Origin of the sequence: Synechocystis sp. FACHB-383, from assembly GCF_014698605.1 — a bacterium.
GTDB classification, from domain to species: Bacteria; Cyanobacteriota; Cyanobacteriia; order Cyanobacteriales; family Microcystaceae; genus Synechocystis; species Synechocystis salina.
Genome location: NZ_JACJTJ010000029.1, coordinates 230,687 through 288,357, shown reverse-complemented (window position 1 = coordinate 288,357; position 57,671 = coordinate 230,687). Strand labels below are relative to the sequence as shown.

The 57,671-nt window shown below is 49.3% G+C and carries 53 protein-coding genes and 2 pseudogenes (2 of these 55 running past the window's edge); 29 read left to right on the top strand and 26 right to left on the bottom strand.

Features of this window, described 5'->3' with window-relative positions; all coding sequences use genetic code 11:
• Positions 1–748, top strand: the 3' end of a protein-coding gene (htpG, locus tag H6G45_RS07965; protein ID WP_190597910.1) for a molecular chaperone HtpG. The gene continues 1,223 nt to the left of window position 1, outside the view; 748 of the gene's 1,971 nt are visible here — the last part of the coding sequence; its start codon lies beyond the left edge, outside the window; the stop codon is at positions 746–748.
• Positions 749–893: 145 nt separating this feature from the next.
• Here the strand turns inward: htpG and H6G45_RS07960 are convergent, their stop codons facing one another.
• Together H6G45_RS07960 and H6G45_RS07955 are read right to left on the bottom strand one after the other, a co-directional pair.
• On the bottom strand, positions 894–1,553 hold the full coding sequence (locus tag H6G45_RS07960; RefSeq protein WP_190597909.1) for an SDR family oxidoreductase: 660 nt from the start codon (positions 1,551–1,553) through the stop codon (positions 894–896).
• A 49-nt stretch (positions 1,554–1,602) separates the two neighbouring features.
• Positions 1,603–2,280: a uracil-DNA glycosylase family protein gene (locus tag H6G45_RS07955; RefSeq protein ID WP_190597908.1), complete on the bottom strand. Its 678-nt coding sequence runs from the start codon at positions 2,278–2,280 to the stop codon at positions 1,603–1,605.
• 234 nt (positions 2,281–2,514) lie between these two features.
• Between H6G45_RS07955 and H6G45_RS07950 the strand changes: the two genes are divergently transcribed.
• The 3 genes from H6G45_RS07950 (at position 2,515) to H6G45_RS07940 (ending at position 5,237) form a co-directional block, all read left to right on the top strand.
• Positions 2,515–2,709 (top strand): hypothetical protein, encoded by a 195-nt coding sequence (locus H6G45_RS07950; protein WP_190597907.1) that lies wholly within the window; start codon positions 2,515–2,517, stop codon positions 2,707–2,709.
• A gap of 237 nt (positions 2,710–2,946) precedes the next feature.
• Positions 2,947–3,891: a D-alanyl-D-alanine carboxypeptidase/D-alanyl-D-alanine-endopeptidase gene (dacB, locus tag H6G45_RS07945; protein ID WP_190597906.1), complete on the top strand. Its 945-nt coding sequence runs from the start codon at positions 2,947–2,949 to the stop codon at positions 3,889–3,891.
• 26 nt (positions 3,892–3,917) lie between these two features.
• A complete protein-coding gene (locus H6G45_RS07940) occupies positions 3,918–5,237 on the top strand; it encodes an FAD-binding oxidoreductase (RefSeq protein ID WP_190597905.1) in 1,320 nt (439 codons plus the stop codon).
• A 117-nt stretch (positions 5,238–5,354) separates the two neighbouring features.
• Here H6G45_RS07940 and psaJ read toward each other — a convergent pair whose 3' ends face one another.
• Together psaJ and H6G45_RS07930 are read right to left on the bottom strand one after the other, a co-directional pair.
• Positions 5,355–5,477 carry a photosystem I reaction center subunit IX gene (gene psaJ, locus H6G45_RS07935; protein ID WP_010872732.1) on the bottom strand — a complete coding sequence of 41 codons (123 nt, stop codon included), beginning with the start codon at positions 5,475–5,477 and terminating at the stop codon, positions 5,355–5,357.
• A gap of 100 nt (positions 5,478–5,577) precedes the next feature.
• Entirely contained in the window at positions 5,578–6,075 is a 498-nt protein-coding gene (locus H6G45_RS07930; RefSeq protein ID WP_190597904.1) for a Photosystem I reaction center subunit III, read from the bottom strand.
• Between the two features lie 310 nt (positions 6,076–6,385).
• Here H6G45_RS07930 and tsaD point away from each other — a divergent pair, with 310 nt between their 5' ends.
• The 4 genes from tsaD to H6G45_RS07910 all read left to right on the top strand — a co-directional run bounded on the left by tsaD (position 6,386) and on the right by H6G45_RS07910 (position 10,126).
• Positions 6,386–7,432 (top strand): tRNA (adenosine(37)-N6)-threonylcarbamoyltransferase complex transferase subunit TsaD, encoded by a 1,047-nt coding sequence (tsaD, locus tag H6G45_RS07925; protein ID WP_190597903.1) that lies wholly within the window; start codon positions 6,386–6,388, stop codon positions 7,430–7,432.
• A gap of 186 nt (positions 7,433–7,618) precedes the next feature.
• The gene (rimM, locus tag H6G45_RS07920; protein ID WP_190597902.1) at positions 7,619–8,164 is read left to right on the top strand and encodes a ribosome maturation factor RimM; all 546 of its coding nucleotides are present in this window, start codon (positions 7,619–7,621) and stop codon (positions 8,162–8,164) included.
• A gap of 103 nt (positions 8,165–8,267) precedes the next feature.
• Positions 8,268–9,197, top strand: coding sequence for a UDP-glucuronic acid decarboxylase family protein (locus H6G45_RS07915; RefSeq protein WP_190597951.1), 930 nt, complete (start codon positions 8,268–8,270; stop codon positions 9,195–9,197).
• A complete protein-coding gene (locus H6G45_RS07910; protein WP_190597901.1) occupies positions 9,194–10,126 on the top strand; it encodes a DUF4351 domain-containing protein in 933 nt (310 codons plus the stop codon). The genes H6G45_RS07915 and H6G45_RS07910 overlap by 4 nt, the downstream gene beginning before the upstream one ends.
• Positions 10,127–10,176: 50 nt before the next feature.
• Here H6G45_RS07910 and rsmI read toward each other — a convergent pair whose 3' ends face one another.
• The 6 genes from rsmI to H6G45_RS07880 all read right to left on the bottom strand — a co-directional run bounded on the left by rsmI (position 10,177) and on the right by H6G45_RS07880 (position 15,555).
• Positions 10,177–11,016 (bottom strand): 16S rRNA (cytidine(1402)-2'-O)-methyltransferase, encoded by an 840-nt coding sequence (rsmI, locus tag H6G45_RS07905; protein ID WP_190597900.1) that lies wholly within the window; start codon positions 11,014–11,016, stop codon positions 10,177–10,179.
• Complete coding sequence (locus tag H6G45_RS07900) at positions 11,016–11,237, bottom strand: hypothetical protein (RefSeq protein WP_228023938.1); 222 nt, start codon at positions 11,235–11,237, stop codon at positions 11,016–11,018. The genes rsmI and H6G45_RS07900 overlap by 1 nt, the downstream gene beginning before the upstream one ends.
• A gap of 73 nt (positions 11,238–11,310) precedes the next feature.
• Entirely contained in the window at positions 11,311–12,222 is a 912-nt protein-coding gene (gene miaA, locus H6G45_RS07895) for a tRNA (adenosine(37)-N6)-dimethylallyltransferase MiaA (RefSeq protein ID WP_190597898.1), read from the bottom strand.
• A 6-nt stretch (positions 12,223–12,228) separates the two neighbouring features.
• The gene (locus H6G45_RS07890; RefSeq protein ID WP_190597897.1) at positions 12,229–13,344 is read right to left on the bottom strand and encodes a Gfo/Idh/MocA family oxidoreductase; all 1,116 of its coding nucleotides are present in this window, start codon (positions 13,342–13,344) and stop codon (positions 12,229–12,231) included.
• A gap of 288 nt (positions 13,345–13,632) precedes the next feature.
• Positions 13,633–14,544 (bottom strand): gamma-carotene 1'-hydroxylase CruF, encoded by a 912-nt coding sequence (gene cruF, locus H6G45_RS07885; protein WP_190597896.1) that lies wholly within the window; start codon positions 14,542–14,544, stop codon positions 13,633–13,635.
• Positions 14,545–14,652: 108 nt separating this feature from the next.
• A complete protein-coding gene (locus H6G45_RS07880) occupies positions 14,653–15,555 on the bottom strand; it encodes a cytochrome c oxidase subunit II (RefSeq protein WP_190597895.1) in 903 nt (300 codons plus the stop codon).
• A gap of 79 nt (positions 15,556–15,634) precedes the next feature.
• Here H6G45_RS07880 and H6G45_RS07875 point away from each other — a divergent pair, with 79 nt between their 5' ends.
• Complete coding sequence (locus H6G45_RS07875) at positions 15,635–16,408, top strand: pantothenate kinase (RefSeq protein ID WP_190597894.1); 774 nt, start codon at positions 15,635–15,637, stop codon at positions 16,406–16,408.
• A 43-nt stretch (positions 16,409–16,451) separates the two neighbouring features.
• Positions 16,452–17,627 (top strand): bacteriohopanetetrol glucosamine biosynthesis glycosyltransferase HpnI, encoded by a 1,176-nt coding sequence (gene hpnI / locus H6G45_RS07870; RefSeq protein WP_347338253.1) that lies wholly within the window; start codon positions 16,452–16,454, stop codon positions 17,625–17,627.
• On the opposite strand, the gene H6G45_RS07865 is transcribed toward hpnI, so the two are convergent.
• Complete coding sequence (locus tag H6G45_RS07865) at positions 17,617–18,078, bottom strand: hypothetical protein (protein WP_190597893.1); 462 nt, start codon at positions 18,076–18,078, stop codon at positions 17,617–17,619. The genes hpnI and H6G45_RS07865 overlap by 11 nt on opposite strands.
• Before the next feature lie 529 nt (positions 18,079–18,607).
• Here H6G45_RS07865 and murA point away from each other — a divergent pair.
• The 5 genes from murA (at position 18,608) to H6G45_RS07840 (ending at position 24,643) form a co-directional block, all read left to right on the top strand.
• Positions 18,608–19,924 (top strand): UDP-N-acetylglucosamine 1-carboxyvinyltransferase, encoded by a 1,317-nt coding sequence (murA, locus tag H6G45_RS07860; protein WP_190597892.1) that lies wholly within the window; start codon positions 18,608–18,610, stop codon positions 19,922–19,924.
• A gap of 107 nt (positions 19,925–20,031) precedes the next feature.
• Entirely contained in the window at positions 20,032–21,432 is a 1,401-nt protein-coding gene (gene fumC / locus H6G45_RS07855) for a class II fumarate hydratase (RefSeq protein ID WP_190597891.1), read from the top strand.
• Between the two features lie 304 nt (positions 21,433–21,736).
• Positions 21,737–22,264 (top strand): hypothetical protein, encoded by a 528-nt coding sequence (locus H6G45_RS07850; protein WP_190597890.1) that lies wholly within the window; start codon positions 21,737–21,739, stop codon positions 22,262–22,264.
• Positions 22,265–22,349: 85 nt separating this feature from the next.
• Positions 22,350–22,817, top strand: a complete 468-nt coding sequence (locus tag H6G45_RS19815; RefSeq protein ID WP_190597889.1) for an OsmC family protein — start codon at positions 22,350–22,352, stop codon at positions 22,815–22,817.
• A 173-nt stretch (positions 22,818–22,990) separates the two neighbouring features.
• On the top strand, positions 22,991–24,643 hold the full coding sequence (locus H6G45_RS07840) for an acetolactate synthase large subunit (protein WP_190597888.1): 1,653 nt from the start codon (positions 22,991–22,993) through the stop codon (positions 24,641–24,643).
• Between the two features lie 8 nt (positions 24,644–24,651).
• Here H6G45_RS07840 and H6G45_RS07835 read toward each other — a convergent pair whose 3' ends face one another.
• Both H6G45_RS07835 and H6G45_RS07830 read right to left on the bottom strand, forming a co-directional pair.
• The gene (locus H6G45_RS07835) at positions 24,652–25,227 is read right to left on the bottom strand and encodes a Uma2 family endonuclease (RefSeq protein ID WP_190597887.1); all 576 of its coding nucleotides are present in this window, start codon (positions 25,225–25,227) and stop codon (positions 24,652–24,654) included.
• 159 nt (positions 25,228–25,386) lie between these two features.
• Positions 25,387–25,589 (bottom strand): annotated as a pseudogene (locus H6G45_RS07830) (ABC transporter ATP-binding protein); the annotation flags it as partial.
• Between the two features lie 260 nt (positions 25,590–25,849).
• On the opposite strand from H6G45_RS07830, the gene H6G45_RS07825 reads away from it, so the two are divergent.
• Positions 25,850–27,718 (top strand): APC family permease, encoded by a 1,869-nt coding sequence (locus H6G45_RS07825; protein ID WP_190597886.1) that lies wholly within the window; start codon positions 25,850–25,852, stop codon positions 27,716–27,718.
• Between the two features lie 105 nt (positions 27,719–27,823).
• On the opposite strand, the pseudogene H6G45_RS07820 reads toward H6G45_RS07825, so the two are convergent.
• Together H6G45_RS07820 and ylqF are read right to left on the bottom strand one after the other, a co-directional pair.
• Positions 27,824–28,003: pseudogene (locus H6G45_RS07820) on the bottom strand (ABC transporter ATP-binding protein); the annotation flags it as partial.
• Between the two features lie 75 nt (positions 28,004–28,078).
• On the bottom strand, positions 28,079–28,918 hold the full coding sequence (ylqF, locus tag H6G45_RS07815) for a ribosome biogenesis GTPase YlqF (RefSeq protein WP_190597885.1): 840 nt from the start codon (positions 28,916–28,918) through the stop codon (positions 28,079–28,081).
• 508 nt (positions 28,919–29,426) lie between these two features.
• Here ylqF and H6G45_RS07810 point away from each other — a divergent pair.
• From H6G45_RS07810 to coaBC, 6 genes are all read left to right on the top strand, one after another.
• Positions 29,427–30,455, top strand: a complete 1,029-nt coding sequence (locus tag H6G45_RS07810) for a chlorophyll a/b binding light-harvesting protein (RefSeq protein ID WP_190597884.1) — start codon at positions 29,427–29,429, stop codon at positions 30,453–30,455.
• Between the two features lie 164 nt (positions 30,456–30,619).
• Positions 30,620–30,799: a hypothetical protein gene (locus H6G45_RS07805; protein ID WP_190597883.1), complete on the top strand. Its 180-nt coding sequence runs from the start codon at positions 30,620–30,622 to the stop codon at positions 30,797–30,799.
• A 56-nt stretch (positions 30,800–30,855) separates the two neighbouring features.
• Positions 30,856–31,368 (top strand): flavodoxin FldA, encoded by a 513-nt coding sequence (gene fldA / locus H6G45_RS07800; RefSeq protein ID WP_190597882.1) that lies wholly within the window; start codon positions 30,856–30,858, stop codon positions 31,366–31,368.
• A 234-nt stretch (positions 31,369–31,602) separates the two neighbouring features.
• Positions 31,603–32,358, top strand: a complete 756-nt coding sequence (locus tag H6G45_RS07795) for an alpha/beta hydrolase (RefSeq protein WP_190597881.1) — start codon at positions 31,603–31,605, stop codon at positions 32,356–32,358.
• Positions 32,359–32,426: 68 nt separating this feature from the next.
• Positions 32,427–32,678 (top strand): DUF2555 domain-containing protein, encoded by a 252-nt coding sequence (locus tag H6G45_RS07790; protein ID WP_190597880.1) that lies wholly within the window; start codon positions 32,427–32,429, stop codon positions 32,676–32,678.
• Positions 32,679–32,690: 12 nt separating this feature from the next.
• Positions 32,691–33,905 (top strand): bifunctional phosphopantothenoylcysteine decarboxylase/phosphopantothenate--cysteine ligase CoaBC, encoded by a 1,215-nt coding sequence (gene coaBC, locus H6G45_RS07785; RefSeq protein ID WP_190597879.1) that lies wholly within the window; start codon positions 32,691–32,693, stop codon positions 33,903–33,905.
• An 84-nt stretch (positions 33,906–33,989) separates the two neighbouring features.
• Here the strand turns inward: coaBC and H6G45_RS07780 are convergent, their stop codons facing one another.
• From H6G45_RS07780 to H6G45_RS07765, 4 genes are read right to left on the bottom strand one after another with little or no spacing between them, the layout of a single operon-like run.
• Entirely contained in the window at positions 33,990–35,105 is a 1,116-nt protein-coding gene (locus H6G45_RS07780; RefSeq protein WP_190597878.1) for an alpha/beta fold hydrolase, read from the bottom strand.
• Between the two features lie 33 nt (positions 35,106–35,138).
• A complete protein-coding gene (locus H6G45_RS07775) occupies positions 35,139–35,444 on the bottom strand; it encodes a hypothetical protein (protein WP_190597877.1) in 306 nt (101 codons plus the stop codon).
• A 50-nt stretch (positions 35,445–35,494) separates the two neighbouring features.
• Positions 35,495–35,875, bottom strand: coding sequence for a hypothetical protein (locus H6G45_RS07770; protein ID WP_190597876.1), 381 nt, complete (start codon positions 35,873–35,875; stop codon positions 35,495–35,497).
• 42 nt (positions 35,876–35,917) lie between these two features.
• Entirely contained in the window at positions 35,918–37,102 is a 1,185-nt protein-coding gene (locus H6G45_RS07765; protein WP_010872566.1) for an NAD(P)H-quinone oxidoreductase subunit H, read from the bottom strand.
• Positions 37,103–37,296: 194 nt separating this feature from the next.
• Here H6G45_RS07765 and H6G45_RS07760 point away from each other — a divergent pair, with 194 nt between their 5' ends.
• Together H6G45_RS07760 and H6G45_RS07755 are read left to right on the top strand one after the other, a co-directional pair.
• Positions 37,297–38,568 (top strand): SpoIID/LytB domain-containing protein, encoded by a 1,272-nt coding sequence (locus H6G45_RS07760; protein WP_242018095.1) that lies wholly within the window; start codon positions 37,297–37,299, stop codon positions 38,566–38,568.
• Positions 38,569–38,671: 103 nt separating this feature from the next.
• On the top strand, positions 38,672–38,887 hold the full coding sequence (locus H6G45_RS07755) for a hypothetical protein (RefSeq protein WP_190597874.1): 216 nt from the start codon (positions 38,672–38,674) through the stop codon (positions 38,885–38,887).
• 83 nt (positions 38,888–38,970) lie between these two features.
• On the opposite strand, the gene cobO is transcribed toward H6G45_RS07755, so the two are convergent.
• Positions 38,971–39,582 (bottom strand): cob(I)yrinic acid a,c-diamide adenosyltransferase, encoded by a 612-nt coding sequence (gene cobO / locus H6G45_RS07750; RefSeq protein ID WP_190597873.1) that lies wholly within the window; start codon positions 39,580–39,582, stop codon positions 38,971–38,973.
• Between the two features lie 161 nt (positions 39,583–39,743).
• Here cobO and H6G45_RS07745 point away from each other — a divergent pair, with 161 nt between their 5' ends.
• From H6G45_RS07745 to H6G45_RS07735, 3 genes are all read left to right on the top strand, one after another.
• Entirely contained in the window at positions 39,744–40,187 is a 444-nt protein-coding gene (locus H6G45_RS07745) for a DUF6335 family protein (protein WP_242018094.1), read from the top strand.
• 105 nt (positions 40,188–40,292) lie between these two features.
• On the top strand, positions 40,293–42,245 hold the full coding sequence (locus H6G45_RS07740) for an FAD-dependent oxidoreductase (RefSeq protein WP_190597872.1): 1,953 nt from the start codon (positions 40,293–40,295) through the stop codon (positions 42,243–42,245).
• Positions 42,246–42,472: 227 nt separating this feature from the next.
• A complete protein-coding gene (locus H6G45_RS07735; RefSeq protein WP_190597871.1) occupies positions 42,473–47,728 on the top strand; it encodes a translocation/assembly module TamB domain-containing protein in 5,256 nt (1,751 codons plus the stop codon).
• 64 nt (positions 47,729–47,792) lie between these two features.
• Here H6G45_RS07735 and H6G45_RS07730 read toward each other — a convergent pair whose 3' ends face one another.
• The 5 genes from H6G45_RS07730 to kdpA form a co-directional block, all read right to left on the bottom strand.
• Positions 47,793–48,905, bottom strand: a complete 1,113-nt coding sequence (locus H6G45_RS07730) for a sensor histidine kinase KdpD (RefSeq protein WP_190597870.1) — start codon at positions 48,903–48,905, stop codon at positions 47,793–47,795.
• A 214-nt stretch (positions 48,906–49,119) separates the two neighbouring features.
• Positions 49,120–49,692: a K(+)-transporting ATPase subunit C gene (gene kdpC, locus H6G45_RS07725; RefSeq protein ID WP_190597869.1), complete on the bottom strand. Its 573-nt coding sequence runs from the start codon at positions 49,690–49,692 to the stop codon at positions 49,120–49,122.
• A 73-nt stretch (positions 49,693–49,765) separates the two neighbouring features.
• Complete coding sequence (locus H6G45_RS07720) at positions 49,766–49,966, bottom strand: potassium-transporting ATPase subunit F (RefSeq protein WP_242018093.1); 201 nt, start codon at positions 49,964–49,966, stop codon at positions 49,766–49,768.
• An 80-nt stretch (positions 49,967–50,046) separates the two neighbouring features.
• Entirely contained in the window at positions 50,047–52,119 is a 2,073-nt protein-coding gene (gene kdpB / locus H6G45_RS07715) for a potassium-transporting ATPase subunit KdpB (RefSeq protein WP_190597867.1), read from the bottom strand.
• 72 nt (positions 52,120–52,191) lie between these two features.
• On the bottom strand, positions 52,192–53,868 hold the full coding sequence (gene kdpA, locus H6G45_RS07710) for a potassium-transporting ATPase subunit KdpA (RefSeq protein WP_190597866.1): 1,677 nt from the start codon (positions 53,866–53,868) through the stop codon (positions 52,192–52,194).
• Positions 53,869–54,204: 336 nt separating this feature from the next.
• Here kdpA and H6G45_RS07705 point away from each other — a divergent pair, with 336 nt between their 5' ends.
• Complete coding sequence (locus tag H6G45_RS07705; protein ID WP_190597865.1) at positions 54,205–55,257, top strand: HAMP domain-containing sensor histidine kinase; 1,053 nt, start codon at positions 54,205–54,207, stop codon at positions 55,255–55,257.
• A gap of 166 nt (positions 55,258–55,423) precedes the next feature.
• The gene (locus H6G45_RS07700; RefSeq protein WP_190597864.1) at positions 55,424–56,098 is read left to right on the top strand and encodes a response regulator transcription factor; all 675 of its coding nucleotides are present in this window, start codon (positions 55,424–55,426) and stop codon (positions 56,096–56,098) included.
• Positions 56,099–56,522: 424 nt separating this feature from the next.
• Here the strand turns inward: H6G45_RS07700 and H6G45_RS07695 are convergent, their stop codons facing one another.
• A protein-coding gene (locus H6G45_RS07695; RefSeq protein ID WP_190597863.1) for an EAL domain-containing protein crosses the window boundary here: on the bottom strand, positions 56,523–57,671 show its 3' portion. It continues 1,023 nt past the right edge of the window; only the last 1,149 of its 2,172 coding nucleotides appear in the window; the start codon falls outside the window, past its right edge; its stop codon occupies positions 56,523–56,525.

Sequence of the window (57,671 nt, the reverse complement as noted above, 5' to 3'; positions counted from 1 at the left end):
CCAACAGGATGATGGCGTTAATCCCTACGAAAAAGAGGGCTACACCAGCTTAAAGCGTTACTTGGCCAGGAATAAGGAACGCCACGAAAATCGGGTTTTCTACTGCACCGATCAGAGTACCCAAGCGACCTATGTGGAACTGTATAAAAATCAGGGCATTGAAGTCCTATTTATGGATTCCTTCATTGACACCAATTACTTCATTCCCTTCCTGGAAAAAGAGTACAGTGACGTCAAATTTTCCCGGGTCGATTCAGAACTGGATCAAAGCTTGATTGAGGAAGACAAAGCCAGCGACATTGTCGATCCGGCCACCAACAAATCCCGCAGTGAGCAAATTAAGGAAATTTTTGAAAAGGCCCTCAACAATCCCAACATCAACATCAAAACCCAATCCCTAAAATCTGACGATCCCCAATCTACGCCCCCGGCCATAGTGTTATTGCCGGAAGCAATGCGCCGCCTCCAGGAAATGACCGCCATGATGCAACAGCAAGCCATGGCCTTCCCGGAGCAACATGTGCTGGCGATCAACACCAATCATCCTCTGATTCAAAACATTCTTTCCCTCAGCCAAGGTAGTATTGTCACCGGCAGTGGAGAATCTCCTTCAGCGGAGTTGGCCAAGTCCCTTTGTCAACACGTTTATGACCTGGCATTAATGGCCCAAAAAGGTTTTGATGCGGAGGGCATGAAGGGTTTCATTGAACGCTCTAATGCGGTGTTAACCCGTCTGACTAAACAGTAAATTGTCCATCAATTGCAAGACATCCAAGCAATAGTTGTCTTGTAGTGATAGTTCTTTGATCTACAAATATTCGTCCCCTAAAGATACTGTGGCTCTTGGGGGACTTTTTATTTGTAGTAGCTGAAGAAATTCAATAATTTTTTAATCAGCTAACCATCGCAAATAATTCCTCAAAGGACTGTACGGGAATATCCGGTTTACTAATAATTTCAACAATTTTATTTTTAGCGCTGGGGCTAAAGAGAGATTCCACACAAACCTCTGCTACTTTTTGTCGGGGAATACTACCATCAAATAATGTATCCGCCCCGGCCATAACAATGGCATTGTCGTTGTCCTCATTTTTGAGTCCTCCTGGCCGCACAATGGTGTAGGGCACGCCGCTCTGACGGAGATAATTTTCGCCCCACTGTTTCCACACCAAAATTAGACCGAACAAGTTGAGGGGATGGAAGAGATTGGATACACAGAGGGAAGAGACCAGCACCAATTGTTCAATCTCACTGGCCTTGGCCACATCCACTAGGTTGCGGGTACCCAAATAATCCACTTTAAATGGCCCGGTCAAATCCACACTCGGCCTGGCTCCGGCCGCACTAATCACCGCAGTGCAATCGGCGATCGCCGCTTTGATAGTTTCCGGTTCCAACAAATCCCCCACCATAATTTCCGTCCCTGGGGGCAATACCGCCTTAGCACTGTCATAGTTTCGCACCAAAGCCCGCACTGCAATTTGGCGATCGACTAGGGTGTGGACAACCCGTTTGCCCGTTTCTCCGGTGGCACCGACAACTAAAACTTTCATAGGTAAATTTGATGGATTCTGGAGTAATGTAATCGCCCTCAACCTAGGGCTAGAAAGCAATTTCCGCCAAGCGGCGTTGCAACATTTGGGGAAATTGGCCGTAGTACCGCTTATTTAACGGTGAAGGATGGGGTAAAGGCATTAATCTAACAATTTTTTGACTACTTTTGCCCGCTCCTGTGTTGGCTTTGATCAACACATCTAAGGAAGATTCATAGCGATCGCCACCCCGGAAAAATTCATCCAACTGTCCCTTAGCACCATAGGGGGCGAACCATTTAAAAGCTTCCGTTCCCAGGGTAATAATTTGTTTGCCCTGCCAATGGAACACCAATAACTGCTCCACAAAAGGACGAAACCGCTCCTTCACCTTAACGGAATAGGCCTTATTCTCCGGGGGCTTATAAGGCACTGTATTGGTGAGCAAAATCCTTTGGCAAACAGTTTGCAGATCGTCTTGACCTTTGGGCGTCCGACCCTGCCAAGCTTCAAAAAAGCCCTTCCTCACTAAGCGGCCCGCCGCTCCGATCAAGGGTTGCCCTTGGCGTACCTCATCCGCTCCCAGATCTCGACCAAAAAAACAAAGCTGACTGCCCAGATTCCCTCCGAACAAAATCGGCTCCAGGGCATCCTTGCCGGCCTGCTGGTAAATGGGAGAATCCAAGGGAAAAGGCTCCCGTTCTGCTTCTTGACGAATACTACGGATCAGGGTTTGAAGCTCTGACATGGAAAAACTGAATAACTGATTGGCAAGAGAATTGGCAAAGGAAACTAGGGACCCAGGGCCCAATTTAGGGAGAAATGTCCCAGGGCCACAGACAGCTAAATGTTAAAGACTGTTGCAGAAGCGTGCGTCTCCGCTAATGCCATGGTAGTTTTTATAGGGATCCCAAGTCCCTCGGTTGGATACTTTTCAGTTATTTTTTTAGTTAACAGCATTGCTCAAGGAGGAAAAAGGACAGTGTCAGCGACCCCGGTAGATCTTCCCCAGCCCCAAGAAGCCATCAGTGATTACGTGGCGGAATTGCAACTGCACATGACTCTCCAGGCCCGTAACCTGGTGCCTACCCTAACCCAAGCCCCCGGGCCATGCCATAGCCTTGTGCATGAAAGCCAAGCCATGGTGGAAAAAATTATCTCCCGCCAGCGTCGTTAGGAAGTTTTCTTAGTACTTCCTGATATTCTCTGCAGCAGAGTCAAGCCAAGAAGTTTTCATTTCGTCCTGAATAATGGTTTCCCCGATCGCCTACCAATGGTTGTCGACGATGGTGGTATAATCCTGACTTTGCTGCATCAAAAATGGTGCGTCACAAAAAAGCCCAAACCTAGAGATGGAAGGTAGCAGTGCCTGTGTGGTTGGACCAAGGTCAGACCTGAAGCAATCTGCTCCCCCATGGTTCGCGGTTCTGAACTTTATTGGAAGCCCATGATCAAAAATCGTTTTCCCTGGCTAAAAGTTGGCGCCCTTGCCACCAGCGCTGCCCTGTTAAGCACCACCCCGGCCTTAGCCGACCAGCCAGAAACCTTTGCCAGCGTTGACTATTTTCAGGGTAGGCAGTCAGTTCCTATCGAAGTGGAAATGCCAACGGGGGGATTTGGCAACATTGGTTCCCCTATTTACCAAGGGGCTTGCCCTGCCACCTTTGAACCCATTGTGCAGCGCATTGTGGGGGCCAAGGCCATGCCCAACTGGGGGGTGTTGGTGGAACGATTGGACGATCGCCGGGTGCTATATAGCCATAACGAAAATAAGTTCTTTATTCCCGCTTCCAACGCGAAGATTTTCACCACAGCGGCGGCTCTACAACGGTTGGGTCCCAATGCCACAGTGCGTTCCCAGCCTCTACGGAACTGGGTAATGACCACCAATAAACGCTCCAACAACAGCTATGCAGAACTGTTGCTCAACACCGTGGGGGGGCCAGGTGCCGTTAAAGCAGCGGTGGCAGAATTGGGGGTTAATCCCCAGGGTTTTCGAGTGGCAGACGGTTCTGGTTTGTCTCGCAATAATGCGGCTACGCCCCGTTCCTTAGTGGATACCCTCCAGGCCATGTACCGCAGCAATAACAGCAGTTTGTTTGTTTCTTCCATGCCGATCGCCGGTCAGGATGGTACTTTAGCCCGGCGTATGAAAGCCACCACGGCCCAAAATAACGTCTTTGCTAAAACAGGAACCCTGCGGGGGGTACGGGCCTTGTCCGGCTATGCCAACACCCCTGCCCACGGCACTGTGGTTTTCAGCATTTTGGCCAACGATTGGAGCCGCTCCGGAGATAACCTCGTGCGGGCCATTGACCAGTTAGTGGTGCAAATTAATAATATGGGGGACTGCGACTAATCCAGAGTTAGTAAGGGATCACAGCAATGGACTGGTCAGCAATTGCGGCATTATTGGCGGCCGAGGGTTTGGAGGTGATTCAAGACCCCCAGCAGAGGCAGAAACTATCCACCGATTACGCCCATTTCAGCCCCATTTTGACTGAGCAGTTACGGGGTAAACAGGCGGATCTGGTGGTGTTGGCCCGCTCAGAAGCGGAGGCGATCGCCGTGATCCGTTGCTGTGTAGCCAATCAAATTCCCCTCACAGTGCGGGGGGCCGGCACGGGCAATTACGGCCAATGTGTTCCCCTCCAGGGGGGGATTGTGTTGGATTTGTCCCCTATGCAAAGGATCATTAGCCTGGAAGCGGGGCGAGCAGTGGTGGAACCGGGGGTAAAGTTAGGCAAGCTAGAACAGCAGGCTAAACAAATAGGCTGGGAATTGCGGCTCTTACCTTCCACCTACCAAACGGCGACGGCGGGGGGCTTTGTCAGCGGCGGCAGTACCGGCATGGGGGCAGTGAACTATGGCACCCTATTTGACCCCGGCAATGTCCAGAGCCTCACAGTGTTGACCATGGAGGCAGAACCCCAGCGTCTGGTTCTAGCTGGTGAGGCCGCCCAACCGGTCATCCACGGCTATGGCACCAATGGCATTATCACTGAAATTACTTTGCCCCTGGCCCCGGCCTTACCCTGGCGGGAAGCCATTGTTAGTTTTGCAGATCTATCAGCGGCGATCGCCTTTGCCCAGAATTTAGCTAACCAGGACGGCATTGTTAGCAAAGAAATTTCCATTCAAGGTCATCCCATTCCGCAATATTTCAGCGGTTTAAAAAATTATTATCAGCCCGGTGACCACTGGGTAATGGTGATTGTTTCCGCCCTAGATTGGCTAGCTTTTACGGAATTAGCCAAGTCAAATAAAGGGCAAATTATTTTTGAACAAAATCCCCAAGCCCCTGGCAAAAAAGTTAATTTAATTGAATTTAATTGGAACCACACTACCCTGTTAGCTAGGGCCATGGATTCCAGCCTCACCTATCTCCAGGTATTTTTCTATCAAGATTTAGAACAAATTCTTACCCTAGAAAAACTCTTTCAAGATGAGATTATGTTCCACATCGAAATGATGCGCATCCAAGGGGCAATGTGTTTAGCTGGTTTTCCTTTGGTTAAATTTACCGACGGCGATCGCCTAGAAGAGATTATGGCAGCCCACCAAAATTTAGGGGCCAGAATCGCCAATCCCCACACTTACAGTTTAGCTGGCGGGTCAGTACAACCCCTGCCAGAATCCCAATTAATGTTTAAACGACAAGTAGATCCTTTTAATTTACTCAACCCAGGTAAATTGACCGATTGATCTGGTAATTCAGCTATTTTTAGCAAAAAAAATTGGCTAGGAAATCAGTCGTAAATCCTAACCAAAGTCTTGTCTCACCACACACAATAGTGAGAGAAATTCAGTTGACAAATAAAACTAGGGGTGGAAAAGAAGATCGGGGTAAAAACGATTAAACTCGATCAAAATGCCAGCGGTGAAAGTCAACAAAGCCATAATCATGACCGGAGCTGTTGACAAAAAGGATTTCAAACCGTCCATAAATTGAGTCTCCAGAATTGACAAAGATAAACAAAAAATAAGTTCAGAATTAAAGGGGGCTAGATATGGGGCAATAACACCAATCTTTCCCCGTCCCTAACTAGCGGGGGGAGGTGGGGATTTCTGAATCCTTCATCACCAGTTTGCCAGAAGTATATTCTCCAGCAGCGGCCAGGGGCCAGAGGAATCCACCCAACATTTTTTTGATGGCGAGGGGGACATTGATGACCACTTCCTGCATTTCAGGATTTTTGCTTTCCCGAATTTCAATTAGGTAGGAACGACCAACCCAACCGATCCAGCCAGCAATGTAAAGGAACAAAATGCTAGGAATCAGAAAATCACCGGCATGGGTGAAACGGCCGTCCACGATCAGGTGGGGATAGCCTTCGGGACCACAGAGGGCGGAAGCATAACGTTCGGCCCGGATTTTGCCGGAGTTGGGATCGTCGGTGGTGTTGAGATAGTTCTGGGACTTAGCTTGGAAAGCGGGATTTTCGCTACAGGGGGTCAAATTGGCAAAATCGTCCGCCGAAGCGGTCGGGGCGAAATTAAACCAGAGTGTAAAGGCTAGGAGCAACGCCAACAAATGTTTCATAAAAATCGTTTCCTTGGTTAAACAAAAGACTAAAAAGGCGGCTATTGACAACTCCCTCACCCAGAGGCGTGGGATTCTTGCTTCCTTGGGTTTGTCTAGTTCCAGCTCATTTTTGTTCTGAAACCTTGGCCAGATTCCCCTCCGCAAGCATTTACTTTAACGTCCACGATGTGCCCCACCGCAGACAAAACGGATCATAAACAAGCCAGTTGAGCAACCTGTTACCGTGATCCGGAGATCGTTAGCCGATAATAGGAAAGACAGGGCTAATAAACCGTCGTCTTTTGGATCAAACTCAAACTAGCAGAGAATGGCAATCATTTTAGCAATTGAAACAAGTTGTGATGAAACCGCGGTGGCAATTGTAAATAATCGTAACGTTTGCAGTAATGTGGTTTCTTCCCAGATACAAACCCATCAAGTTTTTGGGGGGGTAGTACCGGAGGTGGCCTCCCGTCAGCATTTGCTTTTAATTAATGCCTGTCTCGACCAAGCTTTGCAAGGGGCTGGTTTGGGGTGGCCAGACATTGAGGCGATCGCCGTGACGGTGGCTCCGGGGTTGGCCGGGGCGTTGATGGTGGGAGTAACGACGGCCAAAACATTGGCCATGGTGCACCAAAAGCCCTTTCTGGGGGTACATCATTTGGAAGGCCATATCTATGCCAGCTATCTGAGTCAGCCGGAGTTGCAGCCACCCTTTTTATGCCTATTGGTATCCGGTGGCCATACCAGTTTGATCCACGTTAAGGGCTGTGGCGATTACCGACAATTGGGCACCACCAGGGATGATGCAGCGGGGGAAGCGTTTGACAAGGTAGCTCGTCTGCTGGATTTAGGTTACCCAGGGGGGCCGGCCATTGACCGAGCGGCTAAAAATGGCGATGCGGCCGCTTTTAAGTTACCCGAGGGAAAAATTTCCCTACCCCAGGGGGGATACCATCCCTACGACTCCAGTTTTAGTGGCTTGAAAACCGCCATGTTGCGCCTTACCCAGAAACTAAAGCAAAGCCCAGAACCTTTCCCTGTAGATGATTTAGCAGCCAGTTTCCAAGATACGGTGGCCCGTTCCCTGACCAAGAAAACTATTCGTTGTGCATTGGACCATGGCTTAACCACCATTACTGTGGGAGGAGGGGTGGCCGCCAATAGCCGCCTACGCTATCATCTCCAAGCCGCCGCCGAGGAAAATCAATTGCAGGTTTTTTTCCCACCCTTAAAATTTTGTACTGATAATGCCGCCATGATTGCCTGTGCCGCCGCTGACCATTTCCACAACGGCGATCGCTCCCCTTTGACCTTGGGTATTCAGTCCCGCCTTGCGGTGGAGCAGGTAGGTCAGCTTTACGTCACCAATTAGCTATTTCCCAGTGGACAATAGGTTTCTGTTTAAAAAGCCTTTGGTCCCCCTAAGTTTCGGGGAAAACTAGAGAAAAGCCTCCCAGTATTGGGGGGTTTAGAAGCCAAACTAAAACCTTGTCAACAGTCCCCCAAAAGACGAACGATGGTGGAGTCAGAGAAATTTTAACGAAAACATCAAAAAAATATGATCCAAACCATGGAAATGGAAAATTGGCTAGAAATTGGTACCATTGTTGCACCCCAGGGCATTCAGGGGGAAGTGCGAGTTCTTTCAGCCTCAGATTTCCCCGAAAGATTTTTAACCAAGGGTCAGCGGTGGATTAGAAAAACAGCTCAGGACACCCCCCAACCCCTCACGCTCAAAAAGGGCAAACAAATTCCTGGCAAAAACCTTTATATTCTTCGTTTCGCTGAAATTACCGACCGCAATCAGGCGGAAGCCTTGGTCAATTACCAACTATTGGTGCCCGCCACCGATCGCCTACCGTTGGAGCAGGGGGAATTCCATGTCACTGATTTATTGGGGTTGATTGTTTACGACCACAACAATGGCGATCGCCTAGGGATAGTGACAGATTTCTATAGCGCCGGCAACGATTTGTTAGGGATAACTTTGGATAAAAGCCCGGACAAAGAAGTGCTCATCCCCTTCGTTGAAGCCATTGTACCTACCGTGGAACTAACGGAAAAAAGGCTGGAAATTAAAACCATTCCAGGACTATTGGATTGATCGCAAACCTTTCCTCTGTGGGGGGTAGACATATTGAATTTCATTGCTGTCTAGGCATTTGGCAAATGCTAAAATGACGCCATTTGTACAAGTTGGGGTAAAGATGCGGATTTTGGTCACAGGGGGAGCAGGCTTCATTGGTTCCCATCTTATCGATCGCCTGATGGCCCAGGGCCACGAAGTTTTATGCCTGGATAACTTTTACACCGGCACGAAGCGGAACATTATCCAATGGTTAGATAATCCCAATTTTGAACTCATTCGCCACGACGTTACCGAACCCATTCGCTTGGAAGTCGACCAGGTTTACCATCTAGCCTGCCCAGCCTCCCCCGTCCATTACCAATTCAATCCCGTTAAAACCATCAAAACAAATGTGATGGGGACTTTGTATATGTTGGGTTTAGCTAAACGGGTTGGCGCAAGGTTTTTATTGGCATCCACCTCGGAAGTGTATGGCGATCCAGACGTTCATCCCCAACCGGAAAGCTATCGGGGCAATGTTAATACAATTGGTCCAAGAGCCTGTTACGACGAAGGGAAGCGGGTGGCAGAAACCCTAGCTTTTGAATATTATCGAGAGCACAAAGTTGACATTAGAGTGGCAAGAATATTCAACACCTACGGACCACGCATGTTGGAAAACGATGGCCGGGTGGTGAGTAACTTTATTGTGCAGGCGCTACAGGGTAAACCCCTCACAGTTTTTGGCGATGGTTCCCAAACCCGCAGCTTCTGCTACGTATCCGACTTGGTGGAAGGTCTAATGCGCCTAATGAATGGGGATTACATTGGCCCGGTTAATTTGGGTAATCCGGGGGAATATACCATTTTGCAACTGGCAGAAAAAATCCAGACCGCCATTAATCCTGATGCGGAGTTAATTTACCAACCCCTACCGGAGGATGACCCCAAACAGCGGCAACCGGATATTACCTTGGCAAAAAACTATTTAGATTGGCAACCAACCATTCCCCTAGATCAGGGTTTGGCCATGACTATTGAAGATTTCAAATCTCGCCATCAAGAATGATTGACCACGATCGCCTCTTCAAGGAACTTTTGACAACTTTCTTTCTAGAGTTTCTTGATTTGTTTTTTCCCCAGGTCTTGGATTACTTAGACCAAGATTACTTAATTTTTCTCGACAAGGAAATTTTCACGGACGTAACCTTTGGCGAAAGACATGAGAGCGATCTGATCGTCCAAGCCAAATTTAAGGGACAAGATGCCTATTTCCTCATCCATGTGGAAGCCCAGGCTACCAACCAGTCCCAGTTTAATCAGCGGATGTTTCATTACTTTGCCCGTCTCCATGCTAAATTTTCTTTGCCAGTTTATCCCATCGTAATTTTTTCCTACGATCGTCCTTTAAAGCCAGCTGCCCAGGAATACTGTGTTAATTTTCCCGACTTACTAGTACTAGATTTTAAATATAGAGTTCTTCAACTTAACCAACTCCACTGGCGGGATTTTTTGTATCAACCTAATCCCATTGCTTCGGCGTTAATGGCCAAAATGCAGATTGCTCCCCCCGACCGTGCCAAAGTTAAGGCTGAATGTTTGCGACTATTGGTAACCCTCAAGCTTGATCCGGCTAGAATGCAATTAATCTCTGGCTTTGTGGACACCTATCTCACTCTCAATCAAGCGGAAGAGACAATTTTCAAAGAAACCATCGCCGAATTTTCCCCCCCAGAACAGGAGGACGTTATGCAGTTAACAACCAGTTGGATGCTTCAAGGTATTGAACAGGGCATCGAACGTGGACAAAAATCTCTGCTACTCAAACAAATTAAGCATCGTTTTGGCGAGTTGGATGAAGTTAATCTGACGAGAATTGACACTCTAACTGTGCCCCAATTGGAGCAGTTGGGGGAAGTGCTGTTGGACTGCTCTGATTTCACAGAATTAAAACAATGGCTAGCGGCCCAAGCTGGAACTCCTGAGCGAAAAATTTAGTGAATTTCCAGAGGTGGGTTTTGCCATGGAGGCTGGCCAAGAATCGGGTTTCAGCTATCAGCTTCTATTTCCAAACTGAGTTGATAAAGTTGCCGACGGGGCAGTTTCGCTGCTTCGGCCAATTGTCGACTGGCCTGGGAGCGAGTTAATCCTTTAGCCATAAGGCTTCTCAGTTCGTGCCGTAGATTTTCTTCGGAGAAGTTAGCCCTCTCCTGCGGTGGTGCCCCGGCAATTACCAGGCAAAATTCCCCTTTCGGTGTGTTTTCCGTGAAATAGGCGATCGCCGTTTGCAGATTTCCCCGCCAAAATTGTTCATGGTATTTGGTCAATTCCCGGGCCACAGTTAAGTTCCGTTCGGGGCCGAAAACAGTCTGCAGATCAGTCAAGGTGGTCAATAAACGGTGAGGCGCTTCGTAGAGGATAATCGTTCGCGGCTCCTGCACCAGACTCTGTAACAACTGTTCTCGGGGCTGATTTTTCGTGGGTAAAAAACCTTCAAAAACAAAACGTTCCGTGGCTAAACCGGAGCTAATCAAGGCCGCAATTAAAGCCGTGGCCCCGGGGATGGGCACCACCTCGATCGCCAACTCACCACAGGCGGCCACCAACTCCTGCCCTGGATCGGAAATGCCTGGGGTCCCCGCATCACTCACCAAAGCAATGTTTTGTCCCCCTTGTAATTTGGCCAATAGCTCCTGGGTGCGGCCATGGCGATTATGGTCATGGTAACTAATCTGGGGCGTGGTGATTTGGAAATGTTGTAATAATTTGCCCGTGTGCCTGGTATCCTCCGCTGCAATTAAATCAACTTCCTGCAGGGTTTCCACCGCCCGGGGAGTCATATCGCCCAAATTGCCAATGGGGGTCGCCACCAGATAAAGAATGCCCATTAAAGCCCCAAGTTTTCCTGTTTTCTGGCCTTAAAAGAAGCCCGTAACCAAATGGTGCCGGAAACTAGGGAAGGGGCTAAGACGAAAATAGTGCCAGTGATAATGGGGTGTTGTCGGGCCGTTTCTGAGGAAAGCATCACTGCCAAAATAAATGCACAGTAGAGCACCCCCAAAAGGGGGACTCCCATTACCAATAGGGCAAATTTCGTATCCTTATCCATGGCCATAAGCGTGAAAATCCTGAGGGAAAACTAGCAATAATGCCATTTTAAGAACTATTTCAGCCGGCAATACTTAAAACATTCCTCTGTTTTTCTGGACTTGCAACAATTTTATCGCTGACTCTAGTAAGTTTTCCTGGTTAGGATCAAGCCACTGGATGGACGGGTCTTTGCGGAACCATGTGCGCTGGCGTTTGGCAAATTGTCTGGTGTGGACAATGATTTGCTCCGTAGCTTGGGCCAGCGATATTTTGCCCTGGAGGTATTGTTTAATTTCAGCATAGCCAAGGGTATGGAGCAGGGGTAAGTTTTCACCGTACTGATGGATTAAACTTTCCACTTCCCCCACTAAGCCGGCCTCAATCATGGCGTGGGTGCGGCGGACAATTCTCGGTTGGAGTTGATCCGGTTCCAATCCTAGGCCAATTTGCACAATGGGATAGTCCGGGGGATTTTCCCCTTGGAGAGCAGAAATGGCTTTGCCAGTGGTGTAGAAAACTTCCAAGGCCCTGAGGGTGCGCACCACGTCAGCGGGTTCAATTTTGCTTTGGGCCATGGGGTCAACGTGACCCAACAGTTGATAACAAAAAATTTGTCCTAAATTAGCCAACTGTTTCCGTAGCTCTGCCTGGGGGGGAACGGCGGGAATTTTTAACCCCCGCACGATCGCCTGGATGTATAGACCAGTACCTCCCACTAACAAAATCGGTTGGTTTAAATCCTCAATCAATGCTTGGGCTTGCCGTTGATACTCCGCTAGGGTGAAGTTTTCCGTCGGTTCGCAAATGTCAATCAGGTAATGGGGCACCCGTTGGCGATCGCCAAGACTGGGTTTAGCGGTGCCAATGTCCAATTGTCGGTAAATTTGTCGGGAATCGGCCCCCAAAATAACTGCGTTTAACCTCTGGGCCAGGGCCAGGGCCAGTTGGGACTTACCGCTGGCAGTGGCTCCACAAACAACAATCAGGGGCGGAACTTTGGCCATGGAAAATTATCGGGCCAACAGGCGATCGAGATCCGGCACAGGCACCCATTGCTGTTTTTGATGGGCTTGGTGAGTCAAATCCATTAATAGTTGGGAGTAAACCCCATGGCGCAAAGATGGTGTAGGAGTTCTCTTTTGGAAAATACTCTGTGCCCATTCATCCACCACCCGTACCACCGGAGCAAGGCGACCATCGGCAAATACCTTGGGAAAATCCAAACGGGTTGGTACTTTTAGTTTCTGCATTGGTTCCCCGGCAGGATGGTGGAAAATTTTGAAACCATGGACATAATCCTTGAGGTTTTCACTGCCCAACACCAAACTACCTTTTTCGCCGTAAATCTCTAACCAATGGCCCCGACCACCATGGGCGACGGAGGTGATATTTACTTGGCAGGGAATATCATTGTCCAAGGTTAAACTGATTAGCGCTGTATCCTCTGCTGTCACTGGCTTCAAACGATTATTGTCGAGGGGATCGGGGCGTTCGGCGATCGCCACACTCAAATTAGCGGACAAACTGTGGGCCGGGCCAAATAACCAATGTAAATAATCGAACGTGTGGGAGGCTAGGGCCCCTAAGGCTCCCCCGCCTTTTTCTCGTTGGGCATACCAATTCCAAGCTCGTTCAGCATTGGCCCGACTGCCCACCAGCCAATCCACTTTAATTAACCTTAGTTTGCCCAAAATTTCCCTTTGCAAAAGTTCCGCCACGTATTGCCAAGCGGGCACAAAACGAAATTCAAAATCCGGCATCACCGTTACCCCCCGTTGCTGAGCCAAGTGATAAAGTTCAATTGTTTCCTCTACCCGCAACGTCATGGGTTTTTCCAGTAACACATGTTTGCCTGCTAAAATCGCGTCCCTAGCCATCTCAAAATGGAGGAAGGGGGGACTAGCAACGGTCACCGCTTTGATATTTGGATTAGCCAGTAATTCAGGCAAATTGTCATAACTGTGGGGTAAACCCTGGGATTGGGCTACTTCTTTGGCCTTGGTCAAATCTCGATGGTAAATGGCGATCGCCTGGGTTTGATCGTGGTATTGCAGAGCCGGCAAATGGACAGCCTGGCCAAAACCGGTACCAATGACGGCCACGGTTAGGGTTGAGGAATTAGTCATGGAAAATTGTTGGGAGCAACAGACTTATACTCTCCCACACAGGGTTAGCCGGAAACAAGAAGAGGCAAGACTTGGGGCCTGTTGGCAAAATTCTAGTTTGTCTTTCCAATCAACCGAATAAAGCTACCACAATGATGCAGCTACTTTTTCTCTACTCGCCGCTCAAAGTCGGAGGGACATAGAGGCTTTTCAAACAACCTTTTACCAAACATTAGCTAAGCCCCAACCAGGGTTTTGGTCAGGGCAAGCAACCTTAGGCAAAGTTTGGCTAGATGGGATAGTTAAAAATTATTTAATCGCCGCCAAATCAGCTTTATCCTGCTCAATTACCGATTTCAAGCGGGAAACTGCGGTGGAACGGGAATCTTCCCCAGCCCGACGGTAGAAGTATAAAGCCGGTGCAACGCCCAACAAAAAGCCGAGGAAAATGGGGGGATAAATATGGGCGCCAATGCTCATCACCATGGCGAAGCCAAAATTGCCAAGGTACATGGCCAAGGGAAGGGAGTAGTCAACTTCGGGAATTTCAACTTTACTAACTCGCCAAATAATGGTCGCCACGATCATAAATATGGCCCCAGTGCAGAACCAGCCAGCGAAATTTTGATAGGGCATACCGAAAAATCCCCCCGGCACATCCCAGACCCAAAAGGGCATAGTCGTTTGGCTCATGGCGGGGTCTAAAACAAAGTCCCAGGACATTAACAAAGTTGCCCCCACGGCGATCGCCGTCAATTCTTGGCCAAAGCGGGGCAAATTACTGTGACGCAGCCCTGCCCGTACTAGGAGGTAGGAGCAGAATCCGAGGTAAAACCAGGAAAGGGGAATGGTGAAGGGCACTAGACCGGCAATTTTATAACCCAAGCCCGATAGATAGCGGTAGTAGCCAAAGGGAAAACCAGTGCTGGTTCCCAACAGTTCGGCGGAAACGGAAATGCTGAGGGCGGGAATCAAAAATCCGAGGGTAGGCAACAGCCCCAAGGTGCGGAAGGCATAAACAGCCACAGCGGCAAAGCCCAGGATCATGTAAGCCACGCCACCACCGGCCATGGACCACTGGAAGGCTGTCTGGCCAATGGGAGGTAACTGGGCCACGAATTCTGGGTGGGGTAACACCAGCAATAGTCCGGCTAGGCCAAAACCCATGGAGGCAATGTGCCCAATTAGTAACAACCGCTCAATCCGCATTAGTTTTTCCATTCAGTCCCTACCGCTAAAACTACATTCAAATTCTAAGTCATTATAGTTTACAAATCTTTACTACCAGCGGTTGATTGCTGGCCCAGGATGACAACCTATTTCCAGTCCTTATTTACGAATTGCAGGGGAAACGGTGGGCCAACCACTTTTGAGAGGGGTACCAGGGGCTTGGTTGAATTCATCCAGAGCTGGATTGGGTAATTGCCCTGGGGCAAGGGATTTTTGACTTTCTAGCCAGGCTTGGTAATCGGACACAGATTGCACCACCACCGGGGCCGTCATGACGGCAAAGTAGGTGCCACTAAATTGGGAGTCGTGGAGTTTGTATTCCCCCAGGCGATTGGGGGTAAAGCTAAATTCAATTTCTCGGTTGGGCACAATGTCCTGCTTAATGCGGAAATTAGGCACGTAAAACCCATGGAGCACGTCTGCCGAAGTCATATTCAACGTTACGCGGCGATCGAGGGGCAGATGCAATTCATGGCTAGTAACCCCGGCATTGGTATAGGTAAAAGTCCACAGCCATTGTTTCACTTCCACGCCAATTTTTTCGGGGTTGATATTGCTCCCCTGGGCCATGGCCAATGTTGCAGGAGGGTCGGCGGCGATCGCCTTTTCCCCCAGTAATTGAGGCACTTCCACCACGGGTAGGGGGCCGAGCACATTCATGCGTTGATAGGTAACGTAGTTATACCAAGCAATCCAAGTAACAAGGATGAGGGGCACCACCGTCCAAAAAGTTTCCAAACGAGCGTTACCCCGGATGGGGGCACCCTGGGGGTTTTTCAGGGTAAAGCGATAAAAAATAATTGAGTAAACCAGAACGCCGGTCACCCCCAAGAAAACCACACTGCCAAGGCTGACCAAAAAGCTAAATAAATCTCCCACTGGTTGAGCTTCCTGGGCGGCGGCGGCGGGTAGCCATTGGTAGGACTGTTGCCCTAACCACAGACTAATTCCCAGGGTAAAAGCAACGTAAACCACCAATAGGATGAGATTTTTGCGACTCATAGTTAATCACTCTGGTTAGTCGTGGTCTAATGGGAAAGCTGGATTAGCTCAGCCTGCCGAGGGCAGGTATTTGGTTACCGTGGAAACATTGAAGCCGGGTTTTGGTTTGGCTCCGGATCATGACAAGCAAAAACCTTGGTTAGCCCTTATGATAGGCAACTCCCGTTTGCACTGGGCATATTGTAGCGGCAATACTCCCCTCGCAACCTGGGTCACAGATTACAGCCCCGCTTTGGACCAGTTGCCGGTTTCGTTGGGAGAAGTGCCCTTCCTATTGGCGTCGGTGGTGCCGGAACAAACCGAAGTTTGGCAAGCATATCAACCCAGAATATTGACCCTAGAAGATATTCCCCTAGGTAATACTTACCCCAGCTTTGGCATTGACCGGGCTTTGGCTGGCTTGGGGGCGGGGTTGATCTATGGCTTTCCCTGTTTAATCATCGATGGGGGCACTGCCTTGACCATTACTGGTTTTGACCAAGATAAAAAACTGGTGGGGGGAGCGATCCTGCCCGGTTTGGGATTGCAGTTACAAGTCCTTGGCGATCGCCTGGCGGCCCTACCCAAGTTGGAGTTAGATTCGTTGACCCAGTTACCTGACCGTTGGGCTCTGGATACCCCCAGCGCCATTCTGAGCGGTGTTACCTATGGCATGTTGGGGGCATTGCAAGATTATCTCCAGGCTTGGCAAGCACAATTTCCCGGTGCCGCCATGGTTATGACCGGAGGAGATGGCAAGATACTGCATGTTCTATTGGGACAGCATTCCCCTAATCTGGCGGTGGCCCTGAATGACAATTTAATTTTTTTAGGTATGGCCGCCATACAACACGGCGATCGCCCCATCTGCTAGGGTTAGGGGTCGGCATTGTTCTAGCGACGGAGATTGGATCGGGGTGAATGTGGGCCAAGGCCAATGGTGGGAAATTTTTTCCTGGTTATGTTTATTGCCCATAGCCGGGGGCATTGTGTATAACCTGCTGACGGTGGCTACCACCAAGATTTTTCTGGGAAGATCCCTGCCTAAACAGGATTTCCAACCAGGGGTATCGGTGTTGAAGCCAGTACGGGGTCTGGAAAAAAACTTAGAAGCTAATTTACGCACCATTGCCCAGCAGAATTATCCGGCCTATGAAGTAATTTACTGTGTGCAAGATCCCCAGGATCCGGCCCTGGCCCTGGTCAAAAAGCTGCAAGCAGAATTCGGTCCAGAAAAAATCATTGTCGCCGTGGATGAGGTTGAACAGGGGGCCAACGGTAAAGTTAATAATCTCCTAGGGGGATTAAAACAGGCTAAATATGACATTTTGGTGATTAGCGACAGTGACACCCATCTGTGCCCCGATTACCTGGCAACCATAGTCAGTCCCCTGGTCGACCCCCTAGTGGGTTGCGTCACTACTCCCTTCAAATTGACCCAAGCCCAAACCTGGTACGAAGCTTTAGAACTACTGACTATCAATGCTGACTTTATACCCAGTGTGCTGTTTGCGGAAGTAACCGGAGCCTCCAAAGCTTGTTTAGGCCCTTCCATTGCCATTCGGCGATCGACTCTGACCCAATTGGGGGGATTAACCGCCTTGGCGGACTATTTGGTGGAAGACTTTGAACTGGGCAGGAGGGTTTGGACCAGCGGCTTAAAAATGGTGTTGTTGCCCTATGTGATTGACGCGGTGGTGGATTTAGAACAATGGCAAAGTTGGTGGAGCCATCAAATTTATTGGGATCAAAATACCTATCTAGCCCGTCCCGCCCCGTTTTTAGCCACCGTTATCATCCGTGCCGTGCCCTTTGCCCTTTTATTCAGCCTTTGTCACTGGTCTGAGTCTTGGGCTTGGCTAATTCTGTTTATAACCCTAGCTATTCGTTATGGAACGGCAGCCACAGTTGCACGGCAACTAGAAGATGGGGAAAGCCTCCGCTATTTGGCGTTATTGCCGCTGAGGGACTGCTGTGGCCTAATTTTTTGGGCCCTATCCTTTTCCCAACGGCAAGTGCTATGGCGGGGTATCCCCTATCGTCTTACCAAGGGAGGCAAAATGGTACTGGCTTCCCCTACCCCTAAAAATTAAAGCGGGATGATTTGAGTCGGTGCTGATTGGCATTAGTCTTAGTGTATTGACTGACGGAAGGATTTCCCTTGGGATCAATTACTCCGGTGGCAGTTTGCCAAAGACTACGGGGCGCCGGGGTAACAACGTAAATATTGGCTTCCTTGCTTACATAGTACCATTGCTTGCTTTGACATTCCGGGCACCAAAATTCTTCTAGCCATTCTCCGGTGAGACTGACAGTAGGGCGATCGCCAAGCACGAGACTAGCTTTTTTATGGGTGTAGCCCCGGCTCCGTAGTTGGACAATTTGATCAGCATAGAGTCCATGTTTTTGGCTGACGCTATCTAGGTAACAACCGTGGATCGGGCAATGGATGGGGCGACGTTTAGACCTTTTACGATGGCGGGGACGCTTAGCTTGTCTAGTAGGGAGAAAAGTGACATTGGTGGCAAAATCTGGGCAACCCATGGCTTTAATGAATAAAAATAACGGCTAAAGTAAAGTTCTGATTATCTTCATTGAGTGGGAGCCTACCACAATTTAAGTGAGACCCTTCAACAATTACTCTCCAGACTGGGAAGTATTTTTTGAGAGGGCAAAACTCAAAAACTGAATTGTCGGAGAACTTGGAGTAAAGCGTTGTTCTGGCATGGCTAAGGAGAGGGGAACTTTTGGCACGTCCAGCCCTATCTATAGGCCCAGCTTACTCACCCTACTCCGGGCGATTTGTAAACTGAATGTTACAAATTGACTTATCCGGTATAGGATGTTAAGCATATTTGCCTAGACAATTGGTTTTGCACAGTTCTTGCTGAACAATCCCATTGAATGCTAAAAACACATTGGTTGATAAACATAATTTGTTGATCTTGTCTGGGTTGTCCTGGGATAGACGTTGGTGGGGTGTGGGCAACAATGGGTTGACAATTCCCCTGACGACGAAACCAAAGGACTGGTGTTAACTTTTTTCCCCTTTTGTTGGAGGTTGTGAAAACCCGTGCTCCAAGTTGCTACCCCTACTGCTACCGAAGAAACCCAGACGGTTATTGAAATTGAAGGCCGGGCCTCCCTACGGGGGGAAGTCCGCATTAGTGGGGCTAAAAATTCCGCTTTGGCGATCATGGCCGGTACCATCCTTTGTTCCGATGATTGTCGCCTCAGTAATCTGCCTGCCCTGGCCGATATTGACAAAATGTGCCAAATTTTGGCTGCCATTGGGGTCAAGCTCAAACGGGATGGCGATCGCCTGGTGGTGGATGCCAGTCACGTGGGCCATGGCCCTGCTCCCTATGATTTGGTCTCCCAACTGCGGGCCAGCTTTTTCGTCATTGGCCCCCTACTATCCCGTTTGGGTATGACCAAGGTGCCTTTACCAGGGGGGTGTGCCATTGGCACCAGGCCGGTGGACCTCCATGTGCGGGGTTTACAGGCCATGGGTGCTGACGTCCACATTGAGCACGGGGTAGTCAATGCCAGCATTAAGGGTAATGGTCGTCGTTTGACCGGGGCGAAAATTTACTTGGATTATCCCAGTGTGGGGGCAACGGAAACTATATTGATGGCCGCCACCCTAGCAGAAGGGGAAACAGTCATTGATAACGCCGCCCGGGAACCGGAAATTGTTGATTTAGCTAACTTCTGCCGTTCCATGGGGGCCCAGATCCGGGGGGATGGCTCCAGTCGTATTATTATCAACGGGGTAGAAAAACTCCACAGCACCGACTTTCCCATTATTCCCGATCGCATTGAGGCGGCCACATTTCTCTGTGCCGGGGCCATCACCCATTCCGAAATTAGTCTTTTCCCTGTGGTGCCGGATCACCTGGCCTCCGCCATTGCTAAATTGCGGGAGATTGGCCCAGAAGTGGCGATCGATGCCCCGGATCGGGTGCGTTTGATTCCCCGGGATCTGCGGGGCACAGATATCGAAACCCTACCCTACCCAGGTTTTCCCACCGATATGCAGGCCCAATTCATGGCCTTGCTGGCGGTAAGTGAAGGTAACAGTGTGGTCACGGAAACTGTGTTTGAAAACCGCCTCCAACATGTGGCGGAGTTACAACGTATGGGGGCTAATATCAAGCTCAAAGGTAATGCGGCCTTTATTCAAGGGGTGCCCTTCCTCTCCGGTGCGCCGGTGATGTCCACCGATTTGCGAGCTTCCGCCGCGTTGGTAATTGCCGGGTTGGCCGCCGAAGGTAAAACCATTGTCCAAGGTCTGCGCCATTTAGACCGGGGTTACGAAGACATTGAAGGTAAATTGCGTAAGCTGGGGGCTAAGTTAACCAGGATTGAACAGCCCGTCAGTCTTTAAAGGTTCCGTTGATTTGATGGGGGGACTAATGGGCGATCGCCTGTTAGTCCTTTTTGCTGATTGTTGGTCACCGCGTTGCCACTAGAAAAACATTTGCAAATTTCGCCATGGTAAATTCCCACCGCCTTGAAACCGACAGCATGGGTCCCTTGGAAGTACCAGCCGATCGCCTGTGGGGAGCCCAAACCCAGCGTTCCCTAATGTTTTTTGACATTGGTAGTGACGTGATGCCCCCGGATTTAATTCGGGCTTTCGGTATTCTTAAAAAAGCGGCCGCAATTACCAACCGGGATTTGGGTAAATTGCCAGGGGACAAGGCAGAGTTAATTATTCAGGCAGCGGACGAAATTATCGCCGGGCAGTGGTTAGACCATTTTCCTTTACGCATTTGGCAGACCGGCAGTGGCACCCAAACCAATATGAACGTTAACGAAGTGATTGCCAATCGGGCGATCGCCATGGCGGGGGGAGAATTGGGTAGTAAAAATCCGATCCATCCCAATGACCATGTCAATATGTCCCAGTCCTCCAACGACACGTTCCCTACGGCGATGCACATTGCGGCGGTGGAAGGTCTGCAAACTAAATTAATTCCCAGTTTGCAAGCTCTGCGGGATAGTCTCGAGGAAAAAGCAGACAGCTTTGCTACCATCACCAAAATTGGCCGTACCCATCTGATGGATGCGGTGCCCCTAACTTTAGGGCAGGAATTTTCTGGTTATGTCGCTCAGTTAGAACAGGGGTTAACCCAGCTCAATCATTGCCTACCAGGATTGTTAGAACTGGCCCTGGGGGGAACCGCGGTGGGCACCGGCTTAAATAGCCATCCCCAATTTGCAGAAAAAGTAGCCCAGGAAATTGCCCAGTTAACCGGCTATCCTTTTGTTTCCGCCCCCAACAAATTCGCTGCCCTGGCCGGCCACGAGGCGATCGCCTTTGTCAGTGGAGTGCTGAAAAGCATTGCTACTTCCCTAATGAAAATTGCCAATGATCTGCGCTGGATGGGTTCTGGGCCCCGCTGTGGCCTGGGGGAATTGATGCTACCGGCCAATGAACCGGGGTCTTCCATCATGCCGGGGAAAGTTAACCCCACCCAATGTGAAGCTCTGACCATGGTCTGTGTGCAGGTAATGGGGAACGATGCCACCATCGGTTTTGCCGCCAGCCAAGGCAACTTTGAACTGAACGTGTTTAAACCGGTCATCATCCACAACTTGCTCCAATCCATTCATTTGCTCAGTGATAGCTGTGCCAGTTTCCAGCAAAATTTGGTCACAGGATTAGAAGTAAACAAAAGCAAAGTCAAAGAATTTTTAGACAATTCCTTAATGCTCGTCACCGCCCTCAATCCCCACATTGGTTACGACAATGCCGCCCAAGTAGCCAAAACCGCCTTTAGCCAAGGCATTACCCTTAAACAAGCCGCTGTGAATTTGGGTTTGTTGACCCCAGAACAGTTCGACGCTTGGGTAATTCCGGAGCAAATGATTGCCCCGATCGCCGATTAGGCATTTTGCAAAAAAACGTAGAATGTTGGCATTTATCGTCTATAGACACTGAAAGACAACTGTTATTATTGCTTTTTGCCGCACTCTAATCTAACCAACACATTTTTGGGAATGATGGTCCGAAATTTTCTTGCGATCGCTCCAAAATGGTGTGATGCACCAAATTTTTCCGCATATTGTGACTGTGGAGGGTTTTATACGGAAATTTTCTGCATAATCAATAGTTATGCAGAAATAAAGCCGCTCTACCGGATAGCCTACAATGTTGAAGGGAAATAAGCCTTAGCTTAAAGAGAAGACGGGTATGACAAGTGAATCTTTTGAAAAAATGCTTACAGGAGGGCATCCCAACTCTCTTGGTAGAACAATTGAGGTGGTTGATATAGTATTAGCCAATTCCGCAAGACTTTCGGATTTATACAATTGTTATTTCAGTGCCGATGAAATTGTTCGACTTCGCACATCTAATGCCATCAAGAGAATATCCTTAGAAAATCCTGAATGGCTTGTTCCGTATATTGATAAATTTATTTCTGAAATATCAAAGATTAATCAGCCCTCGGCACAATGGACTTTAGCAAATTTATTTCAGACTCTTTCGATCTTTATGTCGGAGGCGCAGAAAACCAGTGCAAAGAAGATTCTTCAAGATAATCTTGAAAACTACACAGATTGGATCGTCTTAAACAATACAATGGATACCCTAAGTAAATGGGCAATAAAGGACTCGATATTAAAAGAGTGGTTGCTACCGCATTTGGAGATATTAGCTCGCGATCCCAGGAAATCGGTTGCAGGAAGAGCTAAGAAAATCAAGACAGATCTGATGTGAGCTAAATCATGTACTTATGATGAAAGCTTTTTGCAATCTATATAATGGGAACGTTAAGCATCAACTAGCCCGAAGGAGACAAAGAGTGTCTGAATATTACGCTTCAGTGAAATGGACTCGCAGAAGAGATGAACCATATATCGATAATAAATATAGTCGTGGACATGTTTGGGAGTTTGATGGAGGAGTTAGCGTATCGGCTTCGTCATCACCTCATGTTGTACCTCTACCGTATTCAGTCGAAGCGAATGTTGATCCTGAAGAGGCATTTGTCGCTTCGTTATCAAGTTGTCATATGCTCTTTTTCTTATCAATCGCTGCCAAAAAAAGATTTGTAGTTGAAAGCTATATTGATGATGCTATAGGCATCGTGGAGAATGACCAATCAGGTAGAATATCCATGACTAAAGTTACTCTTCGTCCAAAAACTGTGTTTACCGGTGACAGAACTCCTTCAAGAGAAGATCTTGAAAAAATGCATCATCTGTCCCATGAACAATGTTTTATTGCCAACTCGGTAAAAACAGTGGTAACCACTGAAATAAATGCTTAATAAGGCGCTGCTACGGAAAATTTGCTCGCCGATTAACCCATTACCGAGGCAACCCTGGGTGCAAAGCTAGAAATTACCTGCCAAAACCCCTCCGGATTCGTTAGGCTAGGGGGAGGTATTGAAAGTACTTTTATTTCAAATAGCTCACACAGCTAGGGGAACTAGGCACCACCATGGGGGAAATGAACACTGCAGACCTATTGGTTCAATGTCTGGAAAATGAAGATGTTGAATACATTTTTGGCGTACCCGGAGAGGAAAATCTCCACATCCTCGAAGCGCTGAAAAACTCACCCATCCGCTTTATTACCACCCGCCACGAGCAGGGAGCGGCCTTTATGGCCGACGTTTACGGCCGTTTAACCGGCAAAGCAGGGGTTTGTCTTTCCACCCTTGGGCCTGGAGCTACCAACCTTATGACTGGGGTAGCGGATGCCAATTTGGACGGTGCTCCCCTGGTCGCCATCACAGGCCAGGTGGGCACTGACCGGATGCACATTGAGTCCCACCAATATTTGGATTTAGTGGCCATGTTTGCCCCGGTGACCAAATGGACTAGGCAAATTGTCCGACCCAGTATTACCCCCGAAGTGGTACGCAAAGCTTTTAAACTGGCCCAGAGCGAAAAACCGGGGGCCACCCACATTGATTTGCCGGAAAATATTGCTGCCATGCCGGTGGATGGTAAACCCCTGCGACGGGACAGCCGGGAAAAGGTTTATGCAGCTTTTCGGACCTTGGGCACAGCGGCCACGGCCATTTCCAAGGCCAAAAACCCCATTATTTTGGCCGGCAATGGCACGATCCGGGCTGAAGCCAGTGAAGCTCTGACGGAATTTGCCACTAGTTTGAATATTCCGGTGGCCAACACCTTCATGGGCAAAGGCACCATCCCTTACACCCATCCCCTTTCCCTCTGGACGGTGGGTTTACAACAGCGGGATCACATCACCTGTGCCTTTGAAAAAAGTGATTTGGTCATTGCGGTGGGCTACGACCTGATCGAATATTCCCCCAAAAAATGGAACCCCACTGGAGATTTGCCCATTGTGCACATTGGCTCCACCCCAGCGGAAATCGACAGCAGTTACATTCCCCAAGTGGAAGTGGTGGGGGACATTACCGACTCCCTGATGGATTTACTCAAACGATGTGATCGCCAAGGGAAACCCACTCCCTACGGCGCTTCCCTGCGGGGGGATATCCGGGCCGAGTATGAATGCTATGCCAATGATGATGGTTTTCCTGTCAAACCCCAAAAAATTATTTATGACCTGCGCCAAGTGATGGGCCCCGATGACGTGGTTATTTCCGATGTGGGGGCCCACAAGATGTGGATGGCCCGCCATTACCACTGTGACAGCCCCAATACCTGTTTAATCTCCAATGGTTTTGCCGCCATGGGCATTGCCATTCCTGGGGCGATCGCCGCTAAGTTGGTCTATCCTGAGCGCAATATTGTCGCAGTGACAGGGGACGGTGGTTTTATGATGAACTGTCAAGAACTGGAAACGGCCATGCGGGTGGGCACTCCCTTCGTCACGTTAATCTTTAACGACAACGGCTACGGACTGATTGAATGGAAACAGATCAACCAATTTGGCGAATCCAGTTTTATTAAGTTTGGCAATCCAGACTTTGTCAAGTTTGCCGAAAGTATGGGACTGAAGGGTTACCGGGTGGAAGCAGCCGCGGATCTAATCCCCATTCTTAAGGAAGCCTTGGCCCAACCTGTACCCACCGTCATTGATTGCCCAGTGGACTACCGGGAAAACATCCGTTTCTCCCAAAAAGCGGGGGAACTGGCCTGCGAAATTTGGGAGTAGATAGGGATCTACCAAATCGGCGCTAACTCTAAAACAAATTCTGGCAATATAGCTTCACCACTGAGGCTTTCAGGATTTTCTAAAACTTCCACCGCCTGACCAGGACGATAAATTTCTACGGTGCGAGTTTGGCGATCAATTAACCAACCCAATTGAGCACCATTTTCTTGATACTCTTGCATTTTTTCCCGCAGGGGTTTTAGGTCATCACTGGGCGATCTTAATTCAACGACAAAGTCCGGGCAGAGGGGCACAAATCTCTGTTGTTGTTCCGGGGTTAAGCTTTCCCATCGTTCCCGTTTTAACCAGGCTGCATCCGGCGATCGGTCGGCCCCATTAGGTAAGCGAAAGCCCCCAGAAGAATCGAAAAAAATTCCGGTGCCATCCCGTTCTGCCCAAAGACCTAGACGTAGTATCAAAATGCCGTTACGGTTACTGGTTTCGCCTCCGATAGGTGACATAATCACTAAATCTCCCTGGGAATTACGCTCAAAACGTAGCTCTCGATTAGCCAAACAGAGTTGATAAAATTGCTCATCAGAAAAGGATAGGCTATCAAGTTTAATGGTTAGGGCGGCGGGCATTGACTTTATCCCAGAGACATTGATGTGGCGTTGGTTTCCATTCTAAAGGAAGCGACAATCTAGCTGGAACGATTTTTTTGTTGAGGAAATATTCGTTTCTCCCAAAAAGTAGGGGAATAGGCCTAAATAATTTGGGAGTAGCGTCTGGGCTACGAACTACTAAGCCACGTCGTCGTGGGCAAAGCGATTTATAGAGGAAGTCCAAAGCGTAGTTACGAAACTGGTAATAGGTGAGGGATGTAGGGATGTGGGGGATTCTATAATTCGGTTTCGATCCCTGTGGCGAGAAAAGGGAGCAGTCATAATTACCCCAATGTTGGCGTGGGGCCGGTCATCATCACCAGGCGATTAAGGCAAAAAACTAGACGTCGGAATCGGGTTAACTGGCCAAACTTTTACCACTGCGGACTTAATTGGTGCGGATTCTAAGCTCCATAGGGGAGAAATGTGGGTCATGTCGTTTTTGAGAACCCATAATTATTTTAATTGCATTATTAACCCAAGGGAAAAACCAGATCCAAGGCAGTGGCAGTAAATTGACGGATGGATGTGTGGACAATCTCGATCGCCGTTCTAACCTACACTTGAAAAATCTTCAAAAGTTATCCCATTTCTAGGTTCTATGCCGTCTTCACCGACCCATGAACATCCTGTTTCATCACATCCTTGGTGGCAGGTGATGTGTTTAACCGGAGTGGATTATTTTTCGACTTTGGGTTATCAACCTGGGATTGCTGTCCTTGCCGCTGGGGACATGGCTCCCATTGCGACCCTGATTTTAGTGCTGGTCACCTTATTTGGGGCATTACCCGTATATCGGAATGTGGCTAGACTCAGCCCCCACGGAGAAGGATCGATCGCCATGTTGGAACATTCTCTACCTTGGTGGCATGGCAAATTTTTAGTACTGATTTTGCTGGGGTTTGCCGGGACGGATTTTATTATTACTATTACTCTCTCCGCCGCCGATGCCACAGCTCATTTGGTTGAAAATCCCCTATTAGTTCGCTGGTTGCACGGTCAAGAAATCCCCCTCACCCTGATATTGATTGCCTTGCTGGGAGCATTGTTTTTGAAGGGCTTTCGGGAGGTGATTGGTTTTGCGGTGGTCATTGTTGTTGTTTATTTAGGCTTAAATTTGGTCGTCATTGCCATGGGTATCTATCAAATCAGTCTAAACCCCATGGTCTTTCCCCAATGGCAAGCTGGTCTGAGTGCCCATCACCATAATCCTTGGATAGTTTTAGGAATTAGCGCCCTATTATTTCCCAAACTGGCTTTGGGACTATCGGGGTTTGAAACGGGGGTTGTGGTTATGCCCCTGGTAAAGGGTGACCCTACGGATCAAGAAAGTAACCCTGTGGGAAGGATTCGTAATACCCATCATTTACTAGTGACTGCCGCCGTCATTATGAGCCTATTTCTGCTGGCCAGTATTTGGGTGACGACGTTATTAATTCCCACTGCCGCTTTTCAACCAGGAGGGCAAGCCAATGGTCGAGCGTTAGCCTACTTAGCCCATCGCTATTTAGGGGAAATTTTTGGGACGGTTTATGATCTCAGCACGATCACCATTTTGTGGTTTGCTGGGGCATCAGCCTTGGCGGGATTATTAAATTTAGTTCCCCGTTATTTACCTCGGTATGGCATGGCCCCGGAATGGACTCGGGCGGTTAAACCTTTGGTAATCATTTTTATGGCGATCACCTTTGCGATAACGTTAATTTTTCGCGCTAACGTAGATGCCCAAGGGGCAGCCTATGCCACAGGAGTTTTGGTGCTAATGAGTTCGGCAGCAATTGCGGTGGCTCTCTTTTTTCATCGTCAACGTTCCCGTTGGAGCACGGGCATTTTTGCGGCGATCGCCCTTGTATTTATTTACACCACCATTGTCAACATCATCGAACGACCAGATGGGATTCGTCTCGCCATTTTCTTTATCACTACCATTGTCACCACCTCGTTAATTTCTCGGGTGTTTCGCTCCACCGAACTGCGGGTCACATCCATTGAATTAGATGACTCAGCCCAAGAAATTTTGTCTAAATACCAACATCAAAGCATTCACCTGATTGCCCATCGTCCTTTTAAAAAGGAATTCCAGGAATATCGGCAAAAGGAACAATCTGCACGCCATAATAACCACATTAGCAAAAGTGACCCCTTGATTTTCTTGGAAGTGGACGTAGTAGACGCTTCCGTGTTTGTGGATGCCATCCATGTACGGGGCATTTATCTGGATAAATATCAAATTCTGCGGGTTCAAAGTTCAGCGGTTCCCAATGCGATCGCCGCTTTATTACTCTATTTACGGGATCAAACTGGCCATTTACCCTCTGTGTATTTTGGTTGGACGGAGGGCAATCCCTTGGAATATTTACTAAGATTTCTCTTGTTTGGGGAAGGAGATATTCCTATTCTGACCCGCGAAGTATTGCGAAAAGCCGAACCCAATCCCCAAAATCGCCCCCGTATTCATGTTAGTGGTTAGGCTCTTGATACTGAATTGTAATCTTTGTAAAAACATTTGAGCTTAGCGCGGTTCGCTAATTATTCATAACTAGGAACCCTTTTGAAAACTTGAGAAATTTCAATCTCAAGCCACGTCGTCGTGGGCAAAGCGGTTATCGAGGAAGTCGAGGGCGTAGTTACGCAACTGTTAATAGATGGGGTCTTCCATAATCCGGTCTTGATCGCGGGGCCGGGCAAAGGGGATAGTCATAATTTCCCCAATGTTGGCGTGGGGCCCATTGGCCATCGTCACCAGGCGATCGGCGCCAAGGATGAAGCAAAAGTAGTAGTGATTTCGATCGCCCCTCGGAATTAACCCTTGTCCTAAGTCTATCCGAGCCTAAACCTCCGGGGGCAATTCCAACGGTAGGGGGCCTAGTAACCCTTTGCGAAAATCGTTCAGCAATTGCACTGCGGCCCTTTCCCGATCGCCATTATGGCGGGCATCGGCTAGGGCAATTAAATACAAATCCCCGTTCATAGTTTCCGGCGGTACTTGATAACGGTGCGTCAACGCCTCCCCCAGGGACAAATCCAGCAACAGATCCACCATGGCGATCGCCACCGCCTGATTTTCGTACGCTGCTTCACCAATGTCTTCACAGATAGCCAATTTCAGGGCATTGGCCTGATTTTCCAGCTTGAGGGGAATCACCCCAGGGGAATCGAGCAGTTCTAAACTATCGGAAATACGAATCCACCTTAACTGCCTAGTTACCCCCGCCCGCCGGGCACTTTCCACCACCTTGCGCCCCAACAATCGATTAATTAATGCAGATTTACCTACGTTAGGAAAACCCATCACCACCGCCCGCACTGGCCGAGGTTGCATGCCCCGCCGTTTTCTTCTTTCATTAACCGCTTTGCCGGCTTGCTGGGCCGCTTTACTGATGGCCTTCACCCCGGTGCCCTGCTTGGCATTGGCATAATATACCGTTTGATTTTGCTGACGAAACCACGTTAACCACTGCTCCTGCAACTCCGGTGTGATCATATCCACCCGGTTGAGAATAATTAATTTCGGCTTTTCTCCCACCCAGAGGGGCACATCGGGGTGTTGGGATGCCAAGGGAATGCGAGCATCAATTACTTCCAGCACCACGTCAACTTTGTTTAACTGCTCCCGGAGTTGTCTTTCCGCTTTGGCAATATGCCCGGGATACCATTGGATTAAGGCCATGAGTTGTTCACTTTTTTACTGACGAGGGCTTCTGGGGGCCACGCTCCCACCCATAACAGCTTGCCACATCCCCGCCGGAAGTTACCTTACCCCTAGGCGATCGCCAAAAATCAGCATATATACACCAAGTTAAAAGTAAATCTTTTACACCATTACTGTAATCAACTTCACCGATAAAATTTTCCTCTACCATTCCTGGGGTCAAATCCATACCTGGCCATGACTCCCGCTCAACTTAATATTTCTTAATATTTTTAGTTGCTATAAATTCTCATTTATGCCCCTATAATAATTCGGGGGTAAGTGCTAAAGATTCTTAACTGCTTCATCGGTGGTTTGAGTTTAGTCCTAGGGAAAGATTGGCGATCGCCGCTGTGGTCAAGCCAGAATGGGTCTCGGGTGGACAGAGAACGCTTTATTCTTTGCCTCCATGGCGGCATCCCCCCTAGGGTTCCCAGCACTTATTGCCATAATTTATTATTTGTCGTCTCATTAAGGAGGCAATTCTGTGCAAACCTATAGCAACGACACCGTTCAATACGAATGGTGGGCCGGCAACGCCCGTTTCGCCGATCAGTCTGGGCTTTTTATTGCGGCCCATGTGGCCCAAGCAGCCCTCACCGCCTTCTGGGCTGGAGCTTTTACCCTGTTTGAAATTTCCCGTTTTGATCCCACCCAGGCCATGGGGGACCAGGGATTAATTTTACTGCCCCATTTAGCCACCCTCGGTTGGGGTGTGGGCGATGGCGGACAAATTGTGGATACCTATCCCTACTTTGTCATTGGTAGTATTCACCTGATTGCTTCAGCGGTACTGGGGGCTGGGGCTTTGTTTCATGCCCTGCGGGCCCCCGCTGACCTTAGTACCCTTAAGGGCCAGGGCAGAAAATTCCATTTCACCTGGGAAAACCCCCAACAACTGGGCATGATTTTGGGTCACCATCTCCTGTTCCTGGGGGCTGGGGCCCTACTGTTGGCAGGCAAAGCCATGTATTGGGGGGGATTGTACGACGCCACCACCCAAACGGTGCGGCTTGTGAACGAACCAACGTTGGATCCCTTCGTTATTTATGGTTATCAAACCCATTTTGCCAGCATCAGTAGCCTGGAAGATCTGGTGGGGGGACATATTTTTGTTGGTGTTCTGCTCATTGGTGGAGGCATTTGGCACATTCTGGTGCCCCCTTTCAGTTGGGCTAAAAAAGTTCTGCTCTTTTCCGGGGAAGCCATTTTGTCCTATTCCCTGGGGGGCATTGCCCTCGCCGGATTTGTGGCAGCCTACTTTTGTGCCGTTAATACCCTGGCCTATCCGCCGGAATTTTACGGCCCGCCTTTGGCAATTAAATTGGGCATTTTTCCCTATTTTGCGGACACCGTGGAACTGCCCATGCATGCCCACACCAGTAGGGCTTGGTTGGCCAATGCTCACTTTTTCCTGGCCTTTTTCTTTCTGCAAGGTCACCTCTGGCACGCACTGCGGGCTTTAGGCTTCGACTTCAAACGGGTCGAACAGGCGTTGGATTCCCTGCAAACCTAGTCATTAGCCATTAGCTTTTCCTCTCTTAAGCAAGCATCGGGGTTTACTTTGCCTAGCCATGCCAGCCTGAAATTAAGACTCCATTGCTGGGTAATGGTAAACCTCTTTTTTTAATTCCCTTGCTTGAGTCAATTGATGTTTACTCTCCCATTGCCTAAAAAATTATGGGTCACCCTCACACTTGTTTGTGCTGTTCCCACTGTCTTTTGCGGCATTTACACCAAGGAAATTTAGTTTGGTATTGCTGTCAGTGTCGCCAAATGCAGGCGATCGCCAACGATAGCACTAGCCCCCTTTATTTCAACACCTCGGAACTGTTAAACCAAGCTCTACTTAATGCTTAACGGCTTCCCCAGATTATTTCTACAAAAAAATTAAGCTCATTAACTTTTCAGGAACCATGACAAAAATTGGACTCTTTTACGGTACCCAAACCGGCAACACGGAAACCATTGCTGAGCTCATCCAAAAGGAAATGGGCGGTGATAGTGTGGTCGAGATGATGGATATTTCCCAAGCTGATGTTGATGATTTTCAGCAATACAATTCCCTCATTATTGGTTGTCCTACTTGGAATGTGGGGGAACTCCAGAGTGATTGGGAAGGCTTTTACGACCAACTAGAAGAAATTGATTTTAATGGTAAAAAAGTAGCCTATTTCGGTGCAGGCGATCAGGTTGGTTACGCTGACAACTTTCAAGATGCCATGGGTATTTTAGAAGAAAAAATTAGTGGATTAGGAGGAAAAACAGTGGGATTTTGGCCCACCACTGGTTACGACTTCGATGATTCAAAAGCGGTAAAAAATAACCAATTTGTTGGTTTGGCTTTGGATGAGGACAATCAACCGGAATTAACTGAAGGCAGGATCAAAAAATGGGTTAGTGAAATTAAACCCATTTTGCAATCCTAGGTATTCTCAATCTGGGGGTGTACAGCCATCAATTCTCCAATAATTGATCGACTCCGCCAGTAGTTCATGTTGCTTGAGCTTATCTTAAACATCTGGTCATTTACCACAGTTGCTTTGAGCTTTAACTAACTTTAATTAACCAGTAAATACTTTAGGTTCGACTGAGTTATTTTCTACTCCTCACTTCATTTAAATCCTTACCTAACCTTTTTTACCCCTAGTTGGACTCCTACCATGAAAAACCAGAATATGCCCCCAGAAACCCCCATTGTCTGGCTCAACTTTAGCCCAGCATTAAGACGTTTTGATCGTCCTTTACTGCGGCAATTAAGCAAAAGCCAACCCATTTTACAATGGGATTACCATCAAACCGCCGATGAACCCAACTGTTTAACAACAGGACTAAATTTAGTTGGGGAATATCTGGAAAATTTTGAGCAGCCTGTCCATTTAATTGGCCACAGCACCAGTGGTTTGTTGGCGTTATTGTACGCTCGTCAATGTCCCGAAAAAGTTCGTTCCCTCTCCCTACTTTCTGTGGGGGTATATCCCGCCCTGGATTGGCAAGCCTATTATTACAATCAATTTGATGCTCTGCGCTACAGCCGTCATTTGCTCCTTGGTCAAATGGCCCACCATTTATTTAACTGCTGTTCCCTGCGTCAGACCCAAACCATTGTTAATATTCTGGAAAATGATCTATTAACTTCCATTTCTCCCCACAGTTTGTATAAACAATTAATCATTTTGCCCAACCACATTGCTGTGCCTCTCTTGGTGGCAGTGGGGGAAGCAGACGGCATTATCGACACCAGTTTATTCAATGGCTGGCAACGATGGAAAAAACCTGGCGATCGCCTCTGGTTATGTCCTGAAGGAAAATATTTTTTTCAGTTTGAGCACCCAGAAATAACTGCATTCCAACTACAACAATTTTGGCGATCGCTCCAAGGACAGGAAGCCCCCTCTTCCACCTCTCTACTGGCCTAGGTTGGCCGCGAGTCTAACCCTAACTTAGCCGATTCGCTTGGTTGCAACCACCGCAGAGACTATAAAATATGAGGTGCCGACGGTTGTCAACTTCAGGAGCATTGCCCATGTCAGTCCAAAACCTGAGTAAACAAGATGTAGCCGCCCTCACTGCCGAGGATGTGGCCCAATTGGCCCAACGCCTGGAAAATGACGATTACACCGATGCTTTTGAAGGGCTGAAGGATTGGCATCTCCTGCGGGCGATCGCCTTTCAACGGGAAGACTTGGCGGAACCCTATCTTTACCTGTTGGACAATGAAACCTATGACGAAGCTTAAATCTAGCCACCCATGGTGAAGGGGAAACGCATCCTAATTGGGGTGGGTGGCGGCATTGCGGCCTATAAAATTTGTGAGGTGGTGTCCCAACTATTTCAGCAGGGGGCAGAAGTAAAGGTCATTCTCACGGCCGGAGGTGAGAAGTTCGTCACGCCCCTAACTTTTACCACCCTGGCCCGCCATCCCGCCTACTGTGACGCCGATTTTTGGCAACCCATACACCACCGTCCCCTCCACATTGATTTGGGGGAATGGGCGGATATTTTCTTGATCGCTCCCCTTACCGCCCACACTTTGGCCAAACTGAGCCATGGTTTTGCGGACGATTTACTGAGCAATACGGTACTAGCTTCCCGTTGTCCGATTCTTTTGGCCCCCGCCATGAATACGGATATGTGGGAACAGGAGGCAGTGCAAAGGAATTTACAACAGTTGCTGACCGATCGCCGTTACCATTTGTTAGCGCCCAATGGGGGGCTGTTGGCCTGTGACCGTAGAGGGATGGGACGTTTGGCCGAGCCAACGCAAATTATTAACCGACTGCAGGCCCTGCTGTTTACCCAGGGGCAAGAAGATTTACGAGGTAAAAGGATTCTTATCACCGCCGGGGGCACCCAGGAATACCTTGATGCGGTGCGTTTTATCGGTAATCCGTCCACAGGCAAAATGGGTTTAGCTCTGGCTCAATCCGCCGGCGATCGGGGGGCAACGGTGACTCTCATCCATGGTCCCCTAGGGGATTTGTCCATACCCATGGGAGTAACCAGTGTGGCAGTAGTTAATGCAGAGCAAATGCAACAAGCTCTGATGGCCCAAGCTCCCCTGGCGGATTGGATTGTGATGGCCGCCGCCGTAGCCGACGTTAAACCCGCCCAAATAGTAATGGGCAAAATGGCGAAACAGGATTTACCCGCTAGCTTACCGTTGGCCCCAGTGCCGGATTTAATTGCCCAGGTTGGCAAACAAAAACAGCCCCATCAATTGCTAGTGGGTTTTGCGGCCCAAACGGGAGATATTATTACCCCAGCCCAGGAAAAGTTACAGAGAAAAAATCTGGATGTAATTGTCGCCAATCCCATTGACCAACCCCAGGCGGGTTTTGGCAGTGACAGTAATCAGGCGGTAATTATTGACAGGAACGGTTCCCAAACGGCGATCGCCCCTTGTACGAAATTGGCCATGGCCCACCAGATTTGGCAATATTTGTTGGAAAGAGTGGGAAGTTGATTAATCCGCTCTAACTTCTCCTAGCTTCCCCTTATTGACATGGTGATTAATCCCCCCTAGCCCCCCTTAATAAGGGGGGGAGTTTTATGAAGGGGGGGAGTTTTGATGATCCAACCAATCTAGGGTGCGGTGGATGGCCCAATTTTCGTCGGGGTCATTGTTTTTCCTTTGACAACGGGCATTGGCAATGTAGCCCACATGGCCGCCCTTGGGGGTTAACTGTAAATCCACACCGGTAAGTTGGCTTTGCAAGCTGGCCAATTCCTCTGCTATGGCGGGATGGAACATGGGATCATCGGCGGCGTAGAGCAATAGGGTTGGTTTAACAATTTTGCTTAATAGGGGTAGGGCACTACTGGCTTCGTAATAATCTGCCACCGAAGCAAATCCCAGGCGATCGATTACCAAATTGTGGTCAAAACCCCAAATGGTATTGGCCCGTTCAATAGCTTGGGGATCAAACTCCCCTGGATGGTGGCGATGTAACTGCCAGGCCAATTCCTTAAGCTTGTTGGCGATCGCCTTTTCCAAATACCGTCCCACAGGATGGCTAGTTAAATAATTGAGGGAGCGCTGGGAATCAAGGCTAGGGCAAACAGCCATAGCTCCCCCAATGTCCGTGGGCGAAAGGTTAGCTAAAATTGCGTCATTGTTAGCCCAATCCGTCAGGGTTTGCCCCTTATACACTCCCCACAGGGCAAGCTGACCCCCCAGGGAATAACCCCCAAACCAAAAGGGGCCAGGATAACCCAAAGCCTTAGCTTGGGCCGCTAAATAGACAAAATCCTCCCCTTCATACAAGCCATCGGAGGTGAGGGTAGGGGAGAGTTCCGCCGATTTACCGTGGGCCCGCCAGTCAAATAAAATTACGCCATAGTTCCGTTCATGGGCCCAGCGTCCCCATTGTCGCAAAAAGCCCTGATCTTCCAGGGATCCGGTGATGCCATAGGTGGCAATTAAGGTCCCCTGGGCTTGGGGAGGAATGGGCGATCGCCATGTTTGTAGGGGCACGGCCCGGGAGCCGGTCATTACTTGGGCAATATATTCAGGTTCCCCGGCCTGGGCTGAGTTTAAGCAACGCTGATTGGCCACAAAGGCTGTGTAGATAGTCATGGCCAAGCCCGACGATAAATACCAAGGGGGGGTAAATCGGGGTAACACTTGACGTTTTTCGGACGGAGCCAACAGAGGCGATCGCATAAATTGATTGGAATTTCAGTGGAATCTAGCTAGCTAGGGAATAGGAATAGCATCAATCTGCAATTTAACCTTTTCATCGGGATAGCTGGCTAAACGGATTGACACACTACGCACCGAATCCGGCAACGGCCCAAATAATTCAATGGTGCCGTTATACACCTGGCGATCGCCGGGTAAAGTGGGGGGCAAAGAATCGGCAAAGGAGCTCAACAGATTATTATCCTGGTCCCTGACTTCCAAAAAACTGTACAGAAACTCCACTTCTTCCGGGCCATTATTCTGCAAACTTACTGCCAACTTGAGGCGACGGCGATCGTGGACAACATTTTCTACCCGCATCAATACCCCTTGATTTTCGCCGCTAACTGGGGGATTGGGCGCATCAGCATCTAAGACTTTTTTTCCGTATCCGTCTCCGCCTGGTCAGCATTAGTGGAGTTAGCTTCCCCCTTAGGCATTTTCTGTTGTTTTTTGATATATCCCCTAGTTTCCTTCGCCACCTGTTGAATATTCACTGGCTTGAACTTCGCACCGGAATCTGACTCATCTTTGGCCTTTTCCTCTTCCGTGGGCGGGATCACAAACTGCTCCATGGGGTTACTGGGCGGTTGCACAACCCCCTCCAGAGCCGCATCCCCCAATTTATAGCTAATAAGGGCCGTGCCCCCCATACAAGCCACCACCGCTAGGAATAGGGCTAGGGGACTGAAGACAAAATCACCAAAATTAGATTTAGAGCGATGCTTCGCTTTAACGACCTTATTAGCCATGGAAAAAGGGAGAAAAACTTAATTAGAACTGGGCAACCCCACCTAGCGGTCCACCGATCCCATGATAATGTCGATGCTACCGAGGATTGCCATAATGTCCGCCACCTTTACCCCCTTAAGGATGTGGGGCAGAATTTGCAGGTTGTTAAAGTCCGCAGAACGGATTTTCCAACGCCAGGGGAACACATCGTCATTACCTTGGATAAAGATGCCCAACTCTCCTTTGCCGCTCTCCAAGCGCACGTAATGTTCGCCAGCGGGGATTTTAAAGGTGGGGGCAACTTTTTTGGCAATGTACTGGTATTGGAAATCATTCCACTCCGACTTTTTGCCTTCCTGGAGTCGCTTGGCTTCCAGATTTTCGTAGGGGCCACCGGGCATGGCTTTGAGGGCCTGACGAATGATTTTGACTGATTCCCGCATTTCCCGGATACGCACCAAGTAACGGGCAAAACAATCCCCAGCGGTTTCGTACTGCACTTCCCAATCAAGCTCGTCGTAGCACTCGTAATGGTCCACCTTGCGCAGATCCCATTTCACCCCAGAACCGCGGAGCATGGGGCCGGATAAGCCCCAGTTAATGGCCTCTTCCCTGGTCACAGTGCCCACCCCTTCTACCCGACGACGGAAAATGGGGTTGTTGGTAATTAATTTTTCGTACTCGTCAACCTTGGGCAAAAAGTAGTCACAAAAGTCCTCGCATTTGTCATTCCAACCGTAGGGCAGATCCACTGCAACCCCACCAACGCGGAAATAATTATTGTTGATTAACCGCATACCAGAAGCAGCTTCCCACAGGTCATAAATCATTTCCCGTTCCCGGAAAATATAAAAGAAGGGAGTTTGGGCGCCCACATCCGCCATAAAGGGGCCAAGCCAGAGTAAATGGTTGGCGATGCGGTTCAGTTCCAGCATGATCACCCGGATATACTGGGCCCGCTTGGGCACTTCAATATCGGCTAGTTTTTCCGGTGCATTGACAGTGATGGCTTCGTTGAACATACCGGCGGCGTAGTCCCAACGGCTAACGTAGGGAACGTACATAATATTGGTACGACTTTCAGCAATTTTTTCCATGCCTCGGTGCAAATAACCAATCACTGGTTCACAGTCCACCACGTCTTCCCCATCTAGGGTCACAATCAGGCGTAACACCCCGTGCATAGATGGGTGATGGGGCCCCATGTTGAGCACCATTGGTTCGGTTCTGGTTTCAATCTTGGTCATACCCGGTAAACTGCGATCGGCAGGGATGTGGTGTGGTTGAACGAGAAGATCTCTTTAGCAAATGATATGGCATGGCCCTTGGGGAGGCAAGGCATTACTAGCGGATTGATCCCCGGCGGCCGTTTGGGGGAAACCGGCCTACAATATTCAAAGTTTTGTTGTTTTGCTTCCAATGTGCTGGAGCGGGGTGTGGTTTGAAAAATTTTTCCGGTGGCATGAAAAAAATAACTGCCTTTCCCTTCCCTTTATTCAAATTTCTTAAGTCTTCTAAAAGTTTTTCTTTTCAGGCGATCGCCGGCCGTTGGCGGGTTTCCCGTAAATGGGGGTTGATGCTGATTCCCCTCGCTTCTGTTGGCAGTATTCCCCTGTTATTGGCCTGGAGTGGCTATGGAGAGGGACCCAATGCCAAAACAGATAATGGCACCGAAGTAAGGGCCGACATGGCCGGCGAAGAACTAATTAAGACGTTACCACCCCTGAGTCAAATTCCTGCCCCTCCCCAGGATTCCGCTTCGGGCTTGAAAAGTCCCCGTCCCATCACGGCGGCAAACTTGGCGAAAAGCTCTCCAGGGACAACTGCTGGGGTAACAGATAATGCCCCCAATGCCACTGTGCAGTCCGGTAACAGCAATAATTCCTCCGTTCAAAATAGTGCTCCATCCCCGTCGGCCCGTCCTACCGCCGCTACACCCCAAACTGCGGCTGCTGCTCCCCCCATGGCCGCCCCGGTGGACTACACTCCCCCACCGCTGGAAATCCGAGTCGGCATTCAGAGGGATGTGCCAAGCGTGGCGATCGCCGTTTCTAGCCAAGGATATCTACAGAATCGTCAAGGGCAAGGGCTGATGAGCCTCAATGCGGGCCAAAGTCTTAACGTCACTGCCCAGGGCAATAGTCTGCTGATCAACGGTCGTTCGGTTCCCGGCGTAGTCTGGTTTACCGCTGACGCCAATGGCTATTTGGCCGTAGGCGATCGTTGGTACCGAGGAAGGGTGCTGTTGGTGCCCAGGGGGGATAAGGTCTTAGCGGTTAACTATGTCAATTTGGAGCATTATCTAACCAGTGTGGTCGGTAGCGAAATGCACTCCACTGCCCCCACCGAAGCCCTCAAAGCCCAGGCGATCGCCGCCCGTTCCTATGCCTTAGTCCATATGGTGCGGCCCGCCAGCCAGTGGTTTGACCTAGGGGACACCCAACGGTGGCAAGTGTACAAAGGCATCGGTAGTGAACAAGGCCCTTCCCATAATGCCGTTACTTCCACCCTCGGGCAGGTGTTGAGCCATAACGGGGGAGTGGTGGAATCCCTCTACGCATCCACGGATGAAATTGTGGCCCGGGTGCATAAAGGTAAAGGCATGAGTCAGTATGGGGCCTACGACTTAGCTCGTCAGGGTTACAACTATCAGCAAATTCTCAGCCGTTACTATCCTGGGGTGGAAGTGGCCCGGGTAGTGTTAAAAAATTGAGTCGTTTTGACTGATTGCTTGCCCGGCCTTCCCCAGTTTTTCGATAAAGTATAAGAAGTTACCAGTTAACTAAAGCAAACTCCTTTTCACCGGAAATAAAACCATGAGTACCCAAGATAAAGCCAGGGAACTGCTGGCCAAGGATCGTCAGAACGAAAGTCAATTGCAGGAAAACATGGCGGCTCGGGCGGCAGAAACAGAATTGACCGTAGCGGAAGACCTGGACGAGAAAGCCAGGGAATTGTTAGCCGAAGAACGACAACAGGAAAAACATGTGGAAGAAACCATGCTCAGTCGTTCCACCGAGGAATTGAGCTAATTGTAATTATACCGATCTTATAGCCAAACCCTTTTCCCACAAGCCTTGCCAAGGGTTTAGGGCATATCCTTCCCGTAGGGGGACTAAAACTCAATGCCTGGTTGAGCCTTAACATTTTGCTCCCGGAAAGGGTGCTTGACCAGGGTCATTTCTGTGACTAAATCGGCCCGGTCGATCAATGGCTGGGGTGCTCCCCGGCCCGTCAAAATAACGTGATGAGATTCCGGTTTTTCTTCTAGTCCCGCTAGTACAGTTTCCACGTCCAGATAGCCCAGTTTTAACGCCACATTTACCTCATCCAGTAGGACTAGCTGGTAATCAGGATTGCGGATATACTCCAGCGCTTTTTGCCACGCTGCATGGGCGATCGCCTGGTCCCGCTGCCGGTCTTGGGTTTCCCACGTAAAACCTTCCCCCAGGGCCAAAAAAGTTAATTGGTCTTGCCAAGGAGCAAAGGCCGCCTTTTCGGCCGGTTCCCAAGCCCCTTTGATGAACTGAATAATGGCCACCTGATAACCATGACCCAGGGACCGCAACACCATCCCCAGGGCAGCGGTGGTTTTGCCCTTGCCGTTGCCAGTGTGAACAATTACCAGACCCTTCTCTGCCTTGGCCGCCGCAATGCGCTCATCCTGTAAAGCTTTGCGCTTTTGCATCTTAATTTTGTACTGCTCATCGGACAGGGAATTGGCCATGGTAACTGTTAAGAATTTCTGCAAAAATTGTAACTCTTGCAGGGGACAAATGTTAAGAGTTTGTTGTGAAAACTGCGATGATCTCCATTTTTATTTACGATAATAATAGATTAAAAACCTAATCTTTTAGAAAAATCTCTAGCAATAGAGGGGGTATAAAAATGGATATCAATCAATATTTTGCCAATTGTAGCGACGATTATCTCGATTCTGAACAGAATAGCTCTGAGCAACTTTTGCTCGCAGACCTGACGGGATCAGATGAAGATGACATTTTTTTTGATGGCTTAATTGACCGGGATACGGGTTTTGGTCATGTGGTCAGACTGATGAGAATGCCCCACCTAGACAATGGCAACCTCAGCGGCGGTGATCCCGATGACAACTGGTATCAAGCAGAAGTGGTGGGGGAAGAAGCCGTGGGCGGCGACAATCCTACCCCCGATCAGAATGTGACGGAAGGATTACTGCAATCCATGGGCATTGCCAGTGTGGACGGTCGGCCCGTAGCCACGGTAAGAAACTTTGGGGCTAGGGATCAACGTCGTTGGGAACTGGACCCCGATTCTGCTGAAGACCATCAAAATCCCCAGGACGAAGACTGAATTCAAATTAAGTTTTGGGTAGAAAGTTTGGGGGCAGAGCGATTAGAATCAGGGCTGAACTATTTACCGCTCCGCTAGCTGTAACTTTTAGCGTCTGCCTTTTGCATGACTGAATTACCCCCCAATCCTAATTCCATAGCTGTTTCCCGTCGCACTGCGCTAAAACTTTTGGGGGTGGGTACCCTGGGAGGGGCCATTGGTTATTCCCGCTTAGCTAAGCCCCAACCCGCTCGATACCATAGCGATCGCCTAGATTTACCGCAATATTTATCCCAACCCAAGTCCGTGGTGGTGGTGGGGGCCGGTTTGGCTGGTTTAGCTTCAGCCTATGAACTGAGCAAGCGGGGCTTTAAGGTTACCCTGTTGGAGAAATCACCCAATTTGGGCGGTAAGGTGGCGGGCTGGCCCATCCAGGTGGGGGAAGAAACCTTTCAGATGGAACACGGTTTCCACGGCTTTTTTCCCCAGTATTACAACCTCAAAGGCATTGTTAATGAGTTGGCGATCGCCGATAATTTCCGTTCCCTGGATTTCTACTCTTTGGTGTTTAAGGAAGGCTACGAGCCGGAGGTATTTCGTCCGAGCCATTCCGCCTTTCCCTGGAACATTGTTGACCTGACCATTTCTTCCCCCAATCGGTTGCGCTGGGGCATTAATTTAACCAAACCCTCCCATTGGCAGGTGTTTCGGGCCATTACGGGATTCCAAATTCCTAAAAGCTATGACCAACTGGATGGCATCACCGTCAGTGATTGGGTGGCAAAGGGATTTCCCCAGGGTTTGTACGATCTTTACTTTCTGCCCTTTGCCAAATCTAGCTTGAATGCCCCCGATGTGTTGAGTGCGGGGGAATTGATGCAGTTTTTCCACTTTTACTTTTTCGGCAATCCTGAAGGCCTAGCTTTCAACGGCACCAAGGACGATATGGTGACCAGTTTGGTCATGCCCATGGTGGAGTCCATCAAAGCCCATGGAGGAGAAATTATCACCGAAGCCACCGTTAGTGCGATTAACTGTGATCAAGGTTTAATCCAATCCCTCCAGTATGTGCAGGGGGATGATCCCGTCAGCGATGTGCCCTTTACTGTGCCTCGCAATGAGTTGCTCTCCCAGGCAAGCCCGGGGGAGGATGTTTACTACGGCGCTGGCGATCGGGTTTATTGGGCTAAGCCAGAAGGAAAAGAAGCTTTGTCCCTCACCTGTAGTCACCAGGGTTGTACCGTTGCCAAACAGGAAAACGGCCAATTTATTTGTCCTTGCCATGGCGCTGTGTATGATGCCGATGGTCAAGTGATCCAGGGGCCGGCCAAACGTAACTTGGCCAAGTTTGCCGTTAAACCGGGGAGCAGTGCCAAGGAAGTACAGTTAGTTTCCCGCAGCAAGGGTAAACCAGCGGAGCAAACCCTCAAGGCAGATTATTATGTGCTGGCGGCGGACGTGGTGGGCATGAAAAACCTGGCCGATCGCCTGGAGGGAGATGTTAGTCCCCAATTGGTACAACAAGTAAAACAATTAGCCGTGGCGGATCCCTTTGCGGTGGCCCGGTTTTGGTTTGACCAAGATTTTGAATGGGCCCACAGTAATTTTGCCTCCCTGTCCGGTTATCGTTTGACCGATAGCATTACCCTCTATCACCGCATCCAAAATCAATTTATTGCCTGGGCGGAACGTACCGGGGGCAGTGTGGTGGAGTTACACGCCTATTGCTACAAAGAGAGAGAGTTTCCTACCCAAGGGGATTTGTTAACCACCTTTGAGCAGGAATTGTACGAAATTGTCCCCTCCCTAGCCACTGCCAACCTGCTACATCGAGAATTGGTCAACCAAAAGAATTTTTCCGGGTTTCCTCCCAACAGCTACGGCGATCGCCCGGAGACAGAAACTGCGGTGGCCAATCTTTTGTTCGCTGGGGATTGGGTGAAAATGCCCTTTCCCTGCGGCTTGATGGAGCGGGCCATCAGCAGTGGATTATTATCGGCCAACGCCATCTGTCACCAAGAAGGTCTGCAGCGGCGGGAATTGTTGACGGTGATGCCCGAGGGAATTTTGCAAATTTAGCCCCTGGGCCGTTTATGCCTAAAAAGATTGATTGATCCACCGGCTTGGTTAATTCTCTCCGGCCAATTTCAACAGCGGAAAGCCTAGGGCCAGGGGAACCAGAGCAAGGTTCTATTCCGTCTCCCTGGGGTAGTGGTGGTGCTGGGATTAATCTAGTTTGCTCGGGATTTCGTTGGCTAGTGTTAGCCTAGCAGGGTGGTTGTGGGGATTAAATAGCACCTGAAATTATGGTCACCGATCGCCAAAAGTCTGAGTCCCCCTTGGGGTTGCCCCGGTTGGCTAAGCATTCCAGGGCGTTTTTTTCCTGCCCAATGGTGGTGGGCTTCGGCAGTGGTGTAGTGGTGGCGATCGCCGGGGCCGCAACCTACGGCCATTATTGGGTACAGCGAAACGTCTCCCCCTTGGTGGGGCAAGCGGTGGAACATTTTTTAAATCGCCCGGTGGAATTGGGGCCATTGACCAGTGTTTCCCTCACCCATCTAGAATTTGGTGCCACTAGCATTCCGGCCACCCCTAGCGACCCCAACTGGGTGCAACTCCGAGGTCTAAAAATTAGCTATAACCCCTGGCAATATCTCCAAGATGAACATCTCGGGCTGACTATCACCGCAGTAGAACCCCAAGCCTATGTTGAACAAGGGCGATCGGGCCAGTGGTGGCACACTGCCGTGGGGCAAGTGGCCGATGATTTTCCCTTTCAATTGGAAAAATTAATTGTCCGCCGGGGTCGGGGCACTGTGGTTAGTCGCAACGATCGCCAAGCGCTCAATCAACCCATTCAATTGCGGCTAAACGATGGCCAATTTTGGCAAGAATCGAGCCAAGATATTTTCCATTTTCGCCTCCAAGGCCAACTATTGCCCCTGGTGGAGCGCCGCAGTCGTCTACTGGTGGAAGGCAGTATTGACCCAGCCCAGGAAAGCTGGCAACTCCTAGTCAAAAGTCACCATTTACCCCTCACTCCCCTCAAGGAAATTTTGCCCCTGCCTCTGGATTTCCAAGGGGGTAGTCTGGACAGTGAACTGGCGATCGCCGTTGAGGATCAACAACTAGTTTCCCTCGATGGGGAAGTGGATTTACACCAAGCTAGTTTGAAACTGCCCCAACTAGCCCGCCCCCTCACCGCCATTAATGGCCCCCTCATTTTACAGGGTCGCAAAATTCAACTGGGGCAAGTGCAAGGACAATTGGGGGAAATTAAGGCCCATAGCCGCGGTTACATTGATTGGCAAGATGGCTTCAACCTGGCGATCGCCACAGCGCCGTTGGCCGTCAACAAAATTTTCCAGGGGCTACATTTTCCCCCCGCCACTGTCCCCATTAGCGGTCAATTAAGTTCCACTGTGGCCATCCAAGGGCCATTGGAAAATCCCCAGATTAGGGTTGACCTGCAAAAAGCAGGCAAAAATCCCCTCCAGATCGAAAACCTCGCCCTACAGGATCTCCAAGCTCACCTCAACCTAGAAGGCGATCGGGTGGTGGTGAAAAATTTTCAGGCCCTACCCCGCAGCGGCGGCAACTTGAGCGGCTCAGGGCAAATTCAAGCCCAGAGGAAGGGTAATAAATTAGATTGGCAACCGTTCCAACTGCAAGTTCAGGCTGAAAATGTTGATGTGCAACCCTGGTTGGAGGGGGATTTAATCGCCCCATTGCCCCCAGTGTTACCCCTATCAGGGCAAGCTCAAATCACGGGAAAATTATCCGAACCCCGTACTTGGCAAGCCCAGGCCCAAGGCAATTTTGCCCTAGCGGGGGGATTAGTTAAAACCGAAGATTTTGTTTACCAAGGGGGCCAATGGCAAGGCCATTTTCAACTGCAAAATTTATCCCTAGGGAATTTAGACACAGCATCAATCCCAGACAGTTTGAAGCAGGGTAAACTCCAGGCCCAGGTGTGGGCCCAGGGAAATCAACAATATCAGTCGCCGTTGCAATTACAGGGCCAAGGGCAAGTGACTTTACCCCAGGGTGCAGTGGCGATCGACCAATTTCAACTCCAGGGGAAACAATGGCAAGGGGTGTTTGCGGCGAAAAATATTGCCTTGGCAACCTTGCCCGGTATGGATCAATCCTGGTCAGGAACTTTAGCTGGCAACTGGACTGGTAAAGGGCACCTTGACCAACCCATGCACCAATGGAATTTGTCCGGTTCGGGGCAATGGCGCTCTCCCAAGGGAACGGTGGACATTCAACAATTTACTTTGGGGGAGGAAAACTTCACCGCCCAACTGAGCACGGAGAGCATAGATTGGCAGGCTTTACGCATTAGTCAACCGGGACAGGTAGCGGGGCGATTAAACCTAACGGGGGAATGGACTGGGGAAACAGCTCAGTTAAAAAACTTAAAAGGAAATTTGACTAGCTCCCAAGGGTGGCAATTATTATCGGACCCCGTCACTGTGGCCTTTGACTGGCAGGGTTCCCAGCTTAAATTGAGCCAACTCCGTAGCAAGGGTTTGCAAGCCCAGGGAAATGTCCAAATTGCCATTGCTGGAGTTAAACCTGGTTTTAATTTCCAAGCGGGAATAAAAGCCATGGACCTCCAGGTAGAAGCCGCAGGGTTACCCCTAGCTAAGATCATTGCCAATCCCCCAGGGGCTCCATGGTCGGGGAATTTAGATTTTAAGGGGCAGGTGACTGGCTCTGGCCCCCAACCCCAATGGCAAGGAGAATTGGCGGTGCACCGTTTGCAGTTAGGGGAGTTTAAGTTTGCGTCCCTTTTAAGCGGTGAGGTGAAAAAAGATCTGCAAGGCGTACAATTGGCTCTCCATGGGGAAGGGGAACAAATTCGCCTCAGTTTAGACCCCACACAACAACCCACAGCGGTGTTATGGGAGCGGGGCCCATGGCAACTATCAGGGCAAAAACAAAAACAGGCTAACCAGTGGTCTTTAACGGCCCGTTCCTTACCTCTGGACGCTTTACAAAATAGTCTGCCCTTAGCCCTAACCCTTGTGTCTAATGGGGACAACTCCTTAACGGATTCCTTGGCAAAACTCCAGAGTCAACCTTGGGGAGGACAACTATCGGGGCATTTTCAGCTTGACCTGGCCGAAAAAACGGCGATCGCCACTAGGGTTAATATCCAGCAACCCCGTTGGGGTAATTTTAGTGCCCAGGATTTGGCTGGTAATTTTAGCTACGGCCAGGGGCAATTAACGGTGGACAGTGGTCGTTTGCGCCATGGCCAGAGTACGGTTTTAATCCAGGGGCAAGCTAACTTCCAAGGCGATCAACCCCAGTGGGGCGGGGAAATTAGTTTCCGTCAAAGCCGGATTGAAGATGTTTTAACGGCTCTGCAACTGTTCACCTGGAAAGATTTTGGCCGGGGTTTTCAGCCTCCCTCCTACGGCACAGCGAAGGATCTGTACGGTGCCATGGGGCAAGATTTGGATCAAGAAAATTTGCCGCCGTTGGTTAGTGTGGGCAATGCCCTGGATGACCTGGCGACTCAATTTAAGCAACTGGCCCTGAGTGAAACTAGCTTGACGTCAACGGAGACGAATCAGGACTCTTTACCAGATTTAGACCAACTGCAGGGACAATTGCAGGGCAAAATCACCGTGGAGAAACGGGGGGACTCTCCCCTGGCGGCCAACTTCAATTTGTTGGGTCAACATTGGCGGTGGGGCGACCATGGCCTGGAGCAATTGCAAGTGGCCGGGCGTTGGCAGGGGGATAACCTCAGCCTTGCTCCCCTGGAATTGCGCACTGGCGATCGATTTTTGCGGGTCACTGGGTCACTGGGGCCGGAGGGGCAACAGGGGCAAATTCAACTCCATCAACTACCCCTTGGCCCCTTGGCCAAAATTTTGCATCTCCCTGCCCACCTCGCTCCGGCAGGGGATGTATTTGCTGATTTTCGCCTCCAGGGTAGCCGGCAGAACCCCCAATTTCAGGGCAAAGTGCAGATTAAAGATAATCGTTTTGGCCCCTTGGCCCTGGAAAAAACCGAGGGAGATTTTAGTTACCAAGCCGGTCGTTTAGATTTTCAATTACAAAGTCTGGTTAATTCCCTCACGGAACCGCTGCAACTACAGGGCAGTGTTCCCTATGTCTTTCCCTTTGCCAGTCAAGCTCCCAACAGTAATCATTTTTCCCTGGCATTAAAGTTAAAAAATGACAGTCTGAAGTTGATTAACCTATTCAGCCATGGGCAATTAAGTTGGCTAGGCGGTCAGGGGGAAGTGGATTTAGCTTTGTTGGGCCGCCTTGATCCCTATAACCAAGCCCTGTACCAACTCCAAGGGTTGGGGGAAATTACCATCCAAAATGGGGCGATCGCCGCTCAGATGTTACCAGATAAGCCCCTAACCCAGGTCAATGCCAACATTGTGGCGGACTTGAATACGCTCCAGGTGACCAATTTAACCGGGCAAATCAGTGGCGGCAGTTTAGCCATGGTGGGCAGTCTACCCCTACAAAATCCCTTACCCAATCTGGACCAAGGTTTACAACTGAGCCTGAATAATTTGGCGGTGGATGTGCCCAGTCTGTACCAAGGAGCCCTGGGGGGGTTGGTGCAAATTACCGGCACGGCGATCGCCCCCCAGGTGGGAGGTCAGTTGGCTCTGGGCAATGGCAATATTTCCGTGGGACAAACTCTGCCTGCTCTGGGTTCTGGTGCTCCTTCCCATCAAGGTTTGAGGTTCAACAATTTAAGCCTCGTGTTGGCGGAAAATGTCCGGGTGCAAAATTTACCCTTTCTCGATTTTGCCGCCAGTGGCCAAGTGATGCTGAATGGTACACCGCAAAATTTGCGTCCTGAGGGGGAAATTAAACTCAAAGGGGGCCAGGTAAATTTGTTTGCGAGCCAATTAAGGTTGGATAATAACCAAAATAACAGCGTTTATTTTCTGCCCCAGCGGGGTCTAGACCCCTATCTAGATTTATATTTGCTCAGTTCCGTCAGTGAAACAAGCCGCAACATCACCAACCACAGTCCCCTTTCTTCGGAGGTGCCAGAACCCTTCAGTGCCACCCAGGACAGCCTGCAAACAGTGCGCATCCAAGCCCACATCAATGGCTACGCCAGTGAAATTAACCAAAATATCCAGTTAACCAGTACACCCCGGCGATCGCCCCAGGAAATCATTACCCTGCTGGGGGGCGGTGTGCTCAGTACCCTGGGCCAGGACAGTACCCAAACTACGGTGGGGCTAGCTAATTTGGCTGGATCGGCAGTGTTGGGGCCCGTCCAGGGGCGCATTGGTGAGGCCTTGGGGCTCAGTGAATTTCGCATTTTTTCCACCCCCTTAATGAACGAAGGCGATCGCCTCCAGGGCAATCAAATCGGAGTAGCGGCGGAGGCTGGCATTGACATCACTCCCCAATTGGGAGTTTCGGTGCAAAAAATCATCAACTCCGATCGCCTACCCCAGTGGGGCTTGGAATACCGGGTTAACGACAGCACGGTGATCCGGGGTTCCAGCAATTTCCAAGACGACAGCCGGGGCATAGTGGAATTTCAAAAACGGTTTTAGCCCTTGCTAGCCGTAAGTTCCAAATTATACGAAGGGGAAAATGCGAGGGATGCTAGCCAGCAATTCAACCATTGGCAATAATGTGCAGATCAACGCTGGGTAAACAGCGCATTAGCTTTTGGACAATGGAACCTTTCACTAGTAAATGCCACCGCGATCGCCGACTTTCCCCCAAGACAATTTGGGTAATGCGATAATTTACGGCCACCTGGGCAATGGCCCCCACCACATCGTCCGATTCCTGACGAATGAATTCCCCTTCAAACTCCTGGGTCAGGTGTTGGCAGGTTTCCACATGGAGGGCCTCCAGCTTGGAGAGAAACTGATTGGTGGGAGCCACAAACAGGACGAATAGGCGACCATTCATCTGGCTGGCAATGCGTCCCCCCCGTCGCAATAATTGAATGGAATTGGGATAGGTCGAAATACACACCAAAACCCGTTCGTGGATGGCACAGTGGTTAGTCTGCTGATCATGGCGACTATTCTCTTCAATATTGTTGGCCACTTCCCGCAAAGCCAGTTCCCTCAGGGCTACCAAATTTTGACGCTTAAAAAAGTTTTGCAAGGCTTGGTTAATTTTGTCCGGGGCATAAATTTTCCCCTCCTGTAAACGCTCTTGCAGGGTTTCCGGGGTAATGTCAATCACAATCACCTCATCGGCATCATCCAAAAGGCGATCGGGCACCCGTTCCCGCACCACTACCCCGGAAATTTTATGCACCAGGTCATTCAAGCTTTCCAGATGTTGAATATTAAGGGTGGAATACACGTCAATGCCGGCCCCTAGAATTAGCTCCACATCCTGATAACGTTTTTCCCGATCCGAACCAGGAATATTGGTATGGGCCAACTCGTCCACCAACGCCAACTGCGGCGATCGGGCCAGAATGGCTCCGGTATCCATTTCCAGCAACGATCGCCCTTGCCAAGTCATTGTCTTGAGGGGGACCTGCTCCAGACCAATGGCTTTTTGGGCCGTTTCCTCCCGGCTGTGGGTTTCCAGTAGCCCAATGACCACATCAAACCCTTCCTGTTTAAGCTGTTGTCCCTCTTCTAGCATGCGGTAGGTTTTGCCAACCCCTGGGGCCATGCCAATGAAAATTTTGTGCTTACCCCGCCGGGGAAGGGGAGACGCCGTTAGGGATAAGGAACTGGATTGACCGACATGGATCATAGTGATGGGGCAGAGTGAATTTTAAGAAAGCGGAGAGGCCTGCCTTGATCGGTTATCGAAATGCCTTTGATTTAGTAACCGAAGAGCGGTGGATAGATCCATAACCTGACTTACCCTATAAATAGCTGAATCTAAGCTCTGACTAACTATGACCCGTAGGCCCTCATCGTGGTAAACCACTAGAATTTTGGCTTGAAACATCAGAGGCAAGGGTTTAACGGTTATCAAGGGCCAGGTTGAGGGTGAGGACATTGACCCCAGGCTCACCAAAAATGCCGAGGAAGCGACCCTCAGTGTGCTTAGCTATCAAGGTTTGTAATTCCTGGGGAAGTATAGACCTGGCCTTGGCCACTCGCTCGATCTGGGCTTGGGCCGCCGCTGGGCTAATGTGGGGATCAAGCCCGGAACCAGATGTGTACAGCAAATCGGCGGTGGGTTGCACTGCATTATCCTCTAAGCGTTGGGCCTCCGCTTCAATGCGGGACAAAAGGTCAGGATTACCGGGAGCTAGGTTGCTCGCGCCGGAAATGCCGGTGGGGGAAGCGTCTGCCCCTTCACTGTAGTTAATGGCACTGGGGCGACTCCAGAAATAACCCTCTTCGGTGAAGGTTTGTCCAATTAGGGCAGAACCCACGACTTGCCCCTGGGGATTGGTGATGAGGCTGCCATTGGCCTGGTAGGGAAAAACCAGTTGACCAATCACTAATACAATCGCCGGATAAATGAGGGCAGTTAAAATCCAAAGCAGGGCGGTACTGCGTAAACTAATCACAAAATTACGAATCATGGCAAAGTTTTAGGGAAAATAAACGCAGGCAACGGGGAAGAACAATTAAGAAGGCCCGTTTGGTAAAGTCACTTTAAAAACGTTCGGGCTCAATAATCACCATGGCCAGGTAAACAGCCAATCCCAACACAATAATCAGTAGTAGACCAAGGGCGTAGGCAGTACCCCGGTCAATGGCACCGTTCTCGGCGGCATGGATGGCAGGGGCGATCGCCAAATTAGATAAAGTCGCCAACAGGATGGTGCGACCAATGATGGAGATTTTAGGGAACATCGGAGTTAGGACAAAGAAAAAAATAGGGAAAAAACGCCGGAGTAAAGGAAACAATGCCAAACCATTGCAGTTAGCAGACATCAAAGCAAAGAAATACCAAGATCTATGAGCTTGATAGCCACAAAGGGCACAATGATGCCCCCCAACCCATAAACTAAAATGTTGCGCTGAAGTAGTTGATCTGCACTTAAAGGACGAAACTTTACCCCCCGTAGGGCCAGGGGAATAAGGGCGGGGATAATCAGAGCGTTGTAAATCAGGGCCGAGAGTACAGCGGATTGGGGACTGCTCAGATCCATGATGTTGAGGGCACCAATGCCAATACCGGCAAACATGGCAGGGATGATGGCGAAATATTTAGCAATGTCGTTGGCCAGGGAAAAGGTGGTCAAAGCCCCCCTGGTGATTAGAAGTTGTTTACCAATGGTGACCAGGACGATCAGTTTGGTGGGGTCAGAATCGAGGTCCACCATATTGGCTGCTTCCTTGGCCGCTTGGGTGCCAGAATTCATTGCTAGACCCACATTGGCCTGGGCGAGGGCCGGAGCGTCGTTAGTACCGTCTCCAGTCATGGCCACCAATTTACCAGCGGCCTGTTCCTGTTGAATAACCTGGATTTTGTCTTCTGGAGTGGCTTCGGCAATGAAGTCATCAACCCCCGCTTCTTTAGCAATTACCGCAGCAGTAATGCGATTATCCCCCGTGAGCATCGCGGTGCGGACTCCCATGCGCCGCAGTTGATTAAATCGTTCTTGAATGCCTGGTTTGATAATGTCCTTGAGGTAAATTACGCCGTAAATATCATCATTGCGACAAACCGCCAACGGAGTGCCCCCTAGGTGGGAAATCCGGCGGTAGGCTTCATCAAGATCCGTGGGGGACTGGCCTCCCCTTGACCGGACAAAACCTCGAATTGCATCCACCGCCCCTTTCCGTATCTCACTACCATCGGGTAAATTGGTACCGCTCATGCGAGTCCGGGCAGAAAATTCCACCCCCTCCGCCTCCTGGGGATCAAAGTCCAAATTGGCTCCCATTTTCTCCGCCAGGCGCACAATGGATTTTCCTTCCGGGGTGGTGTCAAAAATACTCGCCCCCAAGGCGATCGCCGCCACTTCTTCCACAGAATGACCATTCACCGGCAAAAAAGCTTCCGCTAAACGGTTTCCCAGGGTGATAGTGCCCGTTTTATCTAGCACCAAGGTGTTGATGTCGCCGCAGGCTTCCACGGCCCGCCCGGAAGTGGCCACCACATTAAACTGGGCTACCCGGTCCATGCCAGCAATGCCAATGGCACTCAGTAAACCGCCAATGGTGGTGGGAATCAACGCCACCAAGAGGGCAATAAGTAGGGTAATGCTCACCGGGCTATCGATGTAATCAGCCGGGGGAGGCAGAGTTGCCACCACAATTAAGAACACCAAGGTCAACACCGCCAACAATACCGTTAGGGCAATTTCATTGGGGGTTTTACTGCGTTCTGCCCCTTCCACCAGGGCAATCATGCGGTCAATAAAGCCCTTACCGGGATCCGCGGTCACCCGGATGATCAGTTCATCGGAAATGATGCGGGTGCCCCCTGTCACGGAACTGGCCACATCGGAATCTGGTTCCTTGAGCACTGGGGCCGATTCCCCCGTAATGGCGGATTCGTCCACCGAGGCCACCCCCTCCAACACTTCCCCATCGGCCGGGATAATATCGCCAGCGGTCACTTTAAGGCGATCGCCTCTCCTTAGATGGGTGGAGCTGACCATTTCTAGGGAACCATCAGCTAAAATTCGCTGGGCATAGGTCTTAGTTTGGGTTGACCGCAGGGCATCGGCCTGGGCCTTTCCCCTACCCTCAGCCACCGCTTCGGCAAAGTTGGCAAACAAGACTGTAAATAACAAAATAACCGTCACCAAACCGTTAAACATGGCTGAGGTGCCAGTCGCCCCAAATAGGTTGGGATTGAGGGTCAAAACCCCGGTGATCAAGGTGCCTACCCAAACCATAAACATGACCGGATTTTTGATCATGATTTTGGGATTGAGCTTGACCCAGGCTTCCTTGAAAGCCTGTTGATAGAGATCGGAAAGATTGGCTTTTGGGGTATGTCGCCGCTGTTGTCGTGGCCCCCCCGGTTGTCGCACAGTGGAAGTGAAATCCATAAACTTAGGTAAAAATCGGATTTAAGAGTAGGGAAAAGATAAAAACCAAGCGTCGGCTAATATTGCTCCGAGCTAAACCAAATTGAAGGCTTCTGCCACTGGGCCGAGCACCAAAATGGGTAAAAAGGTCAGGGCACCGAGGATGATGATGGCTCCGGCGGTAATCCCAGTGAATAGGGTTGTATCGGTGTGGAGGGTGCCGCTGGTTTCCGGAACGGGTTGTTTGCGAGCCATGCCATCGGCCAAGAAAATTAGGGCAACAATTGGTACATAGCGTCCGGCAATTAACGAGAAACTGGTGCTTAAATTCCACCAAAGAGTGTTATCTGCTAAGCCTTCAAAGCCCGAACCATTGTTGGCAGCGGCGGAAGCATATTCGTAGGCCACCTGGGAAATGCCATGGAAGCCCGGATTGCTAATGCCCGCTAGGGTGTCGGGAAAGGCGAGGGTAATGGCCGTCGGAATTAAAATGGCAATGGGATGAATCAGAAGAATTAAGCTAGCGAGGACAATTTCCCGTTTCTCAATTTTGCGCCCTAAAAATTCCGGTGTCCGTCCCACCATCAACCCAGTGAGAAAAACCGTCAGGATGAGGAACACAAACAAATAAGCCGTGCCAGTGCCCTGGCCTCCCCAAATAATTTGTAGGAATAGGTCCGATAGGGTGACAAAACCACCGGGGGGCATGAGGGAGTCATGCATGCCGTTGACCGCCCCACACATGGTTCCCGTTGTGGACACAGCCCACAGGGCCGTTAATGCCCAACCAAAGCGCACTTCTTTACCCTCTAAATTGGGTTGGGTTTCCCCGAGGATCTGATTAACTAGGGGATTACCTTGGAATTCCCCCCCAGCGGCAATGGCAATCAGAATCAAAAACAGAATAAACACCATCCAAAAAATCAACCATCCTTGTTTGGGGTTGCCTGCCATGATGCCGTAGGTAATGATTAAACCGGCGGGAATCACCATCATGATCACCGTTTCCAATAGGTTGGCAAAATTATTGGGATTTTCGAAGGGATGGGCAGAGTTAACACCGAAAAAACCGCCGCCATTTTCCCCTAGTTCTTTGATGATTTCAAAATGGGCCACGGGACCCCGGGCGATCCATTGAGTTGCTCCCTCTAGGGTAGTCACCTGGGCTGGTCCAGCAAGGGTTTCCGGCACCCCAGCCAGGAGGAGGAGTATTGCCCCCACGAGGGAAATTGGCAATAAAATTCTGGTAATTGATAGCACTAAATCCTGATAAAAATTACCGATCGCCTGGCCGATTAAGCCCCGAATAAAGGCGATCGCCACTGCAATGCCGCTGGCCGCTGAAGTGAACATCAAAAAGCCCAAGGCCCCGGCCTGACCGAAGTAGGTATAGGTAGTTTCTCCGGAATAGTGTTGTTGATTGGTGTTGGTCACAAAAGAAATGGCCGTGTGTAGGGCCAAATCCCAGGAGGGAGCCGATAAACCCGTGGGATTGAGGGGTAAACTGCCCTGCAGCATCAAGATTAGGAAAACGAAAATGCCCATAACCAGATTACTGATCAGCACAGCGCTAATATACCGGGCTGCCCCCATGGGGCGATTTTCCATAATGCCAGAGCCAGCAAAAATTAAGGACTCCACAGGCCGGGCAATTTTATCGAGCCAAGTGGACTGACCAAGAAAAACCCGCGCCATATAACGCCCAAGCAAGGGGGCCGTGGCCACAAGGATGGCTAAAATCAGTGCAATTTGTACAAAACCTTGCCACATAAAACTTTGTCATCTCCAAGTAATATTAGGGCAGGACAGGTGGGGTCACTCACTACTCTAAAAAAGTTAAATTCCGCCGCTAATTTATCCATGTCATCAGCTTGCCTTGATCAACGAATTTCTACAAGGTATAGAAGAGAATTTAAAAGATGTTTATAGATTATACTTAAACAATTTCATTGCCCATATTAAAATTGTTTAGCTTTGATCTATATCAAATGATATAGAAGTAATTAAACAAGTAGATTCATTTTTTTTGTTTTAGTATGGATGGGAAGTCCCCTGTAATTTTGCTCCTTCAAAGCCATTTCTGTTCAATGATTGTCTGACCAAACAATGCGTATTTGGACCCGTACCCACTGGTTGCTAGCAATTCTTTTTTTAGTTGTGATTAGCCTGGAATACAGCACTCCCCCTCCCTATGTGCTCGGCTACCTTTACATTGGGGCAGTGTTATTGGCCAGTGTGCGGCTGGGGCGTCGGGCAACCCTCTGGGTAACAGGCATTGCGGTGGGTCTAACCCTACTAAATTTGTGGATTCCGGGCATTGAACCAATCACCCCCATTACCTTGGCCAATCGGATTATCACCGTACTGGCACTGCTGGTCACCGCTTGGCTGAGCGATCGCCTGCAACAATACGAAGCGGCCATGCTAAAACAACAGGTACAACTAGCAACCCAAATTCAACTGGCCAAGGTGCGGGAGGATTTTGTCTCAACCCTAACCCATGACTTGAAAACTCCTCTTTTGGGAGCAATTGAAACCCTCAATGCTTTCCAAGCAGGACAGTTTGGGGCCGTTACCCATGGCCAACAACGGGCGATCGCCATTATGATGCGTAGCCACCGCATGACCTTGCAACTGGTTGAAACCCTAATGGATGTTTATCGCAATGACACAGAGGGTTTATACCTACACCAGGAACCGGTCAATCTGACTAGTCTGGCCGAAGAAGTAATTCTGCAACTCACCCCCCTGGCCACGTCCCGTCAAATCCATTTATGTCTGCGCCAAGGTAACTCCGACTTTCGCCAGACCTACTGGGTACAAGCCGATGCCCTACAACTACAACGGGTTTTTAATAACCTCATTACCAATGCCATTAACCATTCCCCCCGTGGTTGTAAGGTGGAAATTTCCTTGATCTCGAGAAATAATTATTTCCAGGTGCAAATTGTCGATGAAGGACGGGGCATTCCTGATTATGATCTGCCCAATCTCTTCGAGCGATTTTATCAAGGCCATGGCGATCGCCAAGCGAAGGGAGCCGGACTAGGTTTATATCTCAGCCGCCAAATTATTGAAGCCCACGGCGGTAAAATCTGGGCGGAACCCCGCTCTCCCCAAGGAGCCATTTTTGCTTTTTCTCTGCCCATAGAATCCTAGGGCTTAACCGGCTCTTTGGTTTGTTGCTATTCATTTTTAAGCCTGTTTTAAACGCAAATGATATGGTTCAGAAAGCAAAATTTTTCAATAGCAGGGATTTAAGCAGCTAGTTGTAGCCCTAATTTAGACTAATTAGTTAAGTCTCCTTTGTTAATCAACACCATCTATGTCAATTGCCCCCACTCCAATTCGGATTCTCCTGGTGGAGGATGATGAACTTTTCCGCCTGGGGTTAGTGACCCGCCTCAGCCAAGAACCGGGGTTAGATGTGGCCGGGGAAGCTGAAGATGGAGAAACGGCGATCGCCTACGTCAATCAACAGCTTTTTGATGTGGTGATTTTAGATGTGGGATTACCCGGTATCGGTGGCATTGAAACCTGCCATCAAATCAAAAAAATTCATCCACAATTACCAGTTCTTATTCTCACTTCCCATTCCCAACCTGTCCTCATTAACCGCCTGATTGAAGCCCATGCCCAGGGTTATTGCGTCAAAGGGGTAGCAGCAGAAACATTGGTGCTTGCCATCCGCTCAGTGGTGGCCGGTGCATTCTGGTGGGATGCCATCGCCTCTCAGGAAATTCAGACAGCGTTTCAACACAGCCCATCGTCTCCGACGGTGCCGGCATTGGCCATGGCGGACAATCCCCTCACTAAGCGGGAACTGGAAATTTTAGCCTTTGTGGCTAGGGGCAAAAGTAACCAGGAAATTGCCGACGAACTTTACATTGCACCAGGTACAGTGCGGGTCCACGTACATACCATTTTGCGTAAATTGGAGGTGCGGGATCGGACCCAAGCTGCCATTTTAGCCATTGAAAAAAGGTTAGTTTCCCTTTGAGTCCGATGATTACCCCCAGTCAACTAAGCCAAGTAGCAAGGGAAATAGGTTTAACAGAAAGTGCCTTAAGAAAATAGGTAAAATAAATAGTCAACATTGACAGGCAAAGAGCAGGTAAAGGTCAATTAGCATCAACGGAAAGATAAGAACTAAATAGCTTGCGCCATGACCTAAAAAGGGTACAAATGGAGCGAAATTTTTTAAAATAGGCAGCGAACTTACTTGCCGAGAAAAGTCCAGAATCAATGAGCTAATTCATGCGGGGAAGATAAATTTACCGATAAGGCTAATGTGCCGGATATTAAAGCAATCAAGAAGCGATTACTACGCCTGGCGTAAACGATCAATATCTTCTCGAAATAAGGCGAACAAACTCTTGTGTAGGGCTTCTTGTTCACACGAGCTAATCACCCCTTTCGATTCATCACATCCCATGTTCAAACGTTAAAGGAGAAGGTTTTGAAATAACGTAACCCTGGGCATAATCGAAACCGATCGCCTCCACAGCCCTCAATATGGCAGCATTTTCAACAAATTCAGCAATTGTTTGTAAATCCATCACATGACCAATACGATTAAAGCTTTCCACTATCTCTCGGTCAACTTTGCTTTGAATAATATTTTTAACAAAACTGCCATCAATTTTTAAATAATCAACGGGAAAATATTTAATATATTCAAAGGAATTCATTCCGTGACCAAAATCATCAATGGCAAAATAACAACCAAATTGTTTGATTTCATTAATAAATTTTACGGCTTGATCGAAATGGCTGATCGCCGTCTCTTCTGTAATTTCAAAACAAATTGTTCCTAGGGGAAATGAAACTTTTGCCAATTGCGTTTTCAAAAAGTCGAGAAAATAATCATGGTTAATACTAGCGGCGGAAAGATTGAGAGCATATAAATAATTTTGAGAGACATTCATTCGTTCAGAATGTTGTTGATAATAATGATCATAACGACTGAAAAATTGACTGATAACCCAGCGATCAATTGTCGGCATCAATTGGTAACGTTCAGCTGAAGGAAGAAACACGCCAGGAACAATAATTCTTTTTTCATCCAATAACCGTAACAGAACCTCATAATAAATCAGCTTAGATTTTTTATTGATAGGTATTACAGTCTGACAATAGAGATCAAAATTATTTGCTTCTAGGGCATCACGAATTTCACCAACCCACTGTCTTTCTCGTCTTTGTTGCCGTAAATCATTATCATCATCACGATAAACCTGTATACAGTTTCTTCCCTTATTTTTTGCAGCATAACAGGCCGCATCTGCCATGCTCATAAGACGATTTTTGTCGTTTTCATGGGGGGAAATCGACACTAAGCCAATACTGATACTAATATGAAAAATTTTACCTTCCCATTGGAAGCATAATTTTTCAACCATATCCCTAGAAGTCTCAGCAATTTCTATTGCTTTTTCTAAGGGGCATTGGTATAGCAAAAAAGCAAACTCATCCCCCCCTAAACGGGCTAAGGTATCGACTTCTCGTACTCTTTGTTGTAATAGTCTAGCCACTTGACGTAGGAGTTTATCCCCAGCGATATGACCAGAGGT

Bases quoted from the DNA above. Each gene is read 5' to 3' on its own strand.
- H6G45_RS07765 (WP_010872566.1), bottom strand. From the start codon at position 37,102: ATGACCAAGATTGAAACCAGAACCGAACCAATGGTGCTCAACATGGGG.
- H6G45_RS07955 (WP_190597908.1), bottom strand. From the start codon at position 2,280: ATGTCAGAGCTTCAAACCCTGATCCGTAGTATTCGTCAAGAAGCAGAA.
- H6G45_RS07930 (WP_190597904.1), bottom strand. From the start codon at position 6,075: ATGAAACATTTGTTGGCGTTGCTCCTAGCCTTTACACTCTGGTTTAAT.
- rsmI (WP_190597900.1), bottom strand. From the start codon at position 11,016: ATGGGCATTCTTTATCTGGTGGCGACCCCCATTGGCAATTTGGGCGAT.
- H6G45_RS07740 (WP_190597872.1), top strand. From the start codon at position 40,293: ATGACTGAATTACCCCCCAATCCTAATTCCATAGCTGTTTCCCGTCGC.
- H6G45_RS07790 (WP_190597880.1), top strand. From the start codon at position 32,427: ATGAGGTGCCGACGGTTGTCAACTTCAGGAGCATTGCCCATGTCAGTC.
- H6G45_RS07910 (WP_190597901.1), top strand. From the start codon at position 9,194: ATGATTGACCACGATCGCCTCTTCAAGGAACTTTTGACAACTTTCTTT.
- H6G45_RS07840 (WP_190597888.1), top strand. From the start codon at position 22,991: ATGGGGGAAATGAACACTGCAGACCTATTGGTTCAATGTCTGGAAAAT.
- H6G45_RS07890 (WP_190597897.1), bottom strand. From the start codon at position 13,344: ATGACTAATTCCTCAACCCTAACCGTGGCCGTCATTGGTACCGGTTTT.
- H6G45_RS07835 (WP_190597887.1), bottom strand. From the start codon at position 25,227: ATGCCCGCCGCCCTAACCATTAAACTTGATAGCCTATCCTTTTCTGAT.
- rimM (WP_190597902.1), top strand. From the start codon at position 7,619: ATGATCCAAACCATGGAAATGGAAAATTGGCTAGAAATTGGTACCATT.
- H6G45_RS07825 (WP_190597886.1), top strand. From the start codon at position 25,850: ATGCCGTCTTCACCGACCCATGAACATCCTGTTTCATCACATCCTTGG.
- H6G45_RS07770 (WP_190597876.1), bottom strand. From the start codon at position 35,875: ATGGCTAATAAGGTCGTTAAAGCGAAGCATCGCTCTAAATCTAATTTT.
- H6G45_RS07755 (WP_190597874.1), top strand. From the start codon at position 38,672: ATGAGTACCCAAGATAAAGCCAGGGAACTGCTGGCCAAGGATCGTCAG.
- H6G45_RS07940 (WP_190597905.1), top strand. From the start codon at position 3,918: ATGGACTGGTCAGCAATTGCGGCATTATTGGCGGCCGAGGGTTTGGAG.
- kdpC (WP_190597869.1), bottom strand. From the start codon at position 49,692: ATGATTCGTAATTTTGTGATTAGTTTACGCAGTACCGCCCTGCTTTGG.
- tsaD (WP_190597903.1), top strand. From the start codon at position 6,386: ATGGCAATCATTTTAGCAATTGAAACAAGTTGTGATGAAACCGCGGTG.
- H6G45_RS07915 (WP_190597951.1), top strand. From the start codon at position 8,268: ATGCGGATTTTGGTCACAGGGGGAGCAGGCTTCATTGGTTCCCATCTT.
- kdpA (WP_190597866.1), bottom strand. From the start codon at position 53,868: ATGTGGCAAGGTTTTGTACAAATTGCACTGATTTTAGCCATCCTTGTG.
- H6G45_RS07900 (WP_228023938.1), bottom strand. From the start codon at position 11,237: ATGGATAAGGATACGAAATTTGCCCTATTGGTAATGGGAGTCCCCCTT.
- coaBC (WP_190597879.1), top strand. From the start codon at position 32,691: ATGGTGAAGGGGAAACGCATCCTAATTGGGGTGGGTGGCGGCATTGCG.
- H6G45_RS07700 (WP_190597864.1), top strand. From the start codon at position 55,424: ATGTCAATTGCCCCCACTCCAATTCGGATTCTCCTGGTGGAGGATGAT.
- psaJ (WP_010872732.1), bottom strand. From the start codon at position 5,477: ATGGACGGTTTGAAATCCTTTTTGTCAACAGCTCCGGTCATGATTATG.
- fumC (WP_190597891.1), top strand. From the start codon at position 20,032: ATGGTAAATTCCCACCGCCTTGAAACCGACAGCATGGGTCCCTTGGAA.
- miaA (WP_190597898.1), bottom strand. From the start codon at position 12,222: ATGGCCAAAGTTCCGCCCCTGATTGTTGTTTGTGGAGCCACTGCCAGC.
- H6G45_RS07960 (WP_190597909.1), bottom strand. From the start codon at position 1,553: ATGAAAGTTTTAGTTGTCGGTGCCACCGGAGAAACGGGCAAACGGGTT.
- H6G45_RS07720 (WP_242018093.1), bottom strand. From the start codon at position 49,966: ATGTTCCCTAAAATCTCCATCATTGGTCGCACCATCCTGTTGGCGACT.
- H6G45_RS07745 (WP_242018094.1), top strand. From the start codon at position 39,744: ATGGATATCAATCAATATTTTGCCAATTGTAGCGACGATTATCTCGAT.
- H6G45_RS07775 (WP_190597877.1), bottom strand. From the start codon at position 35,444: ATGCGGGTAGAAAATGTTGTCCACGATCGCCGTCGCCTCAAGTTGGCA.
- cobO (WP_190597873.1), bottom strand. From the start codon at position 39,582: ATGGCCAATTCCCTGTCCGATGAGCAGTACAAAATTAAGATGCAAAAG.
- H6G45_RS07795 (WP_190597881.1), top strand. From the start codon at position 31,603: ATGAAAAACCAGAATATGCCCCCAGAAACCCCCATTGTCTGGCTCAAC.
- fldA (WP_190597882.1), top strand. From the start codon at position 30,856: ATGACAAAAATTGGACTCTTTTACGGTACCCAAACCGGCAACACGGAA.
- dacB (WP_190597906.1), top strand. From the start codon at position 2,947: ATGGTTCGCGGTTCTGAACTTTATTGGAAGCCCATGATCAAAAATCGT.
- ylqF (WP_190597885.1), bottom strand. From the start codon at position 28,918: ATGGCCTTAATCCAATGGTATCCCGGGCATATTGCCAAAGCGGAAAGA.
- H6G45_RS07880 (WP_190597895.1), bottom strand. From the start codon at position 15,555: ATGAGTCGCAAAAATCTCATCCTATTGGTGGTTTACGTTGCTTTTACC.
- cruF (WP_190597896.1), bottom strand. From the start codon at position 14,544: ATGGAAAAACTAATGCGGATTGAGCGGTTGTTACTAATTGGGCACATT.
- H6G45_RS07850 (WP_190597890.1), top strand. From the start codon at position 21,737: ATGACAAGTGAATCTTTTGAAAAAATGCTTACAGGAGGGCATCCCAAC.
- H6G45_RS07780 (WP_190597878.1), bottom strand. From the start codon at position 35,105: ATGCGATCGCCTCTGTTGGCTCCGTCCGAAAAACGTCAAGTGTTACCC.
- kdpB (WP_190597867.1), bottom strand. From the start codon at position 52,119: ATGGATTTCACTTCCACTGTGCGACAACCGGGGGGGCCACGACAACAG.
- H6G45_RS07865 (WP_190597893.1), bottom strand. From the start codon at position 18,078: ATGGGTTGCCCAGATTTTGCCACCAATGTCACTTTTCTCCCTACTAGA.
- H6G45_RS07705 (WP_190597865.1), top strand. From the start codon at position 54,205: ATGCGTATTTGGACCCGTACCCACTGGTTGCTAGCAATTCTTTTTTTA.
- H6G45_RS07730 (WP_190597870.1), bottom strand. From the start codon at position 48,905: ATGATCCATGTCGGTCAATCCAGTTCCTTATCCCTAACGGCGTCTCCC.
- H6G45_RS07735 (WP_190597871.1), top strand. From the start codon at position 42,473: ATGGTCACCGATCGCCAAAAGTCTGAGTCCCCCTTGGGGTTGCCCCGG.
- H6G45_RS07805 (WP_190597883.1), top strand. From the start codon at position 30,620: ATGGGTCACCCTCACACTTGTTTGTGCTGTTCCCACTGTCTTTTGCGG.